The organism is Kitasatospora sp. NPDC096204, assembly GCF_044763205.1.
Classification (GTDB): Bacteria; Actinomycetota; Actinomycetes; order Streptomycetales; family Streptomycetaceae; genus Kitasatospora.
On the sequence record NZ_JBIWFT010000002.1, the window covers coordinates 150,554 to 208,224 of the forward strand.

Sequence of the window (57,671 nt, forward strand, 5' to 3'; positions counted from 1 at the left end):
TCTCGGGCTCGGTCTCGACGACCGGCTCAACCTCAGCCTCGACAGCTTCGACAGCCGCGTCGGCAACCCCGACCTCGGCCGACTCCTCGGCGACAGGCTCCGCCACGACGACCTCGGGCTCGACCTCGGGCTCGACCTCAGCGACTACCTCAGCGGCCTCGGTCGCAGGCTCATCAGCCAACTCCGCGACAACGGTCTCGGGCTCGGTCTCGACGACCGGCTCAACCTCAGCCTCGACAGCTTCGACAGCCGCGTCGGCAACCCCGACCTCGGCCGACTCCTCGGCGACAGATTCCGCCGCTACGGCCGCCGGCTCAACCTCGGCAGCCTCCTCGACCTCGACGGCTGGCTCCTCGACCGCGGCGGCGGGCTCGTCCACGGCGGGCTCCGCGATGACAGCCTCGGGCTCGCTCTCGACCACCGGCTCGGCCAGCGGCTCGACAGCGTCCTCGACGGCCGGCTCCTCGACCGTGACCTCGGCAGCGGTCTCCTCGACCTCCACGACCTCGACGACCTCGGCGGTCCCGGCGGTCTCGGTGACCGGGGCGTCCTGCGGCTCCACCTCCGCCGCCGGCTCGTCCACAGCCTCGGCCAGAGCGGCGGTCGCGGCAGCCACCAGGTCGTCGGCCGCCGGGGAGGGCGCCGGGAGGGAGACCACGGCAACCGGCGTCTCCTCCTCTGCCTGCGCCGCCGACGGCTCGTCGTCAGCGGCACCCGCGTCCGACGCCGTCTCCGCCTCGGCCTCAACCTCGGCCTCCGCCACGACGTCAGCCTCGGCCACGACCTCGGCCACGACCTCAACGTCGATCTCGACGTCGACCTCAACGTCGGCCTCGACGTCAGCCTCAACGTCGGCCTCGGCAGCCTCGGCCACAGTCGCCGCAACAGCGTCGTCGGCCGACTCCGCCACAGCCGTCACCAGGACCGGAACCTCCTCCACGAGGCCGTCCCGCTGCCCGGCGGCCAGCGCCTGCAGGGCAGCCGCCTCGGCGTCAGCCCGGTCGACCGGCTCCTCGGCTCCCGGCTCGTCGGTCCCGGTCTGCGCGGCCGCGGCCTCCTCCGAGCCGGTCCCACCATCGGCCTCGGCGCCGACCTCGACCTCGACCTCGACCTCGACCTCGACCTCGGCCGCCGCCTCCACGGTCTCCTCGGTACCCGGCTGCTCCTCGACCACCGTCTCCTCGACCGCGACAGCGGCCGCCTGTTCGGCAAGCCCGTCCCGCTGCCCGCCGGCGAGCGCCTGGCGGGCCGTGTAGGCGGCCTCGGCGGCGCGGCGGTCGGCCTTGGCGGCGGCGAGTTCGGCGAGCAGGTCGGCGAGGCCGGCCTCCTCCAGGCCGGCGCGCAGGCCGCGGATGGTGGGCAGGCGGTAGAGGGTGCCCTCGTCGGCGGCGAGCCGCTCGACCAGGTCGATCAGCTCGGCGAAGGGCAGCCCGTCCAGGTCGTGCTCGGGCAGCAGCCGGGCGAGGCCGCGCAGGCCGGTGTTGATCGCCTCGAAGGCCTGGGCGGTGCGGTCGACGAGGGCGCCGTCGGCGGGCACCCGCGGGAGGGTGCCGACCGGGGCGAGCGCGGCCCAGGCGCGGCGCTCGATCTCCGCGGAGGTGAGGGCCTCGTGCAGTTCCTCCCGGCGGATGCGGCGGTCGGTGGCGAGCGCGACGGCCTGCTTGCGCAGCGAGCGGCCGCGCAGCCAGGAGAGCTTCACGCCGTTCTCGCGGCGCCAGGCGCTGTCGGCGGTGGCGGCGGCGAGGGCGCCGAGGTCGGCGTCGTACGCGGCGGGGAAGAGGGTCGCGGAGGTGCGGTGCACCCGCTGGAGCATCTCGACCAGCAGCGCGGTCTTGGCGACGGTGCCGGGCTCTTCGAGCTTGGCGTCGGCGGCGAGGGCGGCGACGGCCTCCCAGGTCTGTTGGAGGTCGCTGCCGCGCAGCTCGGCGAGGGCCGTGGAGGCGGCGCGGGCGTCCTCGGGGGTGGCGACGGTGTCGACGGCCGCGTACCAGGCGTGGGTCTCGGCGGTGAGCGTGAAGGCCCCGAGCTCCGCGTAGCGGCCGAGGTCCTCGCGGAGGTCGGGCTCCGCGGCGGCGTCCTGGAAGTCCTTGACGTCTGCGGCGTCGGCGACGTCCGCCGGGTCGGCTGCGTCGGCGTTGCGCGAGTGAAGCACTGTCATGTGAGGTCCGGTTCTGGGCGACGACGGCGGGGCTGGCGGCGAGGGGGCGGCGGACCGGGTGCGCGGGGTCGCCCCTGGGGCGGGGCAAGGGGGCGCGCGGTCGGGCTGCCGGTTGTGGACGCCCAGAATACGGGTGCCCGTTCGAGCCTTGCACGCACCCACCGTCCGGATGGGCGGGTGTCGTATGCCATACCGCCCGCCTGGCCGCCACTCGGGCGGTCCGCACGGGTGGTCCGCACGGCGGTCCGTCCTCGGTCCGTCCTCGGTCCGGAGGGGTGTCCGCACTGCTCAGGGCTCCTCTCCGCGGAGCCCGCGCCGTCCCCCGCCGGACGGCCCGGACCTGCGGCCGGGCTGACGGCCGGGCCGCCGGAACCGTTCCAGCGGCACCTCCCGGACGCCCCGGCCTCCCGCCGGGCCCCGTCGGCCGAGCGGCGGCCGGTACCCGGCGCGGCCGAGGGCCCGCAGATCGACCGGCGCGAGGTACTCGCCGAGCGCGGTGCGGTGCCACCACGCGCCGGTTTCCCGTAGTTCGCGCCAATCGGTGAACCGGTACAGGTAGAGGGTCGCCCGGACGTGGGTCGGCGGGGCGTCCGGGAAGGGGTTGTGGCGCAGCAGGCGCAGGGTGGCCCGGTCCCCGGCGAGCAGGCGGGCGACGAAGGGTAGGAACCAGGGGCCGGCGTAGGCGGGCGAGATGCCGGCGAACCACATCAGCCAGTCGAGCCGCAGGTGGTAGGGCGCGAACTGGCGCGGGAGTCGGCGGACGTCACCGGGCTTGCCCTTGAAGCCGTACTCGCGCCAGACGGTGTGCGGGGTGAGCACCGCCTCGTCGGTGCCCTCGACCACCACCTCCTGGCGGAGCCGGTTGACGCTGCCGAAGGCGCCGTAGGTGTTGACGAGGTGCAGCCGGTTGAAGGAGCGGTTCATGGCCTGGCCTCGGGACAGCATGTTGCGCACCGGCCAGTAGCTGAGCACGACGACGGCGGCGGTCAGCGCGATCACCAGCGCCTCGTACCAGACCGGCGCGCCGGGGTACGCGCGGGCGTGGACGGGCAGGCCGAGGCGGGAGGGCTGCACGGCGGCGAGGGCGAGGGCGATGGTCAGCCAGTTGAGCCAGGCGAAGTTGCCGGAGGCGACCAGCCAGAGCTGGGTGGCGAGGACGGCGCAGGCCGCGTAGCTCGCGACCGGCTGCGGCAGCAGCAGGCAGACCGGTACGACGAGTTGGACGATGTGGTTGGCGGCGGCCTCGACCCGGTGCAGTGGTGCGGGCAGGTGGTGGAAGAACCAGCTGAGCGGTCCGGGCATCGGCTGGGTCTCGTGGTGGTACTGGAGGCAGGTCAGGTCGCGCCAGCAGCTGTCGCCGCGCAGCTTGATCAGTCCGGCGCCGAACTCGACCCGGAAGACCAGCCATCGCATCAGCCAGAGCACCGGGGCGGGCGGGGCGGTGTCGGCGTTGCCGAGGAACGCGGCGAGGAAGCCGGCCTCGAGCAGCAGGGACTCCCAGCCGAAGGAGTACCAGGTCTGCCCGACGTTGACGATGGAGAGGTAGAGGCCCCAGAGCACCGCCCAGAGCAGGACGGACGCCCAGAGCGGGACGGCGTCGCCGAGCCCGGCCACCACGGCGGCGGCGAGGGCGGCGCCGCTCCAGGCGACGGCGGCGAAGAACCGGTCGCTGTAGTGGAGGTGGAACAGGCCGGGTGACTGTCGGAACGGGACGCGGGCGGTGAACCGGGGCACGGGCAGCATGCCGTCGGCGCCGATCAGGGCGCGGAACTGCGCGGCGGCGGCCAGGAATCCGATCAGGTAGAGGGCGGCAAGCAGGCGTTGGACGAGCAGCCGGCTCAGCCAGTAGTCGGGGGCGGCGAACCAGTCCATGCGGCCCATGCCTACCACCCGGGACCCCGGGCGCGGGGCCGGTCGGGGCGGCGGTACGGGGACGGTTCACCCGCTCGGCCCGGACGGCGGGCCCGGACGGGCTCGGACGGGCTCCGGCTCAGGCGGGGTCCGGCTGAGGCGGGGTCCGGCTGAGGCGGACTCGGGCGGGACTCGGCTCCGGCGGGCTCCCGGCGAACTCCCGGCCCCGGACGGCACCGTGGCGGCACCGTGGCGGGGTCCTCTCCACGGGGGTGAGAGGCGCCCGCCACGGTGGTGGACCGTCCGCACCGGCCGGGGTTCAGCCGGGCAGGCGGCGACCGGCCTCGCCGGCGATGGCCGAGCGGCCGGGCACGGAGGCGCCGCTCTGCTGGAGCCGGTCGACGAGCAGGGCGGCCAGCGTGCCGAGCTCCTCCTCGGTGCGGGACCGGGCGGTGATGTCCATGCCGACGGTGAGGACGCCGTTGATCCGGCCGGTGAGCGCGGCCCGCAGCGGGGTGCAGGTGAAGCTGAAGACCTGCGGGCCGCGCTGGGCGTCCGGGCGGGCGGACTGGATCCGGACGTCGTCGAGGACGGCGGTGCGACCGGTGTGGTAGGCCTCGACGACGGTCTGTTCGAGGCCCGCCGCGCCGAGCAGCGGGTACGCGGCGCCGATCGTCCCGTAGGCCGTCGGCGCGCCGAAGGTGTCGGCGTGCTGGGCGTTGGCGTACCGGATCTCCTGGCCCGGGCCCTCGGTGAGCATGATGGGGAACGGTGAGCCGTCGAAGGCGGCGAACATCTCCTGGCGCTGGGCGAGCAGGCTGTCGCGCAGCCGGATCTCGGAGAGCAGTGCCTCGGCGAGGTGCTGGATGTCGCGCAGCCGCTCGCGCCCCCACTGCCGGGGTTCCCGGTCGAGGACGCAGACGGTGCCGATGACGGTGTTGGTGTCGTCGACGAGCGGGGCGCCGAGGTAGGCGCGGACGCCGAGTTCGTCCACCACCGGGTTCCCGGCGAACCGGGGGTAGGCGAGGATGTCGTCGAGGGCGAGGGGGGAGCGCTGGGCGACCACGTGCGGGCAGAAGCCGTGACTCAGCGGCATCTCGCGGGTGGGGAGGTCGAAGGCGATGCCGCGGTCCGCCCAGGACGACCCGTCCTCGGCCGGGGCGTCGGCCGAACTTGGCGGGATGTAGAGCCCCCGGAACATCTGGCGCTCGTCGTTGATGAAGTTGACCATCGCGATGGGAGCGCGCGTGATACTGGCTGCCAGGTGGGCGAAGCGGTCGAAGGCCTCGTCCGCGGACGGGTCGTTGAGCCCAAGGCCGCGCAGCCTGCGGGTTCGCGCGGACTCCCCGGAGGCACCCGGGAACTGGCCTTGAGTGCTCATCACATCAGTCATGGCGCACATGTAACCAGACATCAGAACGGCTGGGCCGCTTCGATCGAGCGTTCCTGGGCCTTGCCGATGGCTTGTCAAAACCGCACGTGAACGACAGGTCGACGGACCGTCACGGAAGCGAAGTTCGATTCCCGTCCGAGGTCCTGGCGAAACCCCTCCCGGCGGGGACGGGCCGAATCCCGCCAATCCAAGATCGACTCTGGGATGCCCCGGTGCCCCATACAACAATGAGCCCTGCCGAAGACACGGACGGCGCCCGACGCCGGGACACCGCCCCCGTGACGCATGCGCCGATCGCACCGGGGCGACCGGCCGGAACTCCCGCACCCCCACCGCCCCCCGAGGGCGTCGCCGGAGCGGCATCGACGGCACGGACGGAGGCACGGCACCACACGCATCGAGAGGACCGGAGCAATGGCGATGGACTACTTCACCGACGACCGTCACGAGGACCTTCGCGCCGAGGTCCGTGACTTCGCGGAGAAGGAGGTGCGTCCGAGGGTGGCCAGGATGGAGTCCGAACGGAAGATCGAGTTCGAGCTGGCCAGGGAGATCGCCCGCCATGGCTGGATCGGCGTGACGATCCCGCGGGAGTTCGGCGGCCTCGGCCTGGGGCACGTCGCCAAGACCGTGATCATCGAGGAGCTGTCCCGGGTCAGCGGGGCCGCGGGCTCGATCGCGCAGGCCTCCCAGCTGGGCGTGGCCAAGGTCCTCCACTACGGCTCCCAGGCCCAACGCCGCAAGTGGCTGCCGAAGTTCGCCTCCGGAGAGTGCCTGCCGACCATCGCCGTCACCGAGCCGGAGTCCGGCGGACACGTACTCGGGATGACCGGCACCGCGGTCCGCGACGGCGACGAGTACGTGCTCAACGGCCGCAAGTGCTTCGTCGGCAACTCCCACATCGGGGACGTGCACGGCGTGGTCCTGCGCACCGGCCGGGGCAGCCGGGGCCTGTCCGCCTTCCTGGTCGAGAGCGACCGCGTGGGGTTCCGCACCGGCTCCCCCGGGTCGCAGAGCGGGCTGCACGGCTTCAGCTTCGGCGAGATCCTCCTGGAGGACTGCCGCGTCCCGGCCGCCAACCGGCTCGGCCGGGAGGGGCAGGGCCTGGACGTCGCCTACTCCTCCTCCACCCTCTACGGCCGGATCAACCTCGCCGCCGTCGCGCTCGGCATCCACACCGCGATCGTCGAGGACACCGTCCGGTTCGCCGAGGGGCGCGTCCTGTACGGCCAACCGATCAACCAACTTCCCAACATCATGCTCAAGTTGGGTGAGATGCAGTCCCGGCTGATGACCGCCAGACTCGCCGCCTACCACGCCTCCCACCTGCTCGACCACGGCCGCGCCTGCGACGCCGAGCTGATGAACGCCAAGCTCATCAACACCGAGTACGCGCTGGACTCCGCCCGCAACGCCATGGAGATCCACGCCGCCCGCGGACTCCAGCCCGAGTTCGGCATCGAGCGCTACCTGCGGGACGCCACCCACGTCTACCCGCCGGCCGGCACCTCCGACGTCCAGCGGCTGCGGCTCGGGCAGTTCGCCTCGGGCACGTACGGCAAGCAGTGGTCGGCGGAGCTGTCCGAGCTGACCAGCTGGGCCTGGAGCGAGCTCGCCGCCCAGCGGGACGCCCCGGTGGAGAAGCCGCCGGGACGGGGCGGACGAGTGCTGCCGATGCCACTCGCGGGCTGAGACCCGTCCGCCCCGTCCCGCCACGAGCGGTAATTGACCTGTTCCTGACGGCCTCCCCCGGGGGTCTCACCCGACCTCCGGGGACCGCCGCTTCGACCGGGCCGATGGCCGTGAGCTGCGGCGTCGCCTCGGCGGAGCGTCCGGCGCGAGCGCCGCCACGGCGCCAGCAGCCGCTCGTACCCGGCCAGTTGATGTTCATCGACGACAATCGGGCTGATAGCGTTCCGTGCCGTCGGCGGCCGCGCTGCACCCCGCCGGGCCAGTGACAGCACGTCACCGGCTCCGGCAGCCCAGGCCTCGACGCCCTGAAGCCCGGCCGCGCCGTACGGGGTCGAACCGCCGCCCGGACCCCTCGGTCCGGACCGGCGTCCCGGCTCCCGCGACGCGGCCCTGCAGCAAGGAATCAGATGCCAGGCATACCGGCCCGCCGCACGGGCCACCGCGCCGGCCGGTCCGGCTCCCTCCGCGGCTCGCTCCTCTCCCTCGCGCTGGTCCCCAGCCTGGGCCTCGCGGCCGCCTGGGGCTACGCCGTCCACCTGCTGCGCGACTCCGGACAGCGCACCGCGCTGCTGGCCGGCAGCGCGGCCGTCGCCGCGGTGGTGCTGATCAGCCTGTTCCGCGGCGTCCGGACCGCCTGGAGGCTGTCCGCGCGGCTGTCCGACCTGCGGGCCGACACCGTCGCGCTCGCCCGGCAGGAGATCCCCGAGGTCGTCGAACGGCTGCGCGCCGGGGAGCAGGTGGCCGCCCCGACCGCCTGGGCGCCGTCCCGGCGCGGCGGCGACGACCTCCAGCAGGCCTCGGAGGGCCTGGCCGCCGCCCGGCAGGCCGCGGTCGCCGCCATCATCCACCAGGCCCAGGGGCGCGAGGGAACGAAGAAGGTCTTCCTCAACATCGCCCGGCGCACCCAGATCCTGATCCACCGGCAGATCAGCATGCTGGACGCGCTGGAACGCGAGTACGAGGACCCGGAACTGCTGCGCGAACTGTTCGCCGTCGACCACCTGGCCACCAGGATGCGGCGCAACGCCGAGAACCTGGTCATCCTCGGCGGCGCCCTGCCCGCCCGGCGCTGGCGGACCGCCGTGCCGGTGGTCAACGTGCTGCGCAGCGCCGTCTCGGAGACCGAGAGCTACTCCCGGGTCGTCGTCCAGGGCGTGCCGCGCGTCTCGCTCGACGGGCAGGCCGTCGCCGACGTCATCCACCTGGTCGCCGAGCTGATCGAGAACGGCACCACCTTCTCCCCGCCGTACACCCAGGTGCAGGTCTCCGCGCAGGAGGTCCCCACGGGTCTGGCGGTCGAGGTCGAGGACCGCGGGCTCGGCATGACCGAGGAGGAGTACCGGCGGCTCAACGACTACCTGGCCGACCCTCCCGAGCTGGACGTCTCCGCGCTCGGCGACGACCTGCGGCTCGGCCTGTTCGTCGTCGCGCGCCTGGCCGCCCGGCACGACGTCCGGGTCTCTCTTCGGCCGTCCCCGTACGGCGGCACCCGGGCCGTGGTGCTGGTGCCCTCGGCGCTGCTGGAGCGGGCCGGGCAGCTGCCGCAGTCGGCCGCGGTGCCGGGGCTGCCGTCGGGGGCCCGGATCACCCGGGCTCCGGCGTCCGACGGGCGTCCGGCGACGGGGGGTGGCAGTGCGGGGGGCGGCAGTGCGGGGGGTGACAGTGCGGGGGGCGGCTTCGGGACTGGGGCCGGGCCTGGAGTCGGGTCTGGTGTCGGTTCCGGTTCCGGTTGGGGGTCGGCTTCCGGTTCGGGATCGGGGGCGGGGACGGGATCGGGGGCGGGGTCCGGGCACGACGGCGCCGGGCGGGATCCGTCGGGCGTGACGGCCGTGGGGACGGGCGGACGGCCGGACGGGGGCCAGGGGGCTCCAGGGCCCTTCGGCGCCCCTGGGGCTCCTGCCGTCCCCTACGCCACGGACGGCAACGGGAGCGGCGCTGTCGACGTCGTGCGTGCCGATGCGCCCGACAACGGGGGCCTGCCGGCCGGCGCCGAGATCCCCGGACTGCCCGGCGCCGTGGTCGTTCCCCGGCCCGTGCCGCCCCGCATGTACGACCTGTCGAGCAGCCCGACCGTGGGCCACGGCGCCACCACGCCGGTGCACGGGGCCCTCCCCACCCCTTCGGTCCCGCCGCGAGCCCCCGGGGAAGCTCCCGCCGTCCGGGAGTCCGAGGACCCGCGGTGACGCCCCGGCGGACCGTGGCCGCCCCGGCCCTGCGATGAGCGCGGTCTGGGTACCGACGGGCGGGCCGGCCTGGCCGGGGCGCGCCGTCTCCGCGGCGGCCCGCCCGGGCTCAGGCGTCGGCGTGGAGCGGGTGCAGGTCGGCGAGCGACTCGACCAGCGGCGCCAGTTCGGGGACCGCGGTGGCCTCGGCCAGCGTCGCCTCCAGCGCGGCGTCGTGCACCGGGCGGGCGGCCGTCAGCAGGTCGCGCCCCTCGGGCGTGAGCTCGGTGTAGATGCCGCGCCGGTCGTCCGCGCAGAGGTAGCGGCCGAGCAGGCCCCGGTCCTCCAGGCGGCTGACGAGTCGGGTGGTCGCGCTGCTACTGAGGGCCGCCGCGCGGGCCAGCTGCTGCATCCGCATGTGCCAGCCGTCCTGGCGGGAGAGCGCCTCCAGCACCGTGTACTCGACCACCGAGAGCTTGAACCCGGCCTGGAGCGCCTTCTCCAGCGCGGTGTCGATCATGCCGTGCAGCGCGGCGAGCGTCCGCCAGCCGCGGGCCCGGATCTCGGCCGCATCGTCGCGGATTCCCATGACTCGCCTACCCTTCCGTCGCGCTGCTCGTACCCTGTGCCCGACAAGGCCCCGTGCGCGGTGTCGTACGAAGTCCCGTCCCGCGTCTCCTCGCCTTCCTCTGACAAGTATGCCAGTCGGCGCGGAATACCGTTCTGTGCAAATAGTTCAGCTTATACCCCGGCCGCCCCCTCCTCGGACCAGGCCGCCGCGCACAGCGCCGTGGCCAGTTCCTCGGTGTAGGAAGCCGCCGTCAGCCAGGCGGTGGCGAAGGTCTCGTGGTCGTCCGTGACGATCCGGCCGAAGACGTCGCGCTGCCGGTGGGCCGCGGCGGCCCGGAGGCCGTCGAGGAGTTCGGCGGCGGTGACCAGCCCGGCGGCGCGCAGCAGAGCGCGGTCGGCCGCTGCCGACGCCTCGCCGGACGCGAGGGCGTGCCGCCCCGTGGTGACCGTCTGCTCGACCCGGCGGCCGAGCACGTGCACGGGCGGGCCGTACGGCACCGAGCCCGGTGCCGGGGCCGTCGGCTGGGCTGTCGGCTGGGCCGTCTCGGCCGTCGACGCGTCCGCCGGTTCGGCTGCAGGGGCGGCTGCCGGGTCGGCCTGGGCGGCGGAGGCCGTCGCGGGCGCGGCGAGGTCGGCGGTCTGGAGGCGTTCGAGGCCGAGGTTGACCCGGCCCGCCCGCTCCACGGGCCGGGAGAGCGGGCCGGGGTCGTCCGGGGGCGTGCCGATCGCGAGCAGGCGCAGCTCGGGACGGTCCGCGCGCTCCAGACGGCCGATCACCCGCAGCCGCAGGCCGGGTGTGGTGGCGAGCAGCGCGAGGTTCGCCCGGAAGGGGAGGTCGGGATGCTCGTGCGCCGGGCGCAGGACGACCACCGGGCCACCCAGCGGCCCGCCCGCCGGCCCGCTCGCCGGCGCCCCCGCCGTGCAGCGCGCCAGCAGCTGCGGCGTCCCGCCCGGACCGGTCGGGGCGGTGCCCAGCAGGGTGACGTCCAGGAAGAGCAGGTCGCTCCCGGCCGGACGGCTCTCGTACGGCAGCTCCTGCGCCGCGAGCGCCCGGGCCACCTGAGCGGGCGCCGGTTCGGACCAGAGCCGGGTGGCCGGCTCCGCCGTCCACGCCGTTCCCGTGGCCCGTACCGCCCGGACCGAGGCGCCGGCGCCCAGCCGTCCGCCGGTGGACCTGGTCGCGCCCTGGACGGCCAGCCCCGCGCGGCTGAACTCGCGGTGGCTGAGCGCGGCGTCGCCCAGCCGGACCGTCCGGTTGCCGGCCCCGACCGCCTGTGGGGCGGCGGCCGCCGCGTCGTCGTGCGGCATCACCTCGGCGATCGTGCTGAGACGCCCGTTGGCGTCCACCGCCCAGCTGACGGCGCCCGCATGGGTGGCCGTCAGCACCGGCTCGGCGAACAGTCCGTAGAGCCGCAGCCCGCCCTCCTCCCGGTAGGCCTGGCGCGCGGTGCCGCGCAGCTCGACGACCGGGGCGGCACCGGCGGCCAGGGCGGTGGTGAGGCCGAGCAGTTCGCGCAGGCCTGCGACCAGGTCGACCAGCCGGTGGTCGGGCGCGCCGGAACGCGCCGCCCGGACCCTGGTCACAACGGTGACGGCGGCCGCTGCCGCACGGTGCAGGCCCGCCAGCCGCGCCCGGTGGGCCGCGCGCAGCAGTTCGGCCTGGGAGACGGCGCCCGCCCCACTGACCCCGGCGGCAAGCACGGCGGCCGCGGCCTGGTGGAGATGGCGAACGGCTTCGAACTCGACGGCGGTGAGCGGGGTGGGGGACGACCGGTCGACGGACTCGGCGGCCGTCTCCGTGGCTGCCGTCTCCGTGGCGGCCGTCGCGGTGCCGCCCCCGGGCTCTGGCTCGGACGCAGACCCGGACGCGGGCCCGGGCCCGACCGCCGGCTCGGGCTCGGCGAGCGGGCAGAGGGTGACCGCGGCGGCCCGGTGCACGCAGGCCGGGGCGAGCAGGCAGCCGCAGCGGACGTCGGCCTCCCCGGTGACCACCCCGCCCGGGGCGTGCAGCACGAGCACCGTCTCCTCGTCCACCTCCACCCGCCACTCGTCGCCCTCCCGGACCACCGGCCGCTCCGCCAGCTTCGCCGCCGCGCCGTCCAGCCGCTTCTGCAGCCGGGCGCTCAGCCCGGCCACCACCTCGGCGACCACCTCGGGCCGCACGCCCGGCCAGTCGCTCGTCCGTGTCGTCACACTCATCGCACCTTCTCCCCCACCCAGCGGGCCAGTTCCAGCGGGCTCAACGCCGCCACGGGCATTCCGGCCGCGACCAGTTGGCCCGCGACCGCCTTCGAGTAGCGGGCCCTCCCGGTGTCGTCCAGCGCCGCGCAGCCGAGCAGGTGCACGCCGGAGTCCACCAGTGCCCGGGTCTGGGCCAGCAGCCCACCGACCGGTCCGCCCTCCTCGAAGTCGCTGACCACCGCGATCAGCGTGCGGGACGGCACCGTCACCAGCTCCCGCGCGTAGCGCAGCCCCTTCGCGATGCTGGTGCCGCCGCCGACCCTCACCTCCAGCAGCAGGCTCAGCGGATCGTCCACCCGCTCCGTGAGGTCCAGGACCTCGGTGGAGAAGGCCACGAAGTGGGTGCTCAGCGAGGGCACCCCGGCCAGGATCGAGGCCGTCAGCGCGGCCCACACCGTGGAGGCCTCCATCGACCCGGAGACGTCCACGACCAGGATCAGCCGCCAGTCGTTGGCCTGCCGCGCCCTGGTCCGGAAGACCGGGCGCTCGGGCACGATCAGGGTGCCGCCGTCCGGCGCGGGACGGGCGGTGGCGAGGTTGGCCCGGATGGTCCGGTCCAGGTCCAGCCCGCCGCCCGGGCGGCGGGACGGGCGCGGCACGGCGATCCCGGTCAGGGCCGGGCGCAGCCTGGTGGCCAGCTCCCGGCTCAACTCGTCCACCAGGCGCCGCACCAGCGGGCGCAGCCGGGCCACCCGGGCCTCGGGCAGACCGCCGGCGTGGTCCAGCACGGTGCGCAGCAGGTCGACGGACGGGCGGACGGCGGACGGGTCGATCGCCTCCAGGACGTCGGTACGGCCCTGCGCGACGGCGGCCGCCAGCACCTCCTCCCGCACGCCGGGGCCGAACAGCGACTCCAACTCCTCGGCCCACTCCCGCACACCGGGGTACGGGGCCTCACGGCCGCCCTTGCCGCCCCGGCTGTCCAGGCCCGGGCCGGAACCCTCGCCGTGGCCGCTGCCGTACAACTCGTCCAGGGCGGTCGCGAGTCGGGCACCCCGACCGGTCAGGCCGCCGCTGCCCGGACGGCCGAGGAGCAGCCGCCAGCGCTCGGCGGGGGCGAGGGTGTGCGGTGGGGTGGTCACGGCGGGAAGCCGGGTGGCTGAATGCTCCGTGGTCGGAGGCGGCGGAGCAGCCGGGGGCTCCGCGGGCGTCGGGGGCAGCAGGCCGCGACGGGCGAGTGCGGCACGCGCCGCGAGGTCCGCACGTACCCAGCCGGCGAGGACGGCGGGGCCGGCCTCCTCGGGGAGAGTGGCGAGCCGGGTGCCCAGGCGCTCCTCGACCAGGGCCAGCAGCCGGTCCCTGGCGGCCGGGCTGAGCGTGTCGAACCCGCCGCGCAGGGCGGGCAGTCGATCCAGGAAGGCCTCGTCGGGCAGCGAGGTGACCCGCTCCAGCACCGGTTCCAGCGCCTGCGGCGCGGAGTCGAACAGGCCCTCCGCAGCCGTCAGCAGACCGACCAGCGCCCGCCCGAGCGCGTGGCGCGCCTCCGGACCGGTCGCACCGTCCACCCAGGAGGCGGCCCGGCCGCCCAGGGCCTCGGCCGGCTCCTGCCCGAGCAGTACCCGCACCGCACCGGCCGCAGCCCGCACCAACGGGCTCCCCTGCTCGGCGAGTTCGGCCAGAACGTACGCCAGCCGCACCCCACCGAGCCGGTCCGCCCGCCGCACCAGCTCCACCAGCGCCCGAGCATCCTGCGGGTCGTCGGACCCGCCCAGCCCCTCCAACTGCCGCACGGCGGCGACGGTGAGCACCTCTCCGGCCGCAGCGAGCACGGGTCGGCCCATCGGTGCGGACAGCGCACCGGGGCCGGTGCCCGGGTGAGCGTCGCCCGCCGAGGCGGGGCGGCCGCCGGCGGTGGCCGCGCGAGTTCCGGCAAGGGCCGGGGCGGAGCCGCGAGCGGCGGTGTCACCGCCACCTCCGGCGGCCTTCCCGGCACCGCCCGCAGGTTCGGTCTCACCGGGGCCGGGCACGCCAACCACCGTGCCGTTCCCGGCCGCGGCGCCTCCGATGACCGGGGCGCTTCCTGGCTGCTCCGCGAAGGCGGGGCTGGCAGGCGTGCCGGGCGCCGAAGCCATCGCGTCGGCCTGAGCAACCTCGCCGGGCGCATCCTCTCCTCCCACCCGGGTACGCCGGGGCTGCTCCGCGAGGGCGGGGCGGCCAAGCGCGCCGGGCGCCGAGGCCGCCCCACCGTCTCCACCGTCTCCACCGGCGACGGCACCGCCGTTGGCGGCCGGCGCCTCCCCTCCCCCCGGCCTGTAACCCGGGAAGTGGCCCGCCGTCAGGCGGTCGACGAGTGCCAGGGCGTCGAGGAGGTCGGGGAGGGTGGCGGAGGCGGGGAGGACGGTGGTGAGTTGGGTGAGGCGGGTCTCGGCGAGGGTGGGGAGGGCGCAGGAGGCGGCGGCGGTGAGGCCGTCGATGATCTCGCGCGGGGTCGGCTGGTCGGTGAGCCGGGCGCGCAGGGCGCCTTCGGCGGCCTGGGCCGGGGTGACGCCGCGGGTGCCGGCCACGGTGAGCATGGCGGCGGTGGCGGGCGTCCAGTGCAGGCGCCAGCGGGTGCCGAGGGTCTCGGTGCCGCCGGCGCCGGTGGTGGCGACGGCCTCGGCGTAGGGGACCTCGCAGGCGGTGAGGCGGTGCAGGAGGACCTCCCGGCGGCGGTCGAGGTCGCTGCGCAGCGGGTCGAGGCGCAGTTCGCGCGGGCCGGGGTCGGCGGGGCCGGGGAGGCCGAGGTCGGCGAGGAGGGTCTCGACGGCCGGGCCGAGTCCGCTGCGCGGGGCGGCGGGGGTGGGACGGCCGGTGCGGGTGCCGACCAGGACCTGTTCGAGGGCGCGGGCTACGGCCCGGCCGCGGCCGAGGGGTTCGCCCTGGGCGAGGACGGTCTGCACCGCTTCGACGAGTTCGCCGCGGCCGGGCGCGGCGTGGCCGCGCAGTCGGGCGAGGTCCCCGGCGAGGCGGACGATCTCGCGGGCGTCGGCCGGGCCGCTGGGGTGGTCCTGGGTGCGCAGGGCGGCGCAGATCCGGACGGTGGTGGTGGTGAGTGCCTCGGCGAGGCGTTCCGGGTCGCCGCCGGCGTCCAGGACGGTGTGCTGCCACTCCGGGTCGCGGATGCCCGCCGGGTAGCCGGAGCGGGCGTCGAGCAGTGGGTAGGTGTACGGGATCAGGGACAGGACGTGCCCGGGGGCGTCCGGGTGCGGCGGCTCCTCGGTGGCGAGCGGGCCGTCGAGCAGGGCGGGGGCGTGGAAGGCGCCGATCACGGCGGCGACCTGGCGCCCGCCGGCCGAGGCGGCCTGGATGCGGGCCCGCATCCAGGCCTCGCGGCGCAGGTCGTACGGGTCGACGCCGGGGCCGGTCTCGGCGTCGCGGCGCAGTGCCCAGCCGACCAGCAGGGCGGCGCGCCGGACGGCCTCCGGGGTGGAGCCGGGGGCGGCCGTCTCGACCAGGCGGTCCCACAGGTCCTCGTCGGAGTCCCGGCCGGTGAGGCGGTGGCGCAGCGCGTCGGCGACTCCGGGTGTGTCCGGGGCGCCGTCGGTGTGTCGCCGTTCGGCCGTGCGGGCGGCGCGGTGGGCGAGCGGGAGGTCGCAGGCGATGGCCTCCACTCCGTTGCGCCGGGCCCAGCGCAGGGCGGCGAGTTCCGGGGAGAAGTCGGCGAACGGGTAGAAGGCGGGCCCGGCCGCCTCCCCGCGCCCGGACGCGTCCGCGGCCCCGGCCGGGGCGGCGGCGAGGGCGACCGGGGCCTGGGTGGCCTCGTCGGCGAGCCAGTCGAGCCAGGGCTGGAACTCGGCGGGCAGCTCGACCAGGACGGCCTGCGGCCGGGCGGCGTCGAGCAGCGCGGGGACGACCGCGCTGAGGGACGGCGCGTGGTGGCGCACGCCGATCAGGTAGGGCCCGGGGCGGCCGGTGCCGGAGGCGGCCAGCCGGTCGGCCTCGGCCCGGACCTCGCGGTCCGTGTCCTCCGGGCGGTGGATCTCCGCGCTGCTCATCGGATCAGGCCTCCAGCACCGAGCGGAGGTCCCACAGGGTGCGCCAGGTGGCGGCGCCCTGTTCGGCGCGGCGGCGGACCGGGCCGTCCCAGTAGCCGAGCAGCCGGCCCGCGTCGGACGGTTCGTCCTTGCGGACCACGCCGAGGAGCTGGCCGGGCAGCCGGCCGAGCAGGTCCCCTCCGTCGGGCAGGTAGGCGGCGCTGACGCCGAGCGAGGTGGCGACGGAGACCGCCTCGGCGGTGCTCATCACGGTGGACGGGCGTTCGACGTCCCAGCCCTCGGTGGAGCGGCCGGTGCGCAGGTCGCGGAAGGCGGTGACCAGGGCCTCCAGCACGGCGTCGTCCACCGCGTAGGCGGCGCCGGCCCGGGCCACGGCGGCGGTGGACTGGCGGCGGACCAGGTCGACCTCGGCGGCGAGGCTGCCGATCGGGCCGACCGTCTCGAAGTTGAACCGCCGCTTGAGCGCCGCGGACATCTCGCTGACGCCCTTGTCCCGCAGGTTGGCGGTGGCGATCAGGGTGAAGCCGGCCGCGGCGTGCAGCTGCCCGTCCGGGGTGCCGGCCAGCTCCGGGACGGCGATGCGCCGTTCCGAGAGCAGCGAGACCAGGGCGTCCTGCACCTCGGGCAGGCAGCGGGTGACCTCCTCGACCCGGGCGACCGCGCCGGTGGTCATCGCGGTGAGCACGGGCGAGGGGACGAGGGCCTCGCGGCTGGGCCCCTTGGCCAGCAGCAGGGCGTAGTTCCAGCCGTACTTGAGCTGGTCCTCGGTGGTGCCGGCGGTGCCCTGGACGGTGAGCGCGCTGGTGCCGCAGACGGCGGCGGCGAGCAGTTCGGAGAGCATGGACTTGGCGGTGCCGGGTTCGCCGACGAGGAGCAGGCCGCGCTCCCCGGCGAGGGTGACGACGCAGCGCTCGACCAGGGCGCGCTCGCCGACGAACTTCGGCTCGATGACCAGGCCCTTGCGCCCGGCCTTGAGCTTCTCGCCGCCGCTGCCCATCACGAAGGTGACCACGGCGCGCGGGGTCAGGCGCCAGCCGGGCGGGCGCGGGCCGCTGTCGTGGGCGGCCAGGAACTCCAGTTCGGCGGCGTACTTCTCCTCGGGCGGGACGGTCTGCCGGTCCGCGGCGGCGGGGGCGGTGGTGGTGGTCGTGCTCATCGGCGGGCCTTCCTGCGCTTGCTGGTCTGGAGCTCTTCGTAACCGGGGGTGTCGCCGTCGACGGTCCGCTGCCAGGCCCGGGCGAACAGCTCGGGGACGGGCAGGGTGACCAGCGCGGGCCGGTAGGTGGGCAGGTCGTACAGGGCGGCCTTCCAGGTCTCGGCCGGCAGGGCGGGCGCCTTGGCCTCCTGCCAGCCGCCTGGCAGGAAGAGGCTGCGGCCGGCCCGGGCGCGCTTGGCCTCCAGCACCAGGCCGGTGGCGGCGAGTTCGGCGCGGGCCTTCTTCAGCCGGGCGGGCTTCCAGCCCGTCCAGCGGGCGGCGTTGCGGTCGGTCGGGTCGGGCAGGGCGAGCAGCTGGAGGTAGAGCGTGGCCGCGTCCTCGCCCAGGTCGTGGGTGCGGGACACCTCGGTGACCAGCCCGGGGACGGACAGCTGGGGGTTCTGCAGCCAGGCCGGGCCCTCGCCGCCCACCGGCACGGCGGCGGAGGAGGCCAGCCGCACCGGCTCGCCGCGCAGCACGGCCTCGATGGCACGCCGCTCGACGGAGTACCAGTAGCTGTCGCAGAGCCCGTCGAGCAGTTCGAGCAGCGGGTCGTCCGGGCCGGTGAGGGCGGCCGGGCGCAGCCAGACCCGCTCGTACTTCTCGTGGTGCGGCGCCAGGACGAGCGCCGGACCGCAGCGGACCAGGCCGTCCTGGTCGGCGCCGCCCTCGGCGGGCAGCCCGAAGTGGGTGCGCAGGACGGCGGACAGCGGGGCGCCCTTGACGGTGCTGATCAGGTGGAGGTCGAGCAGCAGCTCCGGGTCGGCCAGCCGGTCGTGCAGCGCGGTGGCGGCGGTGGGCAGCAGCGGGCGCAGCGGGCTGTCGGCGGGCAGGTGGTAGGCGAGCCAGCGCAGTGCCTCGACGGTGTCGCGCAGCGTGCCGTTGTCGGGGAGGGCGGAGGCGTCCTCGGGGACCAGCCGGGGGCCGGGCCCGCCTTCCTCGGTGATCCGGTATCCGGTGCGCCGGGTCAGCCACGGGGTGCGGGAGGGGTTGAGCACTGCCTCGACGGTGTCGATGGACACGCCCCGGACGGTGGCCAGTGCCTCCTCGGGGAGGGTGACGAGCCGTCCGAAGCGCCGGATCCACTCCTCGGCTCCGGCGGCGAGGTCGGGGCCCTCCGTCCACAGGGTCTTCGGGTCGGCGGGCAGCAGGGCGCCCCAGACCGCGGCGAGTCCGGCGTGGTCGTGGCCGCACAGCCAGGACCGGGCGGCCTTGAACTCGCCGGCCTTGAGGCCGAGTTCGGCGGGCACGGTGACGGAGCTCCAGTGCAGCAGGCCGGACGGCGGGCTGAGCAGCAGGGAGGCGCGGGCGGCGCCGATGCCGGTGAGCGCGCTGAAGGCCTCGGCCCGGGCGTGGTCCGCCGGGATGGTGCCGCGCAGTGCGGCGACCCGCCAGAACTTGGCGACCCAGGCGGCGGAGACCAGTTCCTCGGTGTCGCGCTCCGCGACGGTGGTGAAGTGCGCGACGGGGCCGAACTCCCCGCTCGGGTCGTGGTCGACGGCGAGCCAGTGGACCGTGCCGTCGTTGTATTGCCGCACGTGGCCGAGGATGACGACGGTGCGTTCGCCGTGCCGCAGCACCTCGCCCTGGCGGCGGGTGACGGGCCGGTTGCCGGTGCCGTTGGCGGCCGCCGGGACCGGCTCGGCGAGGACGATCTCGCGCAGGGTGGCGCCGCGCTCGGCCAGCGGGCCCCTGGTCAGTTCGCCGAGCAGCAGGACCAGCGAGGAGCGGTGGGCGGGCTGGGTGAACGGCGCGGCCACCGCGTAGGCGAGGGCGTGCAGGTGGCCGAGCAGGTCCAGCCAGCCGTGGTGGGCGTCGCCGCTGCGCAGGGTGACGGTGGCGGGGGTGGTCCAGCCCTCCCCCGCCGCGGCGGGCGGGGCGGCGAGCACGGCGCTGACGGTGCGCAGGTTGTTGAGCACCGCCCACTGCTCGGACTCGCCCCAGCTGCTGCCGAGGCCGCCGATCCCGGGCAGCACGGCCCGCACGGCGTCGCGCAGTTCGTGGTCGCGGCCGTGGTCGGGCCGCCACTCGGCGTCCTTCGCCGTGCTCGGGCGCTCGGCCTCCGGCTGCGGGACGAACCGGGCGACCTGGTCCAGCAGGTCGGCCGCGGCGCGGGCGAGCCCGGCGACGCCGGCCAGCAGCCGCGGGTGGGCGATGCCGGGCAGGGCGGCGCCGACCGCCTGGACGGGCAGGGAGCGCAGGGCCTCGCCGTTGCGGGCGAGCGGGCGGCGCACGCCCTGGACGGTGAGCCAGCGCCGCTCGTTCTCCGGGCCGGGCTCGGCGTCGACCGGCCAGGCGGCGTCGATCAGCCGGGCGGCCTGCTCGGCGGTGACGGCGCGCAGCACCTCCGAGCCCGCCTCGTCGCGCGGGCGCAGGGCGTGCCAGTGCGGGTAGGGCGGGATCAGCGGGGTGCCGGCGGCGGAGAGTTCGCCGGAGCGGCAGGGGCGCAGGTCGGTGGTGCGGTCGGCGCGGCCGGTGAGGTCGGGCAGGTTGAGCGCGAAGTGGTCACCGGAGACGTGGCTGACCACCGGCGTGGCCGCGCCGGGCAGGCTGAGCCGGCCGACCGGGACGGTGTCCGCCCGCTGACCGGCCAGCGGCACCACGATGCGCTGCCCGTCGGCGGTGAAGGTGGTGACGGCCTTGCCCGGCTCGACCCGGGCCCAGCTGCCGAGCACGGTGCCGTCGGTGCCGAGCGGGGTCCGCTCCAGGCCGGGCTGGAGCGGCAGCAGCCAGGTGCTGCGGTGGACCAGCCGGCCGGCCGGGGCGGTGGCGGCGATCACCGGCGGTTCGGCGGTGCGCCCCAGGGTGCCGGTGGCCGGGTCGAGTTCGCGCAGGACGGCGTCGCCCTCGGAGGTGCGGCGCTGCGTCCAGTAGCCGGTGCCGTCGCCGAGGACACGGTGTTCCTGGGGCATCCGGGTGTCGCCGGCGTGCAGCGGGCGCTCACCGGTGGTGCGGCCGCCGCCGGGCAGTTGGAGGGACGGCGCCTGGGGATCCCGGTTGCCGTAGTAGTAGCCGGCGATGGTCTGGCCCTCGAGCTCGAACTGCTCGTCCGGGCGACTGGACCAGTAGGCGAGCTGCTTGCCCTCGTGCCGCCAGGCGACCAGCAGCTCGCCGTCGACCAGGCGCAGCCTGGTGCGGGTGGCCGGGCCGGGCGTGCGCAGGGTGTGCTCCAGCAGGATACCCTCCGGGCCGACCACGACGGCCTGGTCGCGGCGGGAGAGGATCAGCTGCGGCCAGGCGTCCTCGATGACCAGCTCGTCCAGGCCGGCGGCGCCCAGGCTGGGGACGGGGTGCTGCGGGGCGTCGGCGGCGGGCGGGTCGGCGAGCTTGCCGAGCGCCTCCTCCAGGGCGGGCCAGCCGAGTTCGTCCAGGATGCCGGCCCGGAGGGCGTCGGTGAGCAGCGTGGTGACGTCGAGGGCGGCGATCCGCTCGGCGACGGCCGGGGCGACCGTCCGGACGGCCGTGCGGTACTGGCCGATCGAGCGGACGAGGTCGGCGGCGCCGGCCAGGCCGCGGGCGGCGGAGAGTTCCTCGGCGCGCTGCTCGGCCCATTCCGCGAACAGCTCGTTGAGCACCGGCAGGGCGGGTGCCCGCCGCTTGACGGCCGTCTCCCAGGCGCCCGGGGTGGCGGTGCGCAGTAGCGGCCGGTACCGCTCGTCGGCGGCGACGGCGGTGAGGGCGGGGCTGTCGGGGCCGCACTGCGCGATCCACTCGCGCAGGTCGAGGCCGAGGCCGGACGGCGGGTCGGCGACCGGGACGCCCGCGGCCAGCAGCTGGTCCAGCAGGTCGATCCGGGTGTGGCTGCCGCGGATGCCGGTGTGGAGGTCGACCGGGACGGCGTCGGCCTTCAGCCGCTCGGCCATCCGGCCGGCCAGCGCGAGCGTGGCCGGGCAGCTGGGCCGGCTGCGCCAGCCGCGGCCGTGGTGGTTGCACCAGCGCTGGAGCCAGGCGGCGGCGGGTTCGGCGCCCTCGGGGCGGGGGCCGGTGAGCAGTTCCTCGGCGCCGGTCTCGGCGAGCAGCTCCAGCCAGGCGGTGTCGTGCGGGGCCGGGTCGGAGGAGGCCGGGTCGGGCAGCAGTTCCAGCAGCCGGGTGCGGACCGCCGCGTCGCCGCGGCCGAGTTCGACCAGCGCGCCGTGCCAGGACTTCCAGAACGCGCCGGGCGCCCGGTTGACCGCCGGGGAGTCCAGCAGCTCGGCGAGCAGCGCGCGTTCGTGCTCGGCGCGGTCCAGTCCGGCGGCCCTGATCAGGGCGCGGGCGTCCTCGGCGACCCCGGCGTACGGGGCCATGCCGGCCGCGGAGCGCTCGGTGCACAGCTGGCGGAAGCGCTGCCAGGCGGTCAGCGGGTCGAGCCGCTGGGCGAGCTCCTTGACGTACTGGCGCAGGGACTTGACGGTGAGCGCGCCGGCCAGGGCGAACTCCAGGAAGACGGCGCGCAGCCGCTCCTCGTCCACGGTGAGGCCGTGGGTGCGTTCGGCCTCGCGGGCCTTGCCGAACCAGGCGGCGGCGTAGGTCCGGTTCTCGTGGCGCAGGAAGATCCGGCCGACCTCCTCGCAGAAGGTGGGCAGGAAGTGCGGGACGGCCCGGCCGAGGCGCCCGGCCAGTTCGTCGAAGCCGTCCTTGGCGGCGCCGGGCTTGGACGCGGCCTGGCGGGCGAGCCGCTCCAGCTCCTTGACCAGGGCGAGCGCGTGGTGGCCGTTGGCCGGGTCGTGGACCAGGGCCCAGGCGGGGAAGCCGAGCGCCTCCTGGCGGACCTGGCCGACCTCGGCGGGCGCGGCCTCGGGGGCCAGGCCGAGGAAGTCGAGGGCGAGGTCCTCGGCCTGCCCGAGGGCGCCGGGGACGAGCCGGACGATCCGGCGCCCGTCGAGCGCGGGGTGGGTGTAGGTGCGGGCGGTGAGGACGTCGGCGGCGCTGTCGGGGCGGCCGGCGTCGGGCAGCGTGCCGGGCGGGAGCACGGCCCCGGCGTCGAGCAGGTCCTCGGGCGTGGCGGCGGTCGGGTTCACGGTGGTGGTCATGCGGTCTCGTCCCCCTGGATCGTGCGGCCGGCGTACAGGGCGGCGGCCATCCGCATGCCCTCGGACCAGGCGACCGGTCCGACCTCGGTGAGCGGCAGGGCGCGGCCGTCGGGGCCGGCCCAGCTGAGCGCGCCGGTCTCGCACTCGTCGTACTCGTAGTAGTCGCCGACCCAGACCCGGGCCTCGACGGTGCGGCCGCCCTCGGTGACCGGCTGGACGGCGGAGCCGCCGCGGACCCGGCAGCCGAGCCGGTTGCTGCGCCCGACCAGCTCGCGCAGTTCCCGGTAGCGCCCGCCGGCGTAGGTGGTGACCTCGGTGCCGGCCGGCACCTGCGCGGGCCGGTGCCAGACCTCGCGGTAGAGCTGCTGGACGCGCTGGGAGACGCCGAGTTCGACGGCGAACTCGCGCAGCTCGTCGAGGTCCTGGAGCAGGACGGGGTGCGGTATGAGGACCTCGCCGTCGGTGAGGCGCACGGTGTCGCCGTCCAGGTCGACCAGGCCGAGGCCGCGCTCGGCGTCGGCGCCGCGCAGGAAGCCGGCGACGGAGCCGTCCGTGGCGGTGACCACGAGGTCCTTCAGGACGCCCTGCCAGGCGTCGTCCGGCCACACGGCGGTCAGCACGGCGGCGGGCACCGGCAGCGAGCGGACCATCCAGCGCTCGACGTCCTCCAGGCAGCCGCGCTCGTGCGCGGCCAGCCACTCCGCGAGCTGCTTGAGCTGGGTGACCACCGGGTCGTCACCGAGCTTCGACGGTAGGGACTTGAGGTCGCGGCCCGCCGCGTTGCGGCACACCACCCTGCCGTCCCCGTCGAGCGCGACGCGGTACCCTCCCGCGCCCGTCTCCACCCATGCCACGGCCGTACTCCTCCCACCAGGGAAACACCTGTCGATCGCCTTGCTGACCAGCGATGCGAGGAACGTAGCGAGGGGCACTGACAACGCGACGGGCGGGGTGAACCCAGGCCCTGACATGGTGAATTCAAACCACTCGAACGAGTGATCGAAGAAGCGAAGAAAGGCGGGGCCGCTGCCCCCACGCAGCCGCCCCGCCCGTCCTTCAGCCCCCCGACCCCTCGACCCTCCGCCCAGCGGCCCCTCAGCCCAGCGGCGCCTCAGCCCCTCAGCCCAGCGGCGCCCGGGGCACGATCACCGGCGCGCCGTCACCCGGCGCCGCGAGCACATGGCTGTCGATGTCGTACAGCGCCCGCACCAGCGGCGCGTCCACCACCTCGCGCGGCGGCCCGCAGGCCACCACCGCGCCGTCCCGCAGTGCGACCAGCAGGTCCGCGTAACGCGCGGCCGCCGCGAGGTCGTGCAGCACCATGACCACCGTCCGCCCGCCCGCCGCGACCCGGCGGACCAGCTCCAGCACCTCCACCGCGTGGCCGAGGTCGAGCGCGCTGGTCGGCTCGTCGAGCAGCACCACCGGGGTGTCCTGGGCGAGCACCATGGCGAGCCAGCAGCGCTGGCGCTGGCCGCCGGAGAGCCGGTCGAGGCGGCGGTCGGCGAGGTCCTCGACGCCGGTGGCGCGCAGGGCCTCGGCGGTCAGCCGCTCGTCCTGCTCCGACCACTGGCGGAACAGTCCCTGGTGCGGGTGGCGGCCGTAGCGGACGAGCCCGGTGACGGTGACCGCCTCCGGGGCCTGCGGGCTCTGCGGCAGCAGCGCGATCCGGTGGGCGGCCTGGCGCGGGCGCAGCCGCCACACGTCCTCGCCGCCGACCAGGACCCGTCCGCCGTCCGGCCGGTGCAGCCTCGCGACGGACCGCAGCAGGGTGGACTTCCCGCAGCCGTTCGGGCCGACCACCGCCACGACCTGCCCGGCCGGCACGGTGAGGTCGACGCCGCCGAGCACCGGGCGCCCCGGTCCGTAGCCGGCGCTGAGACCCTCGATCGTCAACTCCATGGCAGTCTCCCCCTCGACCGGCGCGCGCTCAGTTGCCGCCCAGCGCCTTGGCGAAGTCGCCGATGACGACGTCGGCGGCGAGCGGGCCGCCCCGGGTGGACCAGACCGAACCGTCCACGGTGACGGCGTGGTTGTTCTTCACCGCGCCCAGCTCCTGGTAGGCGGGCTTGGACTGGACGTCCTTGAGCGCGGCCTTGCCGTCGTCGGTGAGGGTGGACAGGAACAGCCACTCCCCGTCGATCTCGCCCAGCTTCTCCAGGCTGAGCGCCGGACTGTGCGCGTTGCCGTCCTTGTCCTGGGCCGCCGGGCGGGTCAGGCCCATGTCCAGGGCGACGCCACTGGCGAACTGCTTCTTCTCCATCCAGCTCGGGCCGGTGGGGTTCCAGCGCACGATGGAGACGGCGGCGCCCTTGTTCCCGGTGAGCTCGCCGCCCGCCTTGGCGGCCTTGGCCTCGTAGTCGCCGATCACCTTGTTGGCCTGGTCCAGCTTGTTGACGGCGTTGCCGATGCCGCGGAAGGCGAGCTTCCAGTCGTCGGTGGGCGCCATGGTGACCAGCGTGGCGGGGGTGATCTCGCGCAGCTGCTTGAGCACCTGCTCGTCCTGCATGTCGCCGGCCAGGATCAGGTCCGGCTTGGCGGCGATCACCTTGTCCATCACGGGCTGCAGCAGGTTGCCGACCACCGGGACGCCCTGCACCTTGTCCTTGAGGTACGCGGGCGGCTCGGCCAGGCCCTGGCCGTTGGTGATGCCGACGGGCTTGACGCCCAGGGCGAGCACCGCGTCCAGGTCCTCCTGGGTGAGGGTGACGATCCGCTTGGGCTCGGCGGGGACGTCGACGGCCTTGCCGGTGGCGTCCTTGACGGTCCGCTTGCCGCCGACACCGCCGTTACCGCCGCCGTTGCCGCCGCCGTTACCGCCGCCCGCCGCGTCCGCCGCCGGGGAGGCGGCCGTGGACGAGCCCGCGGAGGAGGAGCCCGAGGAGCCGCAGCCGGTGAGCAGGAGCGCGGCCGTCCCGGTGACGGCCAGCGCCTGGGCCGCACGGCGGCGGACGGGGCTGAGCGGGCTACGGGCGAACGGCATGGGGGCCTCCGGGGCAGTGGTGGTACGGGAGTTGAGCGAGGTCCGGGCAGCTCGACGGAGCGGGGGTGCCCCACGGACGGGCTCGATCGTTAGGTTAGCCTTACCTTATGACATTGTCGCAAGCCGGCGTCCACCCGGCGCCCCCCGTCACCGCGCCGAACCCCCGACGGTCCGGGCGGCCCCGACGGCCCGGGCGGCGCACGGAGGGCGCCCGCCCCACCTGGCCGACCGTCACGGCGGTGGTGGTGCTGCTGCTCGCCCTGGCCGCGCTCTCGCTGTCGGTCGGCGCCGGCGAGGTCGGCCCCGGCCGGGTGCTGGACTACCTGCTGAACCGCGACGGTGCCCGCGCCGACGGCCGGCTCGCCCTGGTCGTCGGTGACCTTCGACTGCCGCGCACCCTCACCGCCCTGCTGGTCGGCGCCGCGCTCGGCGTCGCCGGGGCGCAGCTGCAGTCCGTCACCCGCAACCCGCTGGCCGAGACCGGGCTGCTCGGTGTCAACGCCGGCGCCTCGCTGGGCGTCGTGCTCGGCATCGCCGTGCTCGGCGTGCAGACCTCCTTCGGCTACCTCGCCTTCGCCTTCGGCGGCGCGGTGCTCGCCAGCACCGTGGTGCTGCTGGTCGCCGGCGCCCGGGGCGGCGGCTCGCCGATGCGGCTGGTGCTCGCCGGCTCCGCCGTCGCGGCGATCTTCCGCGGGCTCACCGACGTGCTGATCGTCAACTCCCCCGAGGCGTACGAGCGGTACCGGGTGTGGGTGCTCGGCTCACTGGCCGGGGTGGAGGGCTGGACGACGCTGCGCCAGCTCGCCCCGGTGCTCGGCGCCGGGTTCCTGCTCGCCGCCCTCACCACCCGGCCGCTGACCGCACTCGCCCTCGGCGACGACCTCGCCCGCGGCCTCGGCCACCGGCCCGGCGCCATCCGGGCCGCCGTCGCCGTCGCCGTCACCCTGCTGACCGCCTCCGCGGTCGCGCTGGCCGGGCCGGTCGCCTTCCTCGGGCTGCTCTCCGGCTTCCTCGCCCGCGCCGTCGCCGGCCCCCGGGTCGGGCGGCTCTCCCTGCTCGCCGCACTGTTCGGCGCCGCCGTGCTGACCGGCGCGGACGTGCTCGCCCGGGTGGTGGCCCGGCCCTTCGAGGCCCCGGTGTCGGTGATCGTCGCACTGATCGGCGCCCCGGCCCTGATCGCGATCGTCCGCTCGCGCCGCTCCGCCGCACTGTCCATGGCCGACCCGGCCGAGTCCGCGCCGCCCTCCACCCAACGGGCCGAAGCAACCGTGCCCAGAGCGGACTTGGCGCTGAGGTACGGCACCTGGTCGCTGCTGCTGCCGCACCGGGCCCTGCTGGCCTCGCTCGGCCTGGCCGCCGCCCTGCTGGCCGCCGTGGTGGTCTCGGCGCACGCCGGGCAGAGCGAACTCGACCTCACCCGCACCTTCCAGGCCGTGTTCGGCCACGGCGACCGACTGGACGTGCTGCTGGTGCAGAAGTTCCGGCTCGGCCGGATCGTCGCCGGGCTCGCCGCCGGGGCCGCCCTCGGCCTGGCCGGCTGCCTCACCCAGACCCTCGCCCGCAACCGCCTGGCCACCCCCGAACTCCTCGGCGTCAACGACGGCGCGACGGCCGCCGTGCTGATCTCCGCCGGCACCGCGGGCACCTTCGGCGCCTGGTGGGCCGGGCCGCTCGGCGCGCTGGTCGCGGTCCTGGTCGTCTCCCTGGCCTCGGGCGGGCTCGGCGCGCGCGGCTACCGGGTCCTGGTGGTCGGGCTCGCCATGTCCGCGCTCGCCTCGGCCGTCATCCAGGTCGCGATGGCCCGGCGCTCGCTCAACTCGGCCAGCTCGCTCTATATCTGGACCAACGGCAGCCTCAACGGGCGGGACCTCGCCGTCGCCACGCCCGCGCTGATCGGGCTGGCGGTGCTGGTGCCGATCACGCTGGTGGTGGCCCGGCGGCTGGCGGTGCTGCGCTTCGACGACAGCGTCGCCTCCGCGCTCGGCGTCGACCCGGGCCGGGTCCGGCTCGCCTGCCTGCTGCTGTCCGTCGCGCTGGCCGGGCTGGCGGTCGGCGTCTGCGGGCCGGTCGGCTTCGTGGCGCTGGCCGCGCCGGTCATCGCCGGGCGGCTGGCCGGGCCCGCGCGGGTGCCGGTGCTCGGCTCCGCGCTGACCGGCGGCCTGCTCGTCGTGCTCGCGGACACGCTGGGGCGGGTGCTGTTCGCCGGGGTGGAGATCCCCGTCGGCATCGTCACCACCGTCCTCGGCGGTCCCTTCCTGCTCTGGGTGCTGCTCGGCCGCAAGGGCAGCCCCGCGTGACCACTCCTGGAGGCCCCACCGTGGCAACCCGCTTCCCGCTGATCGCACCCGACCCCGCCGACCCGGCGTACCGCCTGGTCACCTTCACCCACCGGGGCGAGGACTGCGACGGCGTGCTCGCCCTGCTGCACACCGTCACCGACAAGGACCGCCACGCCGGCGACCTGACACCACATCTGATGGAGCGGCAGGCGGACGGGACGTGGTCGATCACTTACCGGCTGCGCGCGGACCACCGCGCCTCCTACCAGCTGTACCCGTTCCGGGGCGAGGCCCCCGGCGCCACCCGCCCCGACTGGCTGCGCGTCCTCGACCACGCCCGCCCCGACCCGGACGACCGCGAGCCCCGACTTCCCGCCCGCGACGGCCGCCACCCCTCGTCGGTGCTCAGCCTGCCCGCCGCGCCCGCGCAGCCGTACGTGCGGCGCCGCGACGGCGTGCCACGCGGGCGGACGCTCGCCCGTACGGCGGCCGGTCGACGGGTGGACGTCCACCTCCCGGCCGGGCACCGCGCGGACGGCGGCCCGTACCCGGTCGCGGTGCTGCTGGACGGCGAGATGTGGGGCGAGGTGCTGTCCGTCGGCGACACCCTCGACAACCTGACGGCGGACGGCGCCATCCCGCCCACCGTCGCCCTGCTCGTCCACACCATGGGCCCGCAACGGCCGGATGACCTGAGCTGCAACCCGGCCTTCGTCGACCTCCTCGCCGACCGCCTGTTGCCGTGGGCCGCAACGGAGTTCGGCGCGACCACCGATCCCTCGGCCACCGTGATCGCCGGCCAGAGCGCGGGCGGTCTCACCGCCGCCTACGCGGCCTACCGGCGCCCGGAGCGCTTCGGCAACGCGCTCTGCCAGTCCGGGTCCTTCTGGTGGCCGGACGAAACCGAGTTCGACGCGGGCAGCGAATGGCTCACCCGCCGCTTCGCCGCCGAGGAGCGGCGCCCGGCCCGCTTCTGGATCGAGGTCGGCCTCCAGGAGTGGATGCTCCTCACCCAGAGCCGCCACCTGCGCGACGTGCTCACGGCCCGGGGCTACGACCTCGCCTACCGCGAGTTCAACGGCGGCCACGACTACGCCTGCTGGCGCGGCGGCCTGGCGGACGGGCTCGCACACCTGTTGGGGTCACCCGGGGGGATGGTTTCGGGCTGATTCGCATACCTCCAGGCCATAGGGCGTCTAGCGTCGGACTTCGCACCGACCGGCCTGGAGGTATCCCCATGAACGCGTCATCGTCCGCCCCGCCGCCGATGTCGTGGCGGTACTGCGGCAACCAGATCAAGCTCTGGCGGACCCGAGCCGGCATCAGCCGTGAGGACCTGGCCGCCGAAGCCGGGTACGGCATCGAGAGCCTGCGGTCGATGGAGGCCGGACGGCGCAAGCCGTCCATGCATCTGCTGCAGGTGGCGGACGACATGTGCGACGCGAAGGGAATCCTGGTGGCGGGGGTGCAGTACCTGCTGCCCGAGAAGTATCCGTACTTCGCCGAGGAGTACATGAATTACGAAGCCGAGGCCATCGTCATCCATTGGTTCGAAACGCTGCTGATTCCAGGGCTCCTCCAGACCGAGGAAACAGCTCGGACACTCCTCAACGCACACTGGCCTCCGCTCGATGACAACACCATCGACGAGCGCGTTGCGGCGCGACTCGCACGCCAGACCGTACTGGCGACCCAAACGAAGTCGTTCAACTTCCTGATCGGTGAAACGCCGCTGCGGTACGCCCTCAGCAGCCGAGAAGCCCACAAGCGTCAGCTCCTTCACCTACTGGCCACCGGCGAAGCACGACACATCGTCATTCAGGTCGTACCGAGCTCGGGGTCACACCCGGGGTTGAACGGCCCCTTCATCCTGCTCGACAGCCCTGAACACCAGCGGCTGGCGTACGAGGAAGGACAGGCGATGGGCCTTCTCCACTCAGAGCCCGATAAGGTCGGCCTGCTAAGCCAACGTCATGCAAAGATCCTTCAACGGGCCCTCAACCCTGAGGCCTCGGCCGAATTCATCGCCAAGTTGGCGGAGGAGCTATGAGCATCGAACTGGCCTGGTTCAAATCCAGCTACAGCGGCACCGAAGGCGGCGCCTGCGTCGAGGTGGCCTCCACTCCGGGTACGGTCCACGTCCGGGACTCCAAGGACAAGGCCGGTCCCCAACTCGCGTTCGCTGCCGAGGCGTGGGCCGACTTCGTCGCGTTCGCCCGGAGCGCTTCTCCCAAGGCCGACTGAGGCCGCCCCCGGCCGTGTTAGCGTCCCGGGGGCGGTGCGGCGGTGTCGACCCCGGTCTGCCAGGACGACGCACTCTGGAGGTCCCATGTCCGCCGCCGGTACTCCGATCGCCCGTCCGCTGGACGTGCGGTGGATCCACGGCTCTCCGTCCGCGAAGCACAACACGGACCCGGACATCCAGGTCTACGAGTACGACGAGCACACCGTCATCCTGCGCCAGAACAAGGCGGTCCACTGCGAGGCGCCGTTCATGTTCCTGCTGTTCGGGACGGAACGGGCGGTGCTGATCGACACCGGGGGGACGGCCGAGGCCGCGTACTTCCCGCTGCGCGCCACGGTCGACGAGCTAGTGGAGAAGTGGCTCGCCCGCAACCCCCGGCCCGGTGGCGACTACCCGCTGCTGGTCCTGCACACCCACCCGCACGACGATCACTTCGCCGGTGACGTCCAGTTCGCCGACCGGCCGGCGACCACCCTGATCGGCCCCGAACTCGAAGCGGCCTGGCCGTACTTCGGCTTCGACCGGGACGAGGAGGCGGTGGCCCCGGTCGACCTCGGCGGCGGTCGGGTGCTGAAGTGCCTGGCCACCCCGGGACACGACCAGGCCTCGGTCACCTACTACGACCCGTGGACCGGCTTCCTGCTCACCGGCGACACCGTCTACCCGGGGCGGATCTACATCACCGACTGGCCGGCCTTCGCGCGGACCGTCGAGCGGCTGGTCGCGTTCGCCGAGAACCACCCGGTGACGCACGTGCTCGGCTGCCACATCGAGATGACCCGTGAGCCGGGCGTCGACTACCCGGTCCGCGCCACCTACCAGCCCGAGGAGCCCCCGCTCGAGCTCGCCCCCGCCCACCTGCACCGCCTCCGGGCCGCCGTCGCCGAACTCGGCGACCGCCCGCGCCGGTACCCACTGGACGACCTGATCCTCTGGCCGGTCAGCTGAGCCTCCCGGATGTCGGAGGAGCTCTGGGCAACGCGTTGACCTGGTGCGAGTCCAGCCACAGCAACACCGGGGGCTGCGCCTGCGTCGAGGTCACGGCCGGGACCGTACGGAACGGCTTGTCGAACGATCAGACCAGGCCTCAGACTTGCCCCCATGTCGACTGAACGAACCTCCCGGTCCGTCGGAGCCGGTGTCGGGCTGGTGCTCCTCCAAGCCGGCGCGGGAGCCCTGCCGCTGGCCTTCGAGGTGCCGGTGCGGGTGCTCTCGGTGGCCGCGTTCCTCGGAGTCATCGGGGTCGGGCAGCGCTGGGGCGGCCGGGAGGAGACGCCGGGCCGCACCTTCGACCTCGCCGCCCTCCTGCGGCGGCCCGCGCTGCGCGTCCTCGGCGCCGCGATGGCGCTGTGCTGGATCGGCGGGCTGGCGCTGGCCCTCGGCGGCGCCCCGACGGCCGTCGTCGGCGCGGTCGCCGGGATCGCCCCGGGGGCGCTGCTGCTGGGCGCGGTGTGGTGGCTGTCCGCCCGGCCGCAGCGCGCGTCCGGGCGGACCACCGGCTGAGGGCTCAGTCCTCCGGCGGCGGGCCCGGGGCCTCGGCCGGGAGGCGGAGGGCCAGGAGGGCGCCGGCGGCGACCAGTGCGGCGGTGAGCCCGAGGGCGAGGCGGTACGGGCCGGCGCCCGTGTCGTCGCCGAGCGCGCCGAGCAGGGCGGCGGTGGCCGCGATGCCGAGGGCGCCGCCGAGGGTGCGCAGGATGGTGAACAGGCCCATCGCGCGGCCCATCGCGGGGCCGGGGACGTCTGCGAAGCCGGCGATCTGGACGGTGAGGACGGCAGTGCCCAGGATCAGGCCGACGGCGAACATCAACACCCGTACCGCCCAGGGGTTCTCGGCGAAGCCGAGCGCGGCGAGGACGAGCGCCGCCAGCAGCAGCCCGGGCAGGGCGAGCCGGCGGGGGCCGAGGCGGGGCAGCAGGCGGTCCACCACCTGGGAGGCGGCCATCAGGCCGATCGCCTCCGGGAAGACGCTCAGTCCGGCGTCCAGGGCCGAGGCGCCGCGCGCAGCCTGGTAGAGCAGCGGCAGCACGAACAGTGCGCCCATCAGCCCGGCCGAGGTCAGCAGGGCGAGCCAGCTCGCCGCGCCGAAGGTGCGGTCGGCCAGCAGACGAATGTCCACCAGCGGTTCGGCGGTGCGCAGTTGGTGCCGTACGGCGGCGCCGAGCAGGGCCAGTCCGAGCAGGCCGCCGAGGGCCACGCCCGGGGAGGTCCAGCCGTGCGCCGGGCCGAAGCCGAGGGCGTAGGTCAGCAGGCCGAGGCCGGGGGTGGCGAGCAGGAACCCGGTGGTGTCGAAGCGGCCGGCCGGGGGCTCCTCCTCCGCGCCGCGCAGGCCGGTCAGGCCGATGACCACGGCCGCCGCCCCGATCGGCACGTTGACCAGGAACAGCCAGTGCCAGGAGAGGTGTTCGGTGAGGAAGCCGCCGAGCGGCGGCCCGAGGGCGGGCATCAGCGCGGTCGGGACGATCAGGACGCGGCCGAGCCCCGCCCGCTCGTGCGGGGCGAAGGCCCGGAACAGCAGCGTCATCCCGACCGGGGTGAGCAGCCCGCCGGCCACGCCCTGGACGGCCCGGGCGGCCGAGAGCGCGCCCAGGCCGGGGGCCGCCGCGCAGAGCGCGGAGGCGAGGGTGAAGGCGGCGAGCGAGCCGAGGAAGACCCGCTTGACGCCGTACCGGTCGCCCAGCCAGCCGGCCGCCGGCAGGCCGAGGGCGAGGCCGACCAGGAAGGCGGTCTCCACGGCGTTGGCCGCCGAGACCGGCCGTCCGAAATCCTCGGCGATGCTGAACAGCGCCGGGTTGACGATGGTCGAGTCCAGGCCGTTCATGCACATCGCGGCCGTGTAGACGACCACGACCGCGGCGCGCCCCGCGAGCAGGGGGCGCGCCGGGGCCTGGACCGCCGGAGGGGTCACAGGGAGGTCCAGTTGGCGGCGATCCACTCCAGGGCGGCCGCCCGCTCGCACGGGCCGTGGACGACGTCCCAGCCGGCCGGGACGGCGGCGAAGGCGGGCCACAGGGAGTGCTGCCCCTCGGGGTTGACGAGCGCGAGGAACTCGCCGTCGGCATCGAAGGGGTTGGCGGGGACGTCACTCATCGGTGGTCTTCTCCATCGTGGGTCGCCTTCGGGAGGTCGGCGAGGTGGTGGGCGATCACGCTCGCGATGTGCGCGATCGGGGCGGGCAGGGTCATGTCCTTGTGGGAGCAGGCGACATCGGTGTTGGCGATCCGGCCGGACACGTACGGCTCCCAGAGCTCGGGCACCAGGGTGTCGTCGATGGTGTCGACGGTGGCGCGGAAGAACAGCACGTCGCCCTCGAAGCGGCGGTGGTCGTAGCCGCGCACCAGGTGGTTGGTGTTGAGGTAGATCCGGTTCAGCGCGGCGACGGTGGCCTCGTCCAGCCCGGCGAGCGGGCTGCCCTCGCGGCGCAACAGCTCCGTGACGGCTGCGAGTTCGAGCGGACGGCCGGCCAGGTCCTCCGGACCGAAGCCGCCCATGGTGAGCAGCGCCTCCAGCGCCTCGGCCTGGTCGGGGACGGGCAGTTCGCGGAAGCCCTCGGCCGGGTAGGCGTCCAGGATCGCCAGCAACTCGACGTCCTGGCCGAGCTCTTGCAGCCGTACGGCCAGCGCGTGCGCGATGATCCCGCCGGTGGACCAGCCGAGCAGTCGGTACGGGCCCTCGGGCTGGACCTCGCGCAGCCGGTCGGCGTAGTGCGCCGCCAGCTCCTCCAGGGTGGCGGGCAGCGGCCGGGCAGCGGTGGCGGCGCCGACGCCCTGGGCCTGGAGGCCGTAGATCGGCACCTCTCCGGGCAGGTTGCGGATCAGGCCGGTGTAGCACCAGCTGAGGCCGCCGGCCGGGTGGACGGCGAACAGCGGGCGCTGCCGGCCGGGGGCGGCGGGCCGCAGTGGGAGCAGCACGTCCAGGGCGTCGGTGTCCGGTGTGCCCGCCGCGAGGGCGGTGTCCAGGGCGGCCACGGTGGACGCCTGGAACAGGGCGCCGATGCCGACCTCCAGCCCGAGCACCTCGCGGATCCGCCCGGCGAGCCGGACGACCAGCAGCGAGTGCCCGCCGAGCGCGAAGAAGTCGTCCTCGACGCCGACCGACGCCAATCCCAGGACCTCGGCGAACAGTTCGCACAGCTGCTGCTCGCGCGGGGTGCGCGGCGGGCGGCCGGCGCCCGCGGCGGGGCCCTCGGGGGCGGGCAGGGCGCGGCGGTCGAGCTTGCCGTTGGCGGTCAGCGGGAGGCGGTCGAGCAGGACGACGGCGGAGGGCACCATGTGGGCGGGCAGTTCGGCGGCGGCGTGGGCACGCAGCTCGTCCGGCGCGGCGGTGTGCTGCGGCCCGTCCGGGGCGGCGCCGGCGGCCACCGCGTAGCCGACCAGCCGCTTGTCCCCCGGCACGTCCTCCCGGACTACCACCGCGGCGTCGGCGACGGCCGGGTGGGCGGCCAACACGGCCTCGATCTCGCCGAGTTCGATCCGGAAGCCGCGCAGCTTGACCTGCTGGTCGGCGCGGCCGAAGTACTCCAGCACGCCGTCGGCGCGACGGCGGGCGAGGTCCCCTGAGCGGTACATCCGGGTGCCGTGCTCGCCGAACAGTTCGGCGTACGGGTCGGCGACGAAGCGGGTGGCGGTCAGTTCGGGGCGGCCCAGGTAGCCTCGGGCCAGGCCCGCCCCGGCCACGTACATCTCGCCGGTGACGCCGGGCGGGACGGGCTGGAGGTGCCGGTCGAGGACGTAGACCCGCAGGTCGGGGATGTTGACGCCGATGGTGCTGCTGCTTCCGGCGGCGGCGCTCGCCCGGTCGAGGGCGACGTACGAGACATGCACGGTGGTCTCGGTGATGCCGTACATGTTGACCAGCGTGGGCGCGTCCTCGGCGTGCCGGTCGTACCAGTCGTCCAACCGGGCGAGTTCGAGCGCCTCGCCACCGAACACCACGTAGCGCAGGGCGAGTTCGCTGCCGGGGCGGTCCCGGTCGGCGGCGCTGAGCTGGTAGAAGGCGGACGGCGTCTGGTTGAGCACGGTGACCCGCTCGCGGGCGAGCAGCTCCAGGAAGGCCGCCGGGTCGCGGCTGACCAGGTGCGGGACGACGACCAGCCGACCGCCGTGCAGCAGGGCGCCCCACAGCTCCCAGACCGAGAAGTCGAAGGCGTAGGAGTGGAACAGCGTCCACACGTCCTCGGCGCCGAAGCCGAACCAGTGGTCGGTGGCGCCGAACAGCCGGACCACGTTGTGATGGGTGACGGGCACGCCCTTGGGGCGGCCGGTGGAGCCGGAGGTGTAGATGACGTACGCGGTGTCCTCGGCACGCAGCGGGCGGGTGCGCTCGTGCTGGGCCAGCGGAACGGCCGGGTACTGCTCGGACTCCGGTCCGTCGACCAGGAGTTGGCGCACCTCGTGGGCGGGCAGCCGGGGCGCGGTGGCGCGGTCGGTGAGCAGGGCGGCGGGCGCGGCGTCGGCCAGCATGTAGGCGAGCCGGTCGGCCGGGTAGTCGGGGTCGAGCGGCAGGTACGCGGCGCCGGACTTGGCCACCGCCAGCAGGGCGACGACGAGTTCGAGCGAGCGCGGCAGGGCGAGCGCGACGATGGTGCCGGGGCCGATGCCCTCGGCGGCCAGCAGCCGGGCCAACCGGTCGGCGCGGGTGCCGAGTTCGGTGTAGTCGAGCTGCTCGTCCCGGTAACTGACCGCGATGGCGCGCGGGTTGGCGGCCGCTGCCGCCTCGAACAGTTCGGGCAGGGTCGCACTCGGACCGTTCGAGGCGACGGGGGTGCCGTTCCACTCGACCAGGGCGCGTTGCCGCTCCTGCTCGCCGATCAGCGGCAGCCGGCCGATCGGGGTGTCGGGGGCGCTCGCGGCGGCGGTGAGCAGTCTGGTCAGGCGCTCGCCGAGGGCGGCCACGGTGGCGGTGTCGAAGAGGTCGGTGCGGTACTCCAGGAAGCCGCCGATGCCGCCGTCGGGCAGTTCACCGGCGTTGAGGGTGAGGTCGAACTTGGCGGTGCCACTGGGGATGGCGGCGATCTCGGCGGTGAGACCGTCACCCAGGGCGATGCGCTCGTCCGGGCGGCTCTGCCAGGCGAGCATCACCTGGAACAGCGGGTGGCGGGCGAGCGAGCGGGCCGGGTTGAGCTCCTCGACCAGGCGGTCGAAGGGCAGGTCGGCGTGCTCGTGCGCGGCGAGCACGGCGGCGCGGACCCTGGCCAGCAGCTCACGGAAGGTGGGGTCACCGGACGTGTCGGTGCGCAGCACCACCGAGTTGACGAAGTAGCCGATCAGCGCGGCGGTCTCCTCGTCCTCACGGCCGGCCACCGGGGTGCCGATCGGGATGTCGGTGCCGGCGCCGTGCCGGGTGAGCAGGGCGGCGAACCCGGCCTGGACGGCCATGAAGACGGTGCTGTCGGCGGCCCTGGCGAGCCCGGCCAGGGCGGTGTGCGCCTCGGCGCCGAGCGCGAAGGGGACGGTGGCGCCCTGGTGGCCCGCGACGGCCGGGCGGGGGCGGTCGAGGGGCAGCTCCAGCTGGTCGGGCAGCCCGGCGAGCGCGGCACGCCAGTGCTCCGCCTGCCGGACGGCGAGCGGGCTGGGCGCGTCGGCGGTGCCGAGCCGCTCGCGCTGCCAGGCCGCATGGTCGGCGAACTGGACGGTGAGCGCGGGGAGTTCGGGTTCGCGCCCGGCGGCCCTGGCGGTGTAGGCGGCGGCCAGGTCGCGCAGCAGCGGGGTGGTGGAGGCGCCGTCGCCGGCGATGTGGTGCAGCAGCAGAAGCAGGGTGTGCCGCTCCGGGCCGCCGGCGGGCGGGGTGGATCCGGCCGGTGCGGCGAGACCGGCAGACGGGGTGGATCCGGCCGGTGCGGCGAGCCCGGCGGGCGGGGTGGATCCGGCCGGACCGGCGAGACCGGCGAACAGCGTGGCGCGCAGCGGAGGTTCGGCGGACAGGTCGAAGGCGTACCGGACGGCCTCGTCCGACTCGCCCGCTCCGTCGTGCAGTTCGACCGGGGAGGGGGGAAGGATGCGCTGGTACGGCGTGCCCTCCGGCTCCTCCCCGTAGACGGTGCGCAGGACTTCGTGCCGGGCGACGAGGTCGCCGAGGGCGAGGATGAGGGCGTGCCGGTCGAGCGGGCCGGTGAGGGTGAGCGCCAGCGGGATGTTGTAGGTCAGGCTGGGGCCTTCGAGGCGGTGCAGGAACCAGAGGCCGCGTTGGGCGGGCGAGAGCGGCATCCGCTCGGTGCGCGGCACCGGAACGGGGCCGGGTCCGCGTTCCGCCTCCGTGCGCCCGCCGGGCGCCTCCGCGAGCAGCGCGGCGAGGCCGGCCGGGGTCGGCTGCCGGAACACGTCGGCGAACCCGACCGGGGTGGCGAAGGTGTCGCGCAGCCGGGCGGCCAGGCGCCCGGCGAGCAGCGAGTGGCCGCCGAGGTCGAAGAAGGAGGCGTCCCGGCCGGGCGCCTGCGGCAGACCGAGGACGTCGGCGAACAGCCCGCAGACCAGCTCTTCCTGGGGCGTGGCCGCCGCGGCGCCCTCGGTGACGGTGGCCGGCTCGGGCAGGGCGCGGTGGTCGAGCTTGTCGTGGGCGGTGCGCGGCAGTTCGTCCAGCAGCAGGACGGCCGCCGGGACCATGTGCGCGGGCAGCCGGGCGGCGAGCGCGGCGCGCAGCCCGTCCGGGTCGGGCGTGCTGCCGCTCTCCGGGACGGCGTAGCCGAGCAGGCGCTTGCCCTGCGGACCGGGGCGGGCGATCACCACGGCCTGGGCGACGCCGGGCAGTTCGGCGAGGACGGCGGCGATCTCGGCGGGCTCGATCCGGAAGCCGCGGATCTTCACCTGGTCGTCGGCCCGGCCGAGGAACTCCAGGGTGCGGTCGGGGCGGCGGCGGGCGAGGTCGCCGGTGCGGTACATCCGGCTGCCGGGCGGGCCGAACGGGTCGGCGAGGAAGCGTTCGGCGGTGAGGTCGGGGCGGCCGAGGTAGCCGCGGGCCAGGCAGGCGCCGGCCACGTACAGCTCGCCGGTGACGCCGTCGGGCGCGGGGCGCAGCGAGCCGTCCAGGACGTAGGCGCGGGAGCCGCGCACCACCCGGCCGCGCGGGGCGCCGTCGGGGCCCGGGGTCCAGGCGTAGGCGTCGACGGTGGTCTCGGTCGGGCCGTAGAGGTCGACCGGGCTCAGGCCGGGGACGGCGGTCAGGCGCTGCCAGAGGGCGGGCGGGGTGGCCTCGCCGCCGACCACGAGGACGGACGGGCGGTGCCGACCCTCGTCCAGGATGCCTTCGGCGAGCAGGACTTCGAGGTAGGAGGGAGTGAGGTCGAGGTAGTCGATGCGCTCGCGGTCGAGGTGGGCGGCGAGCGCGGCCGGGTCGCGGTAGGTGGCGTCGTCCAGCAGGTGGAGCTCGTGGCCGTGGACCATCCAGAGCACCGGGTCCCAGGAGGCGTCGAAGGCGAACGAGGCGCTGTGGGCGACGCGCAGGCGGTCGCGGCCGGCGCGGCGCACGGCGGGGGCGATGTGGTCCTCGCCGAGGCCGGCGTGCAGGTTGGCCAGCGAGGCGTGGGTGACCACCACGCCCTTGGGGCGGCCGGTGGATCCCGAGGTGTGCAACACGTAGGCGGGGTCGTGGAGTCGGGGTGCGGGCGGGGCTTCGGCGGGCTCGGTGTCCGCTTCTCCCGGCTGGGCGGTGGGGAGGTCGGCGGGGTCGGCGTCCGCTTCCCCCAGCTGGACGGTGGGGAGATCGGCGGGGTCGGCGTCCGCTTCCCCCGGCTGGACGGTGGGGAGATCGGCGGGCAGATCGAGCCCGGCGAGGGCCTCGGCGGTGCCGATGGCGCAGACCGGCCGGGCGTCGGCCAGCACGGCGGCCAGGCGCTGCGCCGGGTGGGCGAGGTCGAGGGAGACGCAGGCGCCGCCCGCCTTGAGGACGGCGAGCATCGCGACCAGGGTGTCGGTACCACGCGGCAGGGCGATCGCGACCGGTGCGCCGGCCCGGACGCCCAGGGCGGTCAGGCGGTGTGCGAGGCGGTCGGCGGCGCGGTCGAGTTCCTTGTACGTCAGGGCCGTTGAGCCGGAACAGACGGCGACGGCGTCCGGGGTGCGGGCGGCCTGGGCGGCGAACAGTTCGGGCACGGTCCGCTCGACGGGGGGCTCGGCGCGGCCTTCGGTGGCACGGCGCAGGCCGTCCGGGTCGAGCAGGTCGATCCGGGCGATCGGCGTCCGCGGGTCGGTGAGCAGGAGGTCGGCGAGGGCGTCGAGGTAGCGCAGCAGGCCGTCGCGGTGGGTGGCGAGGGAGGCGAGGCCGTAGCGGGCCGGGTCGGCGTCGATGACCAGGCGCAGCGCGCCGTCCGGGCCGGGTGAGACGTTCACGGCGAGGTCGTCGACCGGGCCCGCGGCGAGGTTGCGGACGGTGCCGGGCAGGCCGGCCAGGTCGAGGTCGCTCTCGAAGGCCTTGATGTTGACCATCGGGCCGAACAGGGCGCGACGGTCGCCGGTGCGGCCGAGGTCGCGGCGCAGTTCCTCCAGTGGGTAGCGCTGGTGGCGGCGGACGGCGCGCAGCTCGCGGACCACGGCGCGCAGCAGGTCCTCGGCACTGTCGGCGGGGCGGACGGCGAGGCGCAGCGGGAGCACGTTGGCGGTGGCGACGGGGGTGCGCAGGGCGGCCGGGCCGCGGCGGTTGGCGAGCGGCAGGCCGAGGACGACGTCCTGGGTGCCGGTCAGGCGGTGCAGGTAGCCGGCGGTGGCGGCGAGGAGCAGCTCGGCCCAGGTGGCGCGGACGGCGCCGGCGGCGTGCTCCAGGCGGTCGCGGGTACCGGGGGGCAGGTCGGCGGTGAGGCGGATCGTTTCGGCGGGGGCGTTGTCGGCGCTGGTGTTGTCGGCGGCGGGTTCGGGCGTGGCGGCGTTGTCGGCAGCGGGCTCGGCGATGACGGCGTTGTCGGCAGCGGGTTCGGCGGTGACGGAGTTGCCGGCGGCGGGTTCGGGGGTGCCGGGGAGGGTGGCCGGGGTGTCGGCGTCGGCCATCCGGGCGGACCAGTGGGCGCGGTCGGCCTCGTACTGCGCGCTCTCCCGGTAGGCGGCCTCCTCGGCGGCGGTCTCGGCGAGTCCGGCGAAGGGGTTCGGAGCGGGTTCGACGCCGGTGGTACGGGCGGCGTAGAGGGCGGCGACCCGCTCGCCGAGGAGGGTCAACGCGTAGGCGTCGACGGCGAGGTGGTGGATGCGGCGGTACCAGAGCCGTCGACCCTCGGCGAGCCGGATGAGCGCGTGGGTGAACAGCGGGCCCTCGGCGAGGTCGGCCGGGCGGGCGAGGTCGGCGCGCATCCAGGCCTCGGCCTCGGCGGCCGGGTCGGTGGCGGCCCGCAGGTCGAGGCGGTGCAGCGGCCAGCGTCGGCCGGGGCGCAGCCGCTGGCGGGGCGTGCCGTCGGGACCGGTCACGACGACGGCGCTCAGTGCCTGCGCCTCCTCCACCGCCTGCCGCAGCGCCTGTTCGAACCGGTCCTCGTCGAGCGGGCCGGTGATCTCGACGGCGTCGCCGGTGTTGTAGACCGGGCTCGCGGGGTCGAGGGCCTGGGCGTACCAGATGGCCGACTGGGCGGCGAGCAGCGGGATGTCCGCGGTCTGGCGGTCGGCGATCTGGGTTTCGACGGCAGGCATGGGGTGGAGAGCTCCTCGGGGATCCGGAACGCCTTACTTAGGTTAGCCTAATCTAACTTCATATGATCTGGTCAACGGCCCCGCAGGGCCGGGCCCCTGACAACCCGGAGACGCCGCCCATGCCCCCGACCGAGCCGCCGACCGCACCCTCGGCTGACCTCTCGACCGGCCTCTCGACCGGCCTCTCGACCGGCCTCTCGACCGGCCTCTCGGCCGGCCTTCTCGCCGAGGTCAAGCAAGCCGTGCGCGACCGCGTCCACGCCCACCGGTCCGAACTGCTCGCGCTCAGCCGCCGCATCCACTCCCACCCCGAGACCGCCTTCGAGGAGCACCTGGCGGCCGCGTGGTGCGCCGAACTGCTGCGCGCGCACGGCTATTCGGTCACCGCGCCCGCCCACGGCCTGGCCACCGCGTTCGACGCGCGCCTCGGCAGCGGGCCGGTCACCGTCGCGCTGGTCTGCGAGTACGACGCGCTGCCCGACCTCGGCCACGCCTGCGGGCACAACCTGATCGCCGCCGCCGGCCTCGGCGCGGCACTCGGGCTCGCCCCGTTCGCGGACCGACTCGGGCTCACCGTACGGGTGATCGGCGCACCGGCCGAGGAACGCGGGGCCGGAAAGGCACTGCTGCTGGAAGCCGGGGCGTTCGACGGGGTGGACGCGGCGATGATGGTCCACCCGTGCCCCGTCGAGGTCACCGACTTCCGGTCCTTCGCGCTCGGCACACTGTCCGTCCGCTACACCGGGCGCACCGCCCACCCGAGCCTCGATCCCCACCGGGGACGCAACGCCGCCGACGCGCTCACCGTCGCCCAGGTGGCGATCGGGCTACTGCGCCAGCAACTCCCGCCGCAGTGGCGGGTGCACGGCATCACCACGGCGGCCGGGACGGCACCGAACCTGATCCCGGACAGCGCGAGCGCCGAGTACGAGATCCGCGCCTCGGCGGCCGAGGACCTCGCCGAACTGCGCTCCCGGGTCGAGGACTGCTTCCGGGCCGGGGCGCTCGCCACCGGCTGCGAGGTGGAGCTGACCCGACCCGAGCCGGACTACCTGGACATGCGCTCCGATCCCCGGCTGCTGGCGTTGTGGCGGGCCAACGCGGCGGCGCTCGGCCGGCCGGAGCCGGTCGAGAGCGGGCCGTTCGCCTGCACCGACATGGGGAACGTGTCACACGCGGTGCCGTCGATCCATCCGGTACTGGACATTACCGGCGGCGCCTGCGCCCCGCACGAGGCGGAGTTCGTCGAGGCCGCGCTGGGCGCGGAGGCGGAGCGGGCGGTGCTGGACGGCGCGGTGGGGATGGCGTGGACGGCGGCGGACCTGGCGGTGCGGGCGGCGGCAGCGGTCGAGCCGCGCTGACGGGCGGGTGACAGCCGACGACTTTCAGCGAACAGATGACGAAATCTGTTCGCTGACATCTGTTCGCAGACTTCTGTTCGCTGAAAGTCGTCACCCCGTCCTCACCCGCCGAGCAGCGCTCCCGGCGCCACCCGCACCGCAGTGACCCCCAGCTCCCGCACCAGCGTCCCGACCTCGCCCTCCTGCCTCGGGTCGACGAGCACCACGGCGGCGCCCGTCCGCAGCGGCCACAGGTACTCCCAGAGCGGCAGGCCCAGCTGCAGCACCCGGTCGCCCGGCCCGAGCGGGTGGGCCGCCTGGAGGTCCCGCACCCGGCGGTCCGCCTCGGCATGGGTGAGCCGGACGGCGGCCGGAAGCCCGCCCGGACCGTAGCCGACGCAGAGCAGGTGCTGCGGGGTCAGCGCCCGGGGCGGGTCGGTGGGCAGCTCGCGGTCCGGCTCCAGCCCGCTCACCGCCCCGGGTGCCCCCTCCCCCAGCACGCAGACCGGAACGTTCTCCGCGAGCAGCCGTTCCCGCCGCCCGGGCGCGTCCGTCGGGTCCAGCGGCAGGTACGCCGCGCCCGACTTCGCCACCGCCAGCAGCGCCGTGAGCAGCTCCGCCGGGCGGCGGAACCCCGCCAGGCCGACCACCGCGCCCGGGCGGGCCCCGCGGGCGGCCAGGGCGCGCGCCAGTCGGTTGGCCGAGGCGTTCAACTCCCGGTAGCTGACGGTCCCCCCGCCCGCGAGCACCAGTGCCGGCGCGTCCGGCGTCCGGGCCGCCTGCGCCTCGACCGGCCCCACCGCGGTGGTCGCCGGGTACCTCACCGTACGGCGGGGCAGCGGAGGCAGCTCGGGCACCGTGGGCGGCACGGGCCCACGGACCACGTCCCGGGCCACGTCCCGGACCGCCCCTTCCATCCCCGCCGCCATCACGCCGCGCCCAGCAGTTCGGCCCAGGCCTCGATCGCCGGGCGTTCCGCGAGCCGGACGAACGTCACGTCGGCGCCTTCCTGCTGCCAGCGCGCGGCGAGCGTCATCAGCCGGATGGAGTCCAGGCCCCAGTCGACCAGGTTCTCGTCCAGCGGGATCTCCGCCGGGTCCTCGCCGAGCAGGTCGGCGACCTCGGCCCGGATCCGCTCCACCGTGAAGCCCGTGCCCGTCACTTTCCGCCCACCCCTTCGAGCTCCGACGTCCCGTACTCACCCTCGGCGTTCGGGGCGACCGACTCCCCCGCCGACCCAGCCAACCCCGCCGACCCCGCCGAATCCGCGACCGACTCCGCGACCGACCCCAGCGCCCCGAGCACGACCTCCGCCGTGGTGACCATCCCGCAGCGCCCGGCCACCCAGGCCAGCGCGCCGCGGTGCTCCGCCGGGCCGAAGTCGGCGACGGCGTCGGCCACCACGAAGGCCTGGATGTCCCGCATCCAGGCGTCGCAGGCGGTGGCCTGCACCCCGATGTGGGCGTACACGCCGGTGATCACCAGCTGGTCCCGCCCCTGCTCGCGCAGCAGCTGCGCCAACTCGGTGCGCACGAAGGCGCTGTACTTCCACTTGGTGAGCACGGTGTCGCCCGGTGCCGCGGCGACGGACTCGGCGATCGCGGTGGCCCGTGGGTCGTCCGGGATGCCCGGGCCCCAGAAGTCCTGCTGCAGCCCGCGCTCGGCCGCACTCTGCCCGCCGAGCTGAGCCGAGTACACGACGGGGACGCCGGCGGCGCGCGCCGCCTCGGCCAACGCCGCGACGTTGCCGAGGAGTTCGGGCAGCGGCGCGGCCTCGGCGGCGAAGGCGTCCAGGAAGTGGTTCTGCAGGTCGTGCACCAGCAGGACGGCGCGCGCCGGGTCCACGGCCCAGGCGACCCGGTTGGCGGGCAGTTCCTCGGCGGCGGGCATGGGATAGGAGGGAATGCGTGGCAGGCCCACGGTGGTGTTCCTTGTCTGGGCGGAAGGCGAGATGGCGTGCGGGGAGGGAGACAGCAGGCGGTCAGCGGGCGGTCACCGAGGCCGCGATCGCGGCGCGCAGGTCCTTCTTGCTGACCTTCCCGATCCCGGTGGCCGGGAAGGCCTCGACGAACTCGACCCGGTCCGGCACCTTGAACTCGGCGAGCCCGCGCTCGCGCACGAACCGCTTCAACTCGACGCCCCTCGGCGGCTGTTCACGGTGCTCGGCATGCAGCACCACGTACGCGCAGGTACGCTCGCCCAGGTACGGGTCGGGCATCGACACCACCGCCGCGTCGTGCACCGCGGGGTGCGCGAGCAGGTGGTTCTCGATCTCCTCGGCGGCGACCTTCTCGCCGCCCCGGTTGATCTGGTCCTTGGCCCGCCCCTCGACCACCAGGTGGCCGGTCGGGGTGCGCCGGACCAGGTCCCCGGTGCGGTAGAAGCCGTCCGAGGTGAAGGAGACGGCATTGTGCTCGGGCGCGTTCCAGTAGCCGCGGATGGTGTACGGGCCGCGCGTGAGCAGGTGGCCGGTGACACCGTCGGGCAGGTCGCGGTCCTGGTCGTCGACCACCCTGACCTCGTCGTCGGGCGAGATCGGCCGGCCCTGGGTGGTGGTGATCAGCTCCTCCGGGTCGTCCAGCCGGGTGTAGTTGACCAGCCCCTCGGCCATCCCGAACACCTGCTGGAGCGTACAGCCCAGCACCGGCCGTACCCGTCGGGCCGCCTCCTCGCTGAACTTGGCGCCGCCGACCAGCAGCACCTCCAGGCTCTCGTACCCGCGGGCGCCGCGCTCGGCGGCATCCAGCCAGAGCAGCGCGAGCGGCGGCACCAGCCCGGTGATGGTCACGCCCTCGCGCTCGATCAACGGGAAGGCCGTCTCCGGTCCGGGCTGCGGGCAGAGCACCACCCGGCCGCCGGCGTACAGCGTGCCGAGCGAACCCGGCGAGCTGAGCGGGAAGTTGTGGGCGGCGGGCAGCACGCACAGGTACACGCTGTCCTGGTCCTGCCCGCACAGCTCGACCGAGCCGCGCAGCGAGTAGATGTAGTCGTCGTGGGTGCGCGGGATCAGCTTCGGCACACCGGTACTGCCGCCGGAGAGCTGGAGGAACGCGACGTCCCCGGGTTCGGGCTCCCCGCCGGAGATCGTCGGGCCGCAGGCCGTCGGGTCACCGGTCTCCCCGTGGCGGGCCTCCGGGCCGGGCGCGTCGCCGGGCGTGTCGCCGGGCGCGTCGCAGGGCACGTCCGCGAGCCGTACGTGCTCCCCCGGGTCCTCGCCGGCCACCAGCACCAGCCGCAGCGTCGGGTTCTCCGCCCTTACCCGGCTCGCGAGTTCGCGGTAGTCGAAGCCGCCCTCGACGGCCGGCACCACGTACGCGGCCGCCTCGGTGAAGGAGCAGAAGTACCCGATCTCGGCGTACCGGTGGGCGGGCAGCGCGAAGACCGGCAGCGCGCCGATCCGGAACAGCGCGAAGACGACCTCGAAGAACTCGGCGGCGTTGGGCAGTTGGACCACCACGCGGTCCCCGGCGCGGATGCCCCGGACGCGCAGTCCGGCGGCCATCCGGTCGGCCCTGCGGTCGAGTTCGGCATACGTCCAGCGCCGCTCCGTCGCCGCCACCGCGTGGCCGCCCGGGTCGACGACGGCGATCCGCTCGCCGTGCGCGACGGCACGCTCGCGCAGCATCCGCCCGAAGGTCTCGCCGCGCCAGTACCCGGCGGCGCGGTAGCGCTCGGCGAACTCGGCGGGGTACGGGGCGAACCCGTCCAGCGGCGTCACCGCGCCACCCCCGCGGCGTCCAGGAAGGTACGGAACTTGGCGCTGGTCTCGGCGAGTTCGGCCTCCGGCCGGGACTGCTCGACCACACCGGCACCGGCGTACACCCGCAGCGTCCGCTCCTCCGCCTCGGCGCAGCGGATGGTGACCACCCACTCGCCGTCACCGGTCGCGTCCTCCCAGCCGACCATGCCGGTGTAGAGGCCGCGGTCGAAGGGCTCGACCTCGCCGATCACCCGGCGTGCCACGTCCGTCGGCGTGCCGCAGACCGCCGGGGTGGGGTGCAGCGCGCAGGCCAGCTCCAGGGCGGAGACCACGGGGTCGGCCAGCTCGCCTCGGACGGTGGTGGCCAGGTGCCACATCGCCGCCGTCCGTACCAGGGTGGGCCGTTCGGGCACCTCCAGGGTGCGGCAGTACGGCGCCAGCACCTCGCGGATGGCGTCCACCACGACGGCGTGCTCGTGCAGGTCCTTGGGCGACTCCAGCAGCGCGGCGGCGCGCCGGACGTCCTCGCCGAGGTCCTCGCCGCGCGGCACCGAGCCGGCCAGCGGGTTGGCCAGCACGGCCGTTCCCCGCCGGGAGAGCAGGAGTTCGGGGCTAGCGCCGATCAGGGTGCGGCCGCCGCCGGACGGGACGGCGAAGGTGTAGCCGCCGGGGTCGCGCCGGGCCAGCCGCTGCAGGACGGCGGGCAGGTCGAGCGGCTCGGCGGCGCTCAGCTCTAGCGTGCGGGCCAGCACCACCTTGCTCAACTCCCCGCCGCGCAGCCGCTCGACGGCCGCCGCGACGCCCGCGCCGTACGCCTCCGGCGCGGGCACCGGGTGGATCCGCCAGTCGATCCGCTCGGCCGGCGGCGCGGGCAGGGCGATCAGCGGGTCGTCGCGCAGCGCCCCGGCGGTGCGGACCCGGGCGGGGACGGCGAGTTCGACCCGACTGTCCCGGTCGAAGGCCACCGCGCCGACCACCAGCGGTCGTTCGACCCCGGCCCGGCCCGCCTCGGCCAGCGTCTCGGCGACCCTCACGGGCAGCGGCCGCCCGTCCTGCGGAACCCGGGCGTGCACGCCGGAGCCGAGCAGGGTGCGGGTCGGCGAGGCGAAGAACGCCTCGTCGGAGCCGGCCCGGTACTGGCCGAGCAGTCCGCTGGCCGCGCCGATGACGGCGTGGTCCGGGCCCGCGGCGGGGGCGGTCGCCGGGGAGTCGGGCCCGGCGGGTATCGGCCCGGCAGGGGCCTGGTGCACCGTGGTCACGGCGGATTCTCCAGTCTGGGACGGTTCTTCGGAAGGCACGAGGAGGAGGGCCGGCGGCGTGCCGCTCAGGCGCGCGGGCTCAGGCATTCAGGCTCAGGCGTTCAGGCTCAGGCGTGCAGGGTCAGGCGCCCAGGCGCGATCGCGCGGGCTCAGGCGCGCAGGGTCGCACCGCCGTCGACGTACAGGTCGTGCATGGTGATGTGCCGCGCCCGGTCGGAGGCGAGGAACACCACCGCGTCGGCGATGTCGGCGGGCGCGGCGATCCGCCCGAGCGGGATGCCGACCCGCCAGGCTCCCAAGTCGCCGTCGATGACCAGGCGTTCGGCCGCCTCGGCGTCCTCGCCCCACAGCGCGCGCTGCATCTCGGTGTCGGTCGAGCCGGGCGACACCACGTTGCACCGCACCCCGGAGCGGGCGAGTTCCAGCCCCAGGCAGCGGGTGAACATGGTGGCCGCCGCCTTGGACGCCGCGTAGGCGGCCATCCCGGCCCGCGGCACCCCGGCGGCGTTGGACCCGACGGTCACGATCGCCCCGCGCCCGCGGGCCGCCATCCGCCGGCCGACCGCGCGGCTCGCGTGGAAGACCCCGGTGGTATTGACGGCGAAGGTCTCTGCCCAGTCCCCGTCGGTGAGTTCGACGACCGGGGCGGTGCGCAGAATGCCCGCGACGTTCACCAGCGTGCCGATCGGCCCGAGTTGGCCCTCGATCGACTCCACGACCCCGTCCACTGCCCGGCAGTCGGAGACGTCCAGCACGTACGGGCGCGCCGACGGCATCTCGGCCACCAGGGCCTCGAGCCCTTCGGGGTTGCGGTCCACCGCCGCGACGACGGCCCCCTCGGCCACCAGCGCCCGCACCACGGCCGCGCCGATGCCCTGCCCGGCCCCGGTGACCATCGCGACGGCACCGGCGAATTCGGACTGTTGCTGCACAGGACATCCCTCCGACCAGCAAGATTAGGCAAGCCTAACCTAACACAGCAGTTCGCCCGCGCCGATCGCCTGTGCGAACGTCAACTCGCCCCGGAGGCCCCACGGCGGGCGCCCCCCACCGAAGCCACACTCGGCACCACACACTCGGCCCCGCCCCCGGACATACCGAGGCCGCCCGACCCAGGACGGGGCGGGCGGCCTCGGCGCCCCGTGGCGGTGGCGCGGCAACGCGGCGACGCGGCGACGCGGGCCGCTGGGGCAGGCGGCTCGCGAAGATCAGGTCGCAGCCGACGCCACCCGCGTCGTCCGGGTTCTCCGCGCGGCGCGGGCCCGCACGCAGGGCGACACTTCGGGAGGAGGGGCTCTCCGGGGGACGGGCGGACGCGGGCGATCGACGGGAGGCCGGGGGCGTGGGCTGCCGGCCAGCCCGCGGCGGCGGTGACGGCCTCGGCGGTGAGGCCCCAGCCCCAGGCGGCGAGGGCGAAGCGGCGGAAGAGGTCGAGGATCGGCAGGCCCGCCGGCTCCATCGGCTTGCTCCCGCAGAAGCCCGGCACGGCCGGTGAGTTGTGCGCCCGGACGGCCCGCCGGCGCCGCGGCAGACAACCTTTGCCCCGTGGTGACGTGCCGCGCCGTTCGGATGCTGATTCGGACGGCGCGGTGCCGCCAAGCGTCCGGGTGGCAGAACGAGTACGTGTCCGCGAGATCGATGACGACGAGGGGCAGCGCCTGTTGCGGACCATCCGCAGAGGCACGGGGTCGGTGGTGACCTGGCGGCACGCCTAGATGATGCTGCTGTCCGCTCAGGGTATGCCCGTGGCGAAGGTTGCCGAGGTGACGTTCACGAGCGCGGACCGGGTCCGGGACGTGATCCACAACTTCGACACCGACGGCTTCGACTCCCTGCATCCGAAGTACAAGGGTGGCCGGCCCAGGACCTTCACCCTGCCTGAGCGGCGCGAGGTCAAGAAGATCGCGAAGTCCAAGCCGGCCGAGCACGACCTGCCGTTTTCGACGTGGAGCCTGACCAAGCTGGCGGACTTCCTGGTCGCCGAGGGGGTGGTCGACGACATCAGCCACGAGGGCCTGCGCATCCTGCTCCGCGAGGAAGGCGTCTCCTTTCAACGCCTGAAGACCTGGAAGACCTCCAAGGACCCTGGCTACGCGGCGAAGAAGGCCCGCGTCGAGCACCTCTACGCGATCGCCGACGCCGAGGTCATACCCGGCAAGGGTGAACCCGAAGTCATCTTCTGCATGGACGAGTTCGGGCCGCTCAACCTGATGCCCCACCCGGGCCGGCAGTGGGCCGAGCGCGCCGGCAAGCACAAGGACCCCGACCGTGAACCTCGCTGACGGCGCCGGGCGACCTACAACCGCCACGGCGGAGTACGGCACCTGTTCGCCGCCCTGGACCTGGCCAAGGACAAGCTCTACGGCCACATCAAACCGGTCAAGAAGCGCACCCAGTTCCTGGAATTCTGCCGTTACCTGCGCAGCCTCTACCCGCCCCAGGTCCGTATCGCGATCGTCTGCGACAACTTCTCACCGCACCTGACCACCAAGAAGTGCCAACGCGTCGGCACCTGGGCCGCGGCGAACAGCGTCGAAATCCCCTACACCCCCACCAACAGCTCCTGGCCCAACCGCATCGAGGCCCAGTTCACCGCGCTGCGCTACTTCACCCTCGACGGCACCGACCACGCCAGCCACAAGGAGCAGGGCAGCATGATCCGCCGCTACATCATCTGGCGAAACCGCCCTGCCGACGACCAGCGCCTACGCGCCGTCGTCGACAGGGCCAACGCGGCCTGATCCGGCGCTACACGCCGGTAGTGCCATCGATGCGTTCCCTGACCAGGTCGGCGTGGCCGTTGTGGCGGGCGTACTCCTCGATCATGTGGACGTAGATCCAGCGAAGGTTGACGTCCTGCTCCATGAAGCGACCCGTATCGGTCAGAGCATGCTCGGCGCAGTTCTCACGGGCCCGGGCGATCTCCGCGTGCCAGGTGGCGAGGGCGTCGCTCAGGGTGGCGCCCGCAGCCACATCGAAACCACCGTCGGGGGCATCCGGGTCGGCCTGCGGGTCGTAGATGGGCGGAGCCTGTTCTCCGGCGAACACGCGGCGGAACCAATTCCGCTCCACCTCCGCCATGTGCTGGACCAGGCCGGTCAGCGTGAAGCCGGACGGCGGCACGGACGCCACGGCGGCCTGCTCATCGTCCAGACCCTCGCACTTCATGGCCAGTGTGGTGCGGTGAAAGTCGAGCCAGCTTTCAAGCGTCGTGCGCTCGTCGGCGTTCAGGGGCGGCATAGGGCGATCGAAGGCGCTCATCGGTCGATTATCCCCAGCGGCCGAAGCCGTCGACAGTCGGGGCCTCACTACAGGGCGAGCCTTGCCTGATCCGGCACCAGCCGCAGCCGTGGCGCCGCCGGGCGGCGTTCCGGCGGCCGTGCAGTTCCTCGGCCTCGGCCCGGATGGCGGGCGCGCCCGAGGGCTTGTGGACACAGGCGGCCGGGTGGCGGTGGCCCGCCAGGACGGCGTGGAGGTCTCTCTCGGCGGGGCACAGCAGGGGAAACTGACGGGTCATCAGTTCCTCGTGCCCGACCATGGCGGGCACCCTAGCGCGGGACGGCGGGGGTCGTCGAAGCCTTCGCGGGGCCCGAAGAGGCCTTTGCCGGAGGTGTGGAGGCCGGAGGCGTGGAGGCGGGAGCCGCGGCGGGCGGAGCCGTCGAGCCCGCGGCATCGGCACCGGCGGCCGGTGCCGGGGAGAGGCCGGTGCAACCGCGCAGGCCGTCGCGGCGCTTGAGGGCCGCCTCGGCGGTGGCCCCGGTGACCGGCTCCGGGACGCCCTTGTCGTCGATGGTGGCCGGGGTGAAGGCCTCGCCCGTCACCTTGCCGTCGGCGGTGAGGGTGAGGGTGGTGACGCCGGTCTCGTTGGAGTTGGCGTAGTTGGAGGTGCCGTACCAGAGGAAGTTGCCGAAGCCGTACCCGATGTAGGTGTTGCCGAGCATGCCCGAGCCGACCATGGTGTGCGCGTGGGTGCCGACCACGGCGGTGGCGCCGGCGGCGGCGAGCTTCTTGGCGATGGTGGTCTGCGGTCCGGTCGGGCAGGCCTTGCCCTCGTCGCCCCAGTGCAGGTAGACGAGCACCACCGGGGCCTGCTGCTTGGCCGTCTCCACCGCCTTGACCAGGGCCGGGACGTCCAGCGCCGAGGCGATGCCCGGCTTGTTGGCACCGGCCCGCCACTTCTGGTTGGTGAGGTCCTCGACCTGGCTGGCGGCGACCACGGCGACCTTCACCCCGCGCACGGTGGTGACGTACGGGGCGTACGCCTCCTTGGCGTTGCGCCCGACGCCGACCACGGGGATCGGCGAGGAGTCCTTGGCGGCGAGGGTGTCGGTGAGGCCGTCGGCGCCGAAGTCCACGGCGTGGTTGTTGGCCATCGAGACGACGTCGACGCCCGAGTCCTTGAGCACCGACAGGGCCTTGGGCGAGGTGCGGAAGGTGTACGTCTTCGGCTCCGGGGCGCCGCGCCCGGTGATCGCGGTCTCCAGGTTGAGGACGGACAGGTCGGCGTCGGCGAGGGTGTGGGAGATCGGGCCGAGTGCCTGCTCGGGCGCCTGGACGGCCAGCCGGGCCTCGGTGCGGCCCTCGAAGTGGACGTCCCCGGCGAAGGCGACGGTGATGGTGCCGTCGGGTCGGGGCGGGGCGCTCTTGCCCGGGGCCGTGCCGGTGGGCGAGCCGTCCGGTGCGGACGCGGTGGGCGGGGCGGGGGCGGCGGAGGCGGGGGCCGGATCGGGGTCGTCCGGCCCACAGGCGGCGACGGCGGTCATTCCGACGAACAGCGCGACGGCGGCCGCGGCACGACGCATGAGTGAATCCCCCCGAGGATGATGCAAGAGCGGTCAGCCTACGCCACCGAATCACCATCACTCGGACCCGAGCCCGCAACATTCCGGCCACAAAGTATTCCGCCGACGCCGGGCCGGGGCGTCGGCGGGCGCCCCTGGACCGCACCGTCGGCCCACCCGTCCTTCTCGTCCCATTCGCCCCACCCGACCCGGCCACCGCGTCCCTGGCGCGCGGGCGGGCGGGGCGCGCAGCGTGGTGTACGGGGGCAGTGTGGTGTACGGGGGCAGTGTGGTGTACGGGGACCGGCGCGGTGTGCGGGGAGCGGGTCCCGCGCCGAAGGCCGGGAGGTGTGACGTGATGGGCAGCAATCGACTCTCCCCCACGGGCGGCGGTCGGCCTTCCCCCGCGGACGGTGGCCGGTCCTCCCCCGCCCGGGAACGCCGGATCGTGGTCGGGATCGACGGCTCAGCGCCGTCGAAGGCGGCCCTGCGCTGGGCGGTCGGCCAGGCCGTGCTGACCGGGGCGACGGTGCACGCCGTGGCGGCCTGGGAGTACCCCTCGCTGTACGGGTGGTTCGCGCCGATGGTGGACGACGGGTTCGAACGGACCGCCAGCCGCACGCTGAGTGCCGAGATCAACGAGATCCTCGGGCCGGACCGCCCGGTGGAGGTCCGGGAGAGCCTGGTGCTGGGCCACGCCGCCGACGTGCTGCTGGAGGCTGCCGACGGGGCCGACCTGCTGGTGCTGGGCAGCCGCGGGCGGGGCACCTTCGCCCGGACCCTGCTCGGCTCGGTGTCCACCCGCTGCGCGGTGCACGGGGCCTGCCCGGTGGTGATCGTCCGTGCCGACGGGACGGCCGTCGCCCCGCCGCAGGGCATGGCCGTGGCCGGCGGCGCCGAACAGGGGGCACCCGGCCGCGTGCGCACCAAGGACTGGCAGCTCAGCCTGCACGTGGTCGAGGACGAGGACACCACCCGGGTGCACGCCGTACTGGACGCCGACGGCAATGTGCTGCACAGCGACGCCCTCTCCCGCCGCAACCCGCGCGACGTCCCGGCCCCGGAGGTCGGCGACGAGTTCGCGGTCGGCCGCGCCCTGGTGGACCTCGGCCACCAGCTGCTGCGCGCGGGCGTGCACGGCGCCACCGGGCCCACCGAGGAGTGAGCACCCGTCCTCGGGTGGGTGCCGGGCGGTGGAGTGAGCGCCGACCGGTCGGGTGCGCCATGCCGGCACCGCCGGAGCAGCACCGAACCGCCGTACCATCACGGCTGCGAACCACCGAACCGCCGAACCGCTTGATCGCTGAACCACCGCACCGCTGGACCGCCGCACCGCCGTACCGTTCCTCCCGCGATCCGACCGGAAGAGCCGCACCCCGCCATGGACACCACCCCGGCCGCCGACACCCCGCCCGTCGGCACCCCGCCCACCGAGGCCCCGCTCACCGGGACCCGGGCCCCGGACTTCACCGCCGACGAGCGCGCCCGGGGCCGCGCCCTGCGCCGCGCCCAGCTGCCGTGGGCGCTGGGCGGGCGGCTGGCGGGCCTGGCGCTGACCCTGCTGCTCGGCCTCACCCCGGCGGGCGCGGCCCTGGTGACCACCACCGGCGGCTGGTTCGGCGGCTCCCGGACGGCCGGCGTGCTGGCCGGCGCGGCGGCCCTGGTGCTGCTCGGCCAGGCGCTGCAACTGCCGTTCGGCGCCGGGGCGAGGGCCGTCCGGGCCCGGTACGGGCTGGTGACCCAGGGCTGGGGCGGCTGGGCGCTGGACGCCGTACGCGGCCTCGCGCTCACCCTCGTCCTCGTCCTCCCGCTCGCGCTCGGGCTGTTCGCGCTGACCGCCTGGTCACCACAGCGCTGGTGGCTGCCGGCGGCGGGTGCGGCGGCGCTGCTGACGGCCGCGTTCTCCTTCCTCCACCCGCTGTTGATCGAGCCGGTGTTCAACCGCTTCTCCCCGATGCCTCCGGGCGAGTTGCGCGCCGCGCTGCTGGCGCTGGCCGAGCGGGACGGCGTCCGGGTGCGGGACGTCCTGGTGGCGGACGCCTCCCGCCGCACCACCGCGCTCAACGCGTACGTCTCCGGGTTCGGGGCGACCCGCCGGATCGTCGCGTACGACACGCTGCTGACCACCGCCGAGCCGCGCGAGGTGGAACTGGTGGTCGCGCACGAGCTGGGGCACGTCAAGCACCGGGACGTGCCGGTGGGCACCGCACTGGGCGCGGTCGGCGCGGCCGTCGCGGTGGCCGTCCTCGGCCTGCTCGCCGCCTGGCGGCCGCTGCTGGACGCCGCCGGGGCGACGGACGCGGCGGACCCCCGGGCGCTGCCGCTGCTGGCGGCGCTCGCAGCGCTGCTGGGCGCGCTGTCGGGGCCGCCGCAGTGCGCGGTGAGCCGCCGGATCGAGGCAAGGGCGGACCGGCACGCGCTCGAACTGACCGGGGACGCGGAGCAGTTCGTGGCGATGCAGCGCAGACTGGCCTTGGCGAACGTCTCCGATGTCGACCCGCCGAGGGTGCTTGAGCTACTGTTCGCCACTCACCCGAGTGCGACCAGCCGGATCGCCGCCGCCCGCGCCTGGCAGGCCGCACCGGAGCAGCGGGCGTCGAAGCAACGGGCGCCGGAGCGACGCGCCACCCCGGGCAAATCTGTTGTATAGTGCAACAAATATCGAGGAGGTAGGAACGCCGTGCCCGGCCGCCAGTCGTCCATCGAGACCATCCAGCGCGAGCTGACCGCCTTCGCCCGCCGCGCCCGGCACAAGGCCTCCCAGCTGCACCCCGACCTCTCCCTGGTCACGTACAGCATCCTCGACCTGATCACCGAGCGCGGCGGCTGCCGGGCCGCCGACGTGGCCGCGTACTTCATGCTCGACAAGTCCACCGTCAGCCGTCAGGTCACCGCCCTGGAGAAGCTCGGCCTGCTGGCCCGCGAGACCGACCCGGACGACCAGCGCGGCCAGATCCTGCGCGCCACCGAGGCCGGGCTCACCCTGCTGCGGGACGCCAACGAGCAGCGCCGGCTCTCCTTCACGGCGCGCTTCACCGACTGGTCCGACGACGACGTCGCCCGCTTCGCCGACTACCTGGCCCGCTACGGCCAGGAGGGCTGACCGGCACGTCGACCGGCGCCCCCTGCCCCTCCGGGGTGCGCCGTGCCACCTCCACGGTGTACAGAGGAGGAGTGCCCCTCCGGCAGCGTCCCGATGCGCCGCACCCGCCGCCCGCGCCGCATCCCCCCGACCGCCGCCGCGCCTGGCGGCCCGACCGCCGGGTGCTGACGGCGCTGACGCTCGCGCTGATCGTGCTGATCACCGTGGTCGACATCCTCTCCCCGCCGGACATCCACCTCGGCCCGCTGCTGATCGTCGCCCCCGCCATCACCGCCTCCTTCGCCGGCCCCCGGGCCACCGCCACGGTCGCCGCGATCGCCTTCGCCGCGCTGACCGTCATCGGCGTCGTCCGCGACAGTCTGACCAGCACGAACATCCAAACCCAGCTCAGTGCGCAACTGATCGTCTCGACGCTGATCATCGGCCTGCGAGTGCTGCGCGAACGGCACGAGCGCGAACTGGCCCGGGTGCGCTCGGTGTCCGAGGCCGCCCAGCGGGTGCTGCTGCGCCCGCTGCCGGACCGGATCGGACCGCTGCACCTGGCCTCCGTCTACCTGGCCGCCGAAGCCGAGGCGCAGGTCGGCGGCGACCTGTACGCGGCCGCCCGCACCGCCACCGGCACCCGGCTGCTGGTCGGCGACGTGCGAGGCAAGGGCCTGTCCTCGCTCGGCGACGCGGCCCTGCTGCTCGGCGCCTTCCGGGCCGCCGCCCACCTGCACGCCGAACTGCCCGACCTGGCCGCCTACCTGGACGGCAGCGTCAGCTGGGACCTCGCCCAGCTCGCCGAACAGTCCCGGCGAGACCGGCAGGAGCGACGGGAGCGGGGCGGGCGCGGTGACCGGGGCGAGCGGGGCGAGCGACAGGGCCTGCAGGCGCTGTCCGCACTGCCGCTCCCCGCGCCCGAGGAGCCCCCCAAGGAGAGCGGCGAGGCCGGCGAGTCCTTCATCACCGCCGTCCTGCTCGACATCCCCGACGACGGCTCCCCGGTCCGCCTGATCGACTGCGGCCACCCTCCCCCGCTGCTGCTGCGCCCCGACGGCATCACCACCCTCGCCGCCCGCCACCCCGCCCCACCGCTGGGCCTCGGCGAACTCGCACCGGTGCGGTACGAGACGGAGACCTTCCAGTTCCAGCCCGGCGACCGGCTGCTGATCTACACCGACGGCGTGATCGAGGCCCGCGACGCCCAGCGCCGCTTCTACCCACTCACCGAACGCGTCACCGCCTGGCGGTCCGAGCGCCCCACCGCCCTGCTCCATCACCTGCGCCGCGACCTGCTCGCCCATGTCGGCGGCCGACTGGACGACGACGCGGCCATGGTCGTGGTCGAGCGACTGCCGTGAGGGCGGGCGGGCGACTGACGGATGACAGACTTCAGATGACAGATTTCGAAATCTGTCATCTGTCAGCTGAAACCTGTCGACCGCCCGCCGTCGGCCTCGCCCGAAGCCCGAGCTACGGATTGCGCGCAGTCGCGGAACGTCGGCAATCACGGCTGGAGCTGCTATAGCGTGCTCCCGTGCACGAGATCTTCAGGTCACTCCCGTGGCCCTTCGAGAAGGCCGAGTTCCCTCCGAACCTCGGGGCCGTCGTTCAGTGGACGGTGGCGAACGGAGAATTCCTGGCGTTGTTCGTCGGCCACACCGAAGAGAACTCCTGGCTCGTCGGAGACGGCGTGAACGACCCGAACCCCGTCGGCGCATGCACGGCCATGTGCATCTGGGCCGCGATCGAGCACAATTCAGGCATGCGAGAGCTGGCCGACCTGCCAATCGGCTGGGCGGCCGAGCGGGACGCGCCTGGCGCTCCGTGGCACCGGTCTCCGTTTCAGCTCACCGATTAGAGCCGCCCGGCGCCGGTCATCTGCGGCGGGGCCCGCCCGACCCGAGCCGGGGCCCGATCTTCTCCGGCACTGGAACGAACTGGGCGCAGTCGGCCCGCTGCCCAGGCGTGACGATCAGGGCAGCAGGCGGCAGAAGCCGTCGGCACTCAGGTAGGTCTTGCTGATGAGACCGCCGCGCGAACGACCCAGGCCCTCGTCTCCTGCGCCACCGCCACCAGCCGGCCGGCCGACCGGCCGACGAGGCTCTGCCACGGAGTTTCGTTCTGGCGTTCCAGCGGCTCCTCCTTTGAACCGACGAGGGCCGACGGTGGATCGATGCGGGCGCCGACGTCCGGCACCGCCTGGCCGCTCGCTTACGGACGCCGCGGAGTCGAGGACGTGTGCCTGGTTGATCAGCCGGTGCACGCAGTCCTGATTGCCGACCCCGCTGCCGCTGTCGCCACAGGTCTGGTGGGCCCGTGCAGGCCGCCGCGGTCGTTGAGCGCCTGGAAGAGCGTCTGGGCGCCGTAGCGCGGGCTGCTGAACACCTCGTTGCCTACCGGACTGGCAAGGGAGGTGGCCAGGCCGGTCCGGATCCCGGTGGCCGGGTTGGCGCTCGCGGTCGCGCCGCTGGCGGGCCCGGCGTCGGTGGCGGGGTGGGACGGGCCGTGAAGGCCTCGTCGCGCAGGTGGTGCCGCTGCCGGCGAGCAGATCACGGGGCACCGGGAGGATGGCATTACGGGCGGTGCGGGTCGACCGCATCCGGTCAGCTACAGCCGGGGATCGGGTTGCCGGTGGCGCTGCCCGCCTTGGTGAGCAGACCGCACAGGGTCGAGCGGGACACCTTCCAGGTGCCGTTGTCCAGGACGGACTGGCCGGTCTCGCTCGGCTCCACCGCGTTGCCCTGGAGCGAGAGCGAGTAGGTGACGGTCGCGTGGCTCGCGTCGGTGAACGCGACGTCCTCGACTTTGGCCTGCACCTGGCCGACCTGCGGGTCCTGGGCGAAGCCCTGGAGCACCGGGAGCAGCATGTCGCCGTCCTGGAGCAGCCTGGCCTTGTCGGTGACCGACGTGCTGGGGTCGAAGAACCGCTCCCAGTTGCTGGTGACCTCCTCCTTGGCCGCGGCAGGGTCGGTGGGGGCGGTTTCGGTGGCGGCCTCCGTCGCCGGGGCGGACTCGGTGACAGTGGCGGTGGCTGTGGCGCCCGTGGCCGCCGGGGACGTGGCTGCGGAGCCGGAGCCGCCGCCATCGCCGCACCCCGCCGCCGCGCCCACGAGCAGCAGGGCGAGCAGCGCGCCCGCCGTCCGCAGA

Annotated in this window: 37 protein-coding genes and 2 pseudogenes (1 of these 39 cut by a window edge); 15 read left to right on the plus strand and 24 right to left on the minus strand. The window is 74.9% G+C overall.

Annotation, left to right across the window (positions count from 1 at the left end):
• From ACIQ87_RS02460 to ACIQ87_RS02470, 3 genes and pseudogenes are all read right to left on the minus strand, one after another.
• Positions 1-2,158 (minus strand): annotated as a pseudogene (locus ACIQ87_RS02460) (hypothetical protein); the annotation flags it as partial.
• 288 nt (positions 2,159-2,446) lie between these two features.
• The gene (locus ACIQ87_RS02465; RefSeq protein WP_402400907.1) at positions 2,447-4,030 is read right to left on the minus strand and encodes a lipase maturation factor family protein; all 1,584 of its coding nucleotides are present in this window, start codon (positions 4,028-4,030) and stop codon (positions 2,447-2,449) included.
• Positions 4,031-4,328: 298 nt separating this feature from the next.
• Positions 4,329-5,402 (minus strand): GAF domain-containing protein, encoded by a 1,074-nt coding sequence (locus ACIQ87_RS02470; protein ID WP_402400364.1) that lies wholly within the window; start codon positions 5,400-5,402, stop codon positions 4,329-4,331.
• A gap of 414 nt (positions 5,403-5,816) precedes the next feature.
• Here ACIQ87_RS02470 and ACIQ87_RS02475 point away from each other — a divergent pair, with 414 nt between their 5' ends.
• Complete coding sequence (locus ACIQ87_RS02475; RefSeq protein ID WP_402400367.1) at positions 5,817-7,094, plus strand: acyl-CoA dehydrogenase family protein; 1,278 nt, start codon at positions 5,817-5,819, stop codon at positions 7,092-7,094.
• A gap of 407 nt (positions 7,095-7,501) precedes the next feature.
• The gene (locus ACIQ87_RS02480; protein ID WP_402400370.1) at positions 7,502-9,277 is read left to right on the plus strand and encodes a sensor histidine kinase; all 1,776 of its coding nucleotides are present in this window, start codon (positions 7,502-7,504) and stop codon (positions 9,275-9,277) included.
• A 109-nt stretch (positions 9,278-9,386) separates the two neighbouring features.
• Here ACIQ87_RS02480 and ACIQ87_RS02485 read toward each other — a convergent pair whose 3' ends face one another.
• From ACIQ87_RS02485 to ACIQ87_RS02520, 8 genes are all read right to left on the minus strand, one after another.
• Complete coding sequence (locus ACIQ87_RS02485) at positions 9,387-9,845, minus strand: MarR family winged helix-turn-helix transcriptional regulator (protein WP_402400373.1); 459 nt, start codon at positions 9,843-9,845, stop codon at positions 9,387-9,389.
• A 152-nt stretch (positions 9,846-9,997) separates the two neighbouring features.
• Positions 9,998-12,019 carry a hypothetical protein gene (locus tag ACIQ87_RS02490; protein WP_402400376.1) on the minus strand — a complete coding sequence of 674 codons (2,022 nt, stop codon included), beginning with the start codon at positions 12,017-12,019 and terminating at the stop codon, positions 9,998-10,000.
• Between the two features lie 2 nt (positions 12,020-12,021).
• A complete protein-coding gene (locus ACIQ87_RS02495) occupies positions 12,022-16,041 on the minus strand; it encodes a DUF5682 family protein (RefSeq protein WP_402400379.1) in 4,020 nt (1,339 codons plus the stop codon).
• A gap of 4 nt (positions 16,042-16,045) precedes the next feature.
• Positions 16,046-17,197 carry an AAA family ATPase gene (locus ACIQ87_RS02500; RefSeq protein ID WP_402400381.1) on the minus strand — a complete coding sequence of 384 codons (1,152 nt, stop codon included), beginning with the start codon at positions 17,195-17,197 and terminating at the stop codon, positions 16,046-16,048.
• Positions 17,194-22,248, minus strand: coding sequence for a hypothetical protein (locus tag ACIQ87_RS02505; protein WP_402400384.1), 5,055 nt, complete (start codon positions 22,246-22,248; stop codon positions 17,194-17,196). The genes ACIQ87_RS02500 and ACIQ87_RS02505 overlap by 4 nt, the downstream gene beginning before the upstream one ends.
• Positions 22,245-23,102, minus strand: coding sequence for a DUF4132 domain-containing protein (locus tag ACIQ87_RS02510; protein ID WP_402400387.1), 858 nt, complete (start codon positions 23,100-23,102; stop codon positions 22,245-22,247). The genes ACIQ87_RS02505 and ACIQ87_RS02510 overlap by 4 nt, the downstream gene beginning before the upstream one ends.
• Before the next feature lie 265 nt (positions 23,103-23,367).
• On the minus strand, positions 23,368-24,150 hold the full coding sequence (locus ACIQ87_RS02515) for an ABC transporter ATP-binding protein (RefSeq protein WP_402400390.1): 783 nt from the start codon (positions 24,148-24,150) through the stop codon (positions 23,368-23,370).
• Positions 24,151-24,178: 28 nt separating this feature from the next.
• Complete coding sequence (locus ACIQ87_RS02520) at positions 24,179-25,231, minus strand: ABC transporter substrate-binding protein (RefSeq protein ID WP_402400393.1); 1,053 nt, start codon at positions 25,229-25,231, stop codon at positions 24,179-24,181.
• A gap of 107 nt (positions 25,232-25,338) precedes the next feature.
• On the opposite strand from ACIQ87_RS02520, the gene fhuB reads away from it, so the two are divergent.
• The 6 genes from fhuB (at position 25,339) to ACIQ87_RS02550 (ending at position 31,258) form a co-directional block, all read left to right on the plus strand.
• Positions 25,339-27,528 carry a Fe(3+)-hydroxamate ABC transporter permease FhuB gene (gene fhuB, locus ACIQ87_RS02525; protein ID WP_402400396.1) on the plus strand — a complete coding sequence of 730 codons (2,190 nt, stop codon included), beginning with the start codon at positions 25,339-25,341 and terminating at the stop codon, positions 27,526-27,528.
• Positions 27,529-27,548: 20 nt separating this feature from the next.
• Positions 27,549-28,679 (plus strand): enterochelin esterase, encoded by a 1,131-nt coding sequence (fes, locus tag ACIQ87_RS02530; protein WP_402400399.1) that lies wholly within the window; start codon positions 27,549-27,551, stop codon positions 28,677-28,679.
• Between the two features lie 68 nt (positions 28,680-28,747).
• Positions 28,748-29,560, plus strand: a complete 813-nt coding sequence (locus ACIQ87_RS02535) for a Scr1 family TA system antitoxin-like transcriptional regulator (RefSeq protein WP_402400402.1) — start codon at positions 28,748-28,750, stop codon at positions 29,558-29,560.
• Positions 29,557-29,754 (plus strand): DUF397 domain-containing protein, encoded by a 198-nt coding sequence (locus tag ACIQ87_RS02540; RefSeq protein ID WP_402400405.1) that lies wholly within the window; start codon positions 29,557-29,559, stop codon positions 29,752-29,754. The genes ACIQ87_RS02535 and ACIQ87_RS02540 overlap by 4 nt, the downstream gene beginning before the upstream one ends.
• Before the next feature lie 85 nt (positions 29,755-29,839).
• Positions 29,840-30,703, plus strand: coding sequence for an MBL fold metallo-hydrolase (locus tag ACIQ87_RS02545; RefSeq protein WP_402400407.1), 864 nt, complete (start codon positions 29,840-29,842; stop codon positions 30,701-30,703).
• Positions 30,704-30,856: 153 nt separating this feature from the next.
• Positions 30,857-31,258: a hypothetical protein gene (locus ACIQ87_RS02550; RefSeq protein WP_402400410.1), complete on the plus strand. Its 402-nt coding sequence runs from the start codon at positions 30,857-30,859 to the stop codon at positions 31,256-31,258.
• A 4-nt stretch (positions 31,259-31,262) separates the two neighbouring features.
• On the opposite strand, the gene ACIQ87_RS02555 is transcribed toward ACIQ87_RS02550, so the two are convergent.
• The 3 genes from ACIQ87_RS02555 to ACIQ87_RS02565 are packed head-to-tail and all read right to left on the minus strand — an operon-like array spanning position 31,263 to position 40,356.
• On the minus strand, positions 31,263-32,660 hold the full coding sequence (locus tag ACIQ87_RS02555) for a DHA2 family efflux MFS transporter permease subunit (protein WP_402400413.1): 1,398 nt from the start codon (positions 32,658-32,660) through the stop codon (positions 31,263-31,265).
• Positions 32,657-32,842, minus strand: coding sequence for an MbtH family protein (locus ACIQ87_RS02560; RefSeq protein WP_402400416.1), 186 nt, complete (start codon positions 32,840-32,842; stop codon positions 32,657-32,659). Before ACIQ87_RS02560 ends, ACIQ87_RS02555 begins: the two co-directional genes overlap by 4 nt.
• A complete protein-coding gene (locus ACIQ87_RS02565) occupies positions 32,839-40,356 on the minus strand; it encodes an amino acid adenylation domain-containing protein (RefSeq protein ID WP_402400419.1) in 7,518 nt (2,505 codons plus the stop codon). The genes ACIQ87_RS02560 and ACIQ87_RS02565 overlap by 4 nt, the downstream gene beginning before the upstream one ends.
• A gap of 62 nt (positions 40,357-40,418) precedes the next feature.
• Between ACIQ87_RS02565 and ACIQ87_RS02570 the strand changes: the two genes are divergently transcribed.
• Positions 40,419-41,717 (plus strand): M20 family metallopeptidase, encoded by a 1,299-nt coding sequence (locus tag ACIQ87_RS02570; RefSeq protein WP_402400421.1) that lies wholly within the window; start codon positions 40,419-40,421, stop codon positions 41,715-41,717.
• A gap of 101 nt (positions 41,718-41,818) precedes the next feature.
• On the opposite strand, the gene ACIQ87_RS02575 is transcribed toward ACIQ87_RS02570, so the two are convergent.
• The 6 genes from ACIQ87_RS02575 to ACIQ87_RS02600 all read right to left on the minus strand — a co-directional run bounded on the left by ACIQ87_RS02575 (position 41,819) and on the right by ACIQ87_RS02600 (position 47,587).
• Positions 41,819-42,613 (minus strand): AMP-binding protein, encoded by a 795-nt coding sequence (locus ACIQ87_RS02575; protein WP_402400424.1) that lies wholly within the window; start codon positions 42,611-42,613, stop codon positions 41,819-41,821.
• Between the two features lie 11 nt (positions 42,614-42,624).
• Positions 42,625-42,858, minus strand: a complete 234-nt coding sequence (locus ACIQ87_RS02580; RefSeq protein WP_402400427.1) for a phosphopantetheine-binding protein — start codon at positions 42,856-42,858, stop codon at positions 42,625-42,627.
• On the minus strand, positions 42,855-43,616 hold the full coding sequence (locus ACIQ87_RS02585; protein ID WP_402400430.1) for an isochorismatase family protein: 762 nt from the start codon (positions 43,614-43,616) through the stop codon (positions 42,855-42,857). Before ACIQ87_RS02585 ends, ACIQ87_RS02580 begins: the two co-directional genes overlap by 4 nt.
• A 61-nt stretch (positions 43,617-43,677) precedes the next feature.
• On the minus strand, positions 43,678-45,414 hold the full coding sequence (locus tag ACIQ87_RS02590) for a (2,3-dihydroxybenzoyl)adenylate synthase (RefSeq protein ID WP_402400433.1): 1,737 nt from the start codon (positions 45,412-45,414) through the stop codon (positions 43,678-43,680).
• A complete protein-coding gene (gene dhbC / locus ACIQ87_RS02595) occupies positions 45,411-46,622 on the minus strand; it encodes an isochorismate synthase DhbC (protein ID WP_402400910.1) in 1,212 nt (403 codons plus the stop codon). The genes ACIQ87_RS02590 and dhbC overlap by 4 nt, the downstream gene beginning before the upstream one ends.
• Positions 46,623-46,804: 182 nt before the next feature.
• A complete protein-coding gene (locus ACIQ87_RS02600) occupies positions 46,805-47,587 on the minus strand; it encodes a 2,3-dihydro-2,3-dihydroxybenzoate dehydrogenase (protein WP_402400436.1) in 783 nt (260 codons plus the stop codon).
• A 783-nt stretch (positions 47,588-48,370) separates the two neighbouring features.
• Here ACIQ87_RS02600 and ACIQ87_RS02605 point away from each other — a divergent pair.
• Positions 48,371-49,396 (plus strand): annotated as a pseudogene (locus tag ACIQ87_RS02605) (IS630 family transposase).
• A 7-nt stretch (positions 49,397-49,403) separates the two neighbouring features.
• On the opposite strand, the gene ACIQ87_RS02610 reads toward ACIQ87_RS02605, so the two are convergent.
• The 3 genes from ACIQ87_RS02610 to ACIQ87_RS02620 are packed head-to-tail and all read right to left on the minus strand — an operon-like array spanning position 49,404 to position 51,457.
• Positions 49,404-49,916 (minus strand): DinB family protein, encoded by a 513-nt coding sequence (locus tag ACIQ87_RS02610; RefSeq protein ID WP_402400439.1) that lies wholly within the window; start codon positions 49,914-49,916, stop codon positions 49,404-49,406.
• Positions 49,917-49,923: 7 nt separating this feature from the next.
• Complete coding sequence (locus ACIQ87_RS02615; RefSeq protein WP_402400442.1) at positions 49,924-50,172, minus strand: hypothetical protein; 249 nt, start codon at positions 50,170-50,172, stop codon at positions 49,924-49,926.
• Positions 50,173-50,203: 31 nt separating this feature from the next.
• Entirely contained in the window at positions 50,204-51,457 is a 1,254-nt protein-coding gene (locus ACIQ87_RS02620) for a CapA family protein (RefSeq protein ID WP_402400445.1), read from the minus strand.
• 337 nt (positions 51,458-51,794) lie between these two features.
• Between ACIQ87_RS02620 and ACIQ87_RS02625 the strand changes: the two genes are divergently transcribed.
• From ACIQ87_RS02625 to ACIQ87_RS02645, 5 genes are all read left to right on the plus strand, one after another.
• Positions 51,795-52,601 carry a universal stress protein gene (locus ACIQ87_RS02625; protein ID WP_402400448.1) on the plus strand — a complete coding sequence of 269 codons (807 nt, stop codon included), beginning with the start codon at positions 51,795-51,797 and terminating at the stop codon, positions 52,599-52,601.
• Between the two features lie 216 nt (positions 52,602-52,817).
• Positions 52,818-54,086, plus strand: a complete 1,269-nt coding sequence (locus ACIQ87_RS02630; RefSeq protein WP_402400451.1) for a M48 family metalloprotease — start codon at positions 52,818-52,820, stop codon at positions 54,084-54,086.
• Between the two features lie 30 nt (positions 54,087-54,116).
• Positions 54,117-54,539, plus strand: a complete 423-nt coding sequence (locus ACIQ87_RS02635; RefSeq protein WP_392872236.1) for a MarR family winged helix-turn-helix transcriptional regulator — start codon at positions 54,117-54,119, stop codon at positions 54,537-54,539.
• Between the two features lie 71 nt (positions 54,540-54,610).
• On the plus strand, positions 54,611-55,882 hold the full coding sequence (locus ACIQ87_RS02640; protein ID WP_402400456.1) for a PP2C family protein-serine/threonine phosphatase: 1,272 nt from the start codon (positions 54,611-54,613) through the stop codon (positions 55,880-55,882).
• 176 nt (positions 55,883-56,058) lie between these two features.
• Complete coding sequence (locus ACIQ87_RS02645) at positions 56,059-56,382, plus strand: hypothetical protein (RefSeq protein ID WP_402400458.1); 324 nt, start codon at positions 56,059-56,061, stop codon at positions 56,380-56,382.
• A 745-nt stretch (positions 56,383-57,127) separates the two neighbouring features.
• Here ACIQ87_RS02645 and ACIQ87_RS02650 read toward each other — a convergent pair.
• On the minus strand, positions 57,128-57,671 hold the 3' portion of the coding sequence (locus ACIQ87_RS02650) for a hypothetical protein (RefSeq protein ID WP_402400461.1). It continues 44 nt past the right edge of the window; the window shows 544 of its 588 coding nt (coding positions 45-588); its start codon lies beyond the right edge, outside the window — the gene reads right to left on this strand; it ends in the stop codon at positions 57,128-57,130.

Excerpts from the sequence above, each read along its gene's own strand:
- ACIQ87_RS02480 (WP_402400370.1), top strand. The coding sequence starts at position 7,502 with ATGCCAGGCATACCGGCCCGCCGCACGGGCCACCGCGCCGGCCGGTCC.
- ACIQ87_RS02540 (WP_402400405.1), top strand. The coding sequence starts at position 29,557 with ATGAGCATCGAACTGGCCTGGTTCAAATCCAGCTACAGCGGCACCGAA.
- ACIQ87_RS02515 (WP_402400390.1), bottom strand. The coding sequence starts at position 24,150 with ATGGAGTTGACGATCGAGGGTCTCAGCGCCGGCTACGGACCGGGGCGC.
- ACIQ87_RS02475 (WP_402400367.1), top strand. The coding sequence starts at position 5,817 with ATGGCGATGGACTACTTCACCGACGACCGTCACGAGGACCTTCGCGCC.
- ACIQ87_RS02545 (WP_402400407.1), top strand. The coding sequence starts at position 29,840 with ATGTCCGCCGCCGGTACTCCGATCGCCCGTCCGCTGGACGTGCGGTGG.
- ACIQ87_RS02560 (WP_402400416.1), bottom strand. The coding sequence starts at position 32,842 with ATGAGTGACGTCCCCGCCAACCCCTTCGATGCCGACGGCGAGTTCCTC.
- ACIQ87_RS02485 (WP_402400373.1), bottom strand. The coding sequence starts at position 9,845 with ATGGGAATCCGCGACGATGCGGCCGAGATCCGGGCCCGCGGCTGGCGG.
- ACIQ87_RS02565 (WP_402400419.1), bottom strand. The coding sequence starts at position 40,356 with ATGCCTGCCGTCGAAACCCAGATCGCCGACCGCCAGACCGCGGACATC.
- ACIQ87_RS02535 (WP_402400402.1), top strand. The coding sequence starts at position 28,748 with ATGAACGCGTCATCGTCCGCCCCGCCGCCGATGTCGTGGCGGTACTGC.
- ACIQ87_RS02550 (WP_402400410.1), top strand. The coding sequence starts at position 30,857 with ATGTCGACTGAACGAACCTCCCGGTCCGTCGGAGCCGGTGTCGGGCTG.
- ACIQ87_RS02625 (WP_402400448.1), top strand. The coding sequence starts at position 51,795 with ATGGGCAGCAATCGACTCTCCCCCACGGGCGGCGGTCGGCCTTCCCCC.
- ACIQ87_RS02630 (WP_402400451.1), top strand. The coding sequence starts at position 52,818 with ATGGACACCACCCCGGCCGCCGACACCCCGCCCGTCGGCACCCCGCCC.
- ACIQ87_RS02500 (WP_402400381.1), bottom strand. The coding sequence starts at position 17,197 with ATGAGCACGACCACCACCACCGCCCCCGCCGCCGCGGACCGGCAGACC.
- ACIQ87_RS02570 (WP_402400421.1), top strand. The coding sequence starts at position 40,419 with ATGATCTGGTCAACGGCCCCGCAGGGCCGGGCCCCTGACAACCCGGAG.
- ACIQ87_RS02495 (WP_402400379.1), bottom strand. The coding sequence starts at position 16,041 with ATGAGCAGCGCGGAGATCCACCGCCCGGAGGACACGGACCGCGAGGTC.
- ACIQ87_RS02470 (WP_402400364.1), bottom strand. The coding sequence starts at position 5,402 with ATGACTGATGTGATGAGCACTCAAGGCCAGTTCCCGGGTGCCTCCGGG.
- ACIQ87_RS02615 (WP_402400442.1), bottom strand. The coding sequence starts at position 50,172 with ATGACCCGTCAGTTTCCCCTGCTGTGCCCCGCCGAGAGAGACCTCCAC.
- ACIQ87_RS02520 (WP_402400393.1), bottom strand. The coding sequence starts at position 25,231 with ATGCCGTTCGCCCGTAGCCCGCTCAGCCCCGTCCGCCGCCGTGCGGCC.
- ACIQ87_RS02465 (WP_402400907.1), bottom strand. The coding sequence starts at position 4,030 with ATGGACTGGTTCGCCGCCCCCGACTACTGGCTGAGCCGGCTGCTCGTC.
- ACIQ87_RS02575 (WP_402400424.1), bottom strand. The coding sequence starts at position 42,613 with ATGGAAGGGGCGGTCCGGGACGTGGCCCGGGACGTGGTCCGTGGGCCC.
- ACIQ87_RS02505 (WP_402400384.1), bottom strand. The coding sequence starts at position 22,248 with ATGACCACCACCGTGAACCCGACCGCCGCCACGCCCGAGGACCTGCTC.
- ACIQ87_RS02610 (WP_402400439.1), bottom strand. The coding sequence starts at position 49,916 with ATGAGCGCCTTCGATCGCCCTATGCCGCCCCTGAACGCCGACGAGCGC.
- ACIQ87_RS02620 (WP_402400445.1), bottom strand. The coding sequence starts at position 51,457 with ATGCGTCGTGCCGCGGCCGCCGTCGCGCTGTTCGTCGGAATGACCGCC.
- fhuB (WP_402400396.1), top strand. The coding sequence starts at position 25,339 with ATGACATTGTCGCAAGCCGGCGTCCACCCGGCGCCCCCCGTCACCGCG.